This window comes from Rheinheimera sp. UJ63 (assembly GCF_021568285.1).
Classification (GTDB): Bacteria; Pseudomonadota; Gammaproteobacteria; order Enterobacterales; family Alteromonadaceae; genus Alishewanella; species Alishewanella maricola.
Genome location: NZ_JAKGTQ010000005.1, coordinates 115,343 through 173,013, shown reverse-complemented (window position 1 = coordinate 173,013; position 57,671 = coordinate 115,343). Strand labels below are relative to the sequence as shown.

Genomic DNA, 57,671 nt, shown 5'->3' with positions numbered 1-57,671 from the left:
CAAAACTCACGCTGAAACAGTGGCTTACTGCGTTTGTGTGCGAGTTTTTTCTGGGCAAATAACGCCCCTGGCCAGCCGCCAATTAAGCTAAACATTTGTAAGCTTTCTTCAGGTAAGCGCTGACTTTGCCTTGCAATGGCCGCGTTTTTATCCGCTTGATATAACCAATAAGTAAAGATACTGACCTCGATATAAAGGATCGGTAAGATATACGGCAAGGTACCAAACAATAAACTGATAATCACCAGCATTAAAAAGGCCGCCCGAAAATACAGCGCCAGATCTTTAGCATACTCTAAGTCGACGGTATTTTTCGGGATAACAAGACGTTCTTTGGGGGGGGCAATTGTTGCGCTACTGTCGATGCTTAAGCTAACCGCAATTGGCCGACCTTTTTTATCTGTACCCAGGTCAAAACGCAGCAGATCACCCTCAGCAGGCCGGTGTTTTGGCTGAGCAAAATCGCGGATATGAAAAAAAAGTTTCTGGTTCGTTTGCTCACAAAACAAAAAACCAAAGCCTTTTTTGTCTTGCCAGAAAACGACCTTGCCTGTCAGTTGCATCAACTACACCTCACTGACCCAGCAAATGGCTGTATAAGGATCAGTGTAGCAGAAACGGCCAACATTGTTTACTTCCGGCTCTGTAAACGCATCGATAAATCAATAGCCGTAACATGCTTGGTTAAAGCACCGCTGGAAATAAAGTCGACACCGGTGGCCGCAAGGGCGCTAAGGTTTTCGCTAGTAATATTGCCAGACACTTCCAATTTAGCTTGGCCTGCGGTCAGCATTACCGCTTGTTGAATATCGGGCAAACTAAAGTTATCTAACATAATAATATCAGCTTGAGCACTGAGCGCTTCGGCTAACTCGGTGAGGCTCTCGACTTCAACTTCAATCGGTTTCCCTGGAAAATTAATACGGGCTGTTTGCACGGCGTTGCTAATCGTGCCCGCGGCAGCGATATGATTTTCTTTAATTAAGAACGCGTCGAACAAACCAAAACGATGGTTTAAGCCGCCGCCGCAGCTTACCGCATATTTCTGGGCAAAGCGCAGACCAGGCAGGGTTTTACGGGTATCCAGTAATCGGGTGTTGCTGCCTGCTAAAAACTGCACATAATGTGCCGTCGTGGTGGCGGTGCCGCTGAGCAATTGTAAAAAGTTAAGTGCACTGCGCTCTCCGGTAAGCAACACACTGGCTGGGCCAGTTAAAGTACACAGCAGGCTGTTGGCTGCCACTTGGTCGCCATCGGCAACATGCCAACGCACGCTGACGTCGGCACTAAGTTGTTTAAATACCTCATCAACAAAAGCCGTGCCACAGATCACACAATCTTCACGCGTGATAATAGTGGCATCTGCATATTGCTGAGGGGGGATCAACGATGCGCTGATATCGCCTAAAGCAAGCGGTTGCAGACCTAAGTCTTCCGCTAGCGCAGTAGTGACCGCACGCGGAATTTCGTTGGCTAATAACGGGTGAGCAAAGGGTACGACGTGTCTGTTCATAAGTTAAATGCGCTGGATCAGTGTGAGTTCATTGCCTTGTTGCCGGAATTCTAACTGTTTTAGGGCGCTCATACCTAACAAAATCTCTGAGCCGGCTAAATTAGGTACTATGCTGGCTGGCACATTATGTAAGGTTATTAGGCCAAGCTTTAGTTCGGCAATTTCGCTGCGCCAGGCGGTAGTGACACCGTTAGCCGTGGCGACGCGCATCTCGGCGCCCTTAGGCAAGCCTAATTCTGCCGCTGCACTGGCGGAGATCGCTACCGTGGTGGCGCCAGTATCCAGTAAAAAATCGATGGGTTTGCCATTGATCAAAGCGACACCTAAATAGTGCCCTGCACGGTTTCGTGCTAATTTTGTGGTGATTTCATTGGCAGAAACGCTGCTTTGCAGTTGTTGGTTCGGGTTTTGTTGCTTACTCAGATAATCTTGAAAAAACCAAAACAACGCACCCGCCAGCAGCAGCCAAGTGATCAACGTAAAAAATTTACCAAATGCAGAACTGACTTCAGGTGCTTGCATAAATGTAATCCAGCATTGACAATAGCCCAACAGCTTACTGAGACAGCCGTAAAAAGGCAAAAATTCCCCATGAGTCGCTTTGCAAGCCCCATGCCCCATTTAATTCAACGGCCATGCAGTCATTTTGATGCACGACCGGATGATACTGAAATAAACTTACTGGTGATCCACAATATTAGTTTACCCGCCGGTCATTTTTGTCAGGATCCGCGCCACAGTTATGTTGATGCCTTATTTAGTGGCACCTTGGATTGTCGCGCGCATCCTAGTTTTGCTGATTTGCAGGGACTGCGCGTGGCGGCCCATTGCGTGATTTGGCGCGACGGACAAATTTTCCAATACGTGCCTTTTGAGATGCGAGGCTGGCATGCCGGTCAAAGCAGTTTTGCCGGTCAGCCAAGATGTAATGACTATTCGATAGGTATTGAGTTAGAAGGCACGGACGAGATACCCTATAATGAACAGCAATATAGTAGTTTGCTGCGGTTAACACGGAGTTTGCTGCAGCAGTATCCAGCGATAACCCTGGAGCGGATTGTTGGCCATTGTGATATTGCACCAGGCCGCAAGACCGATCCCGGAGCCGCTTTTGATTGGCAGCGTTATAAACAAGCGCTAAAGGAGAACAAGGCATGACTTTAATTAGTATGTTACTGGCATTAATTATTGAACGGCTTGCCGTACGCAGTGATGCATGGCAAGCCCGACCTTACTGTCAGGCATATTTAAAACTGACTGCAGGCTCAGGATTAAGCAAATTAGCCGAGCATAGCTTAGGTCGTTACCTGTGGCTGCTATTACCAGGGTTAGTCATTGCATTGATCTTGCATTTTGTGGATAGCCGTTTAATCAGCTTAATAGTGAATACCCTAGTGTTGTTAGTGGCGATTGGCTGTTGGCATTATCGGCAACTGTATAAGCAGTTTTTGAATGCGCAAGAACGTGGCGATGATGAAGCGGCTTATTTAGCTATGCAGCAAATTCGTCAAGACAGTGCCAGCAAAGTGGATGACAGCAACGGTTTACTGTTGGTCTGGTTAAACTTTCGCTATTACGCGGCGGTTGTGTTCTGGTTTTTAGTACTGGGTGCTTTTGGTGCCGTGACTTATGCATTATTACGTCATGTACAAGAGCAACCTCAGCTGAAAGATGAGCGCGATGATCAGGTCGAGACGGTTGATGCCTTAGATGAAAGCGAAACCGCGGCCACCGACAACTACAGCTCTGTCAACGCTGACAATGCTGAAGCAACGCCAAAAGATGCGGTGCATTATTTACTGTTTTGGGCAGATTGGTTCCCTGCGCGTTTATTCGGTTTAGGTTTTGCGCTAGTAGGGCATTTCTCGCGTGCTTCCAATGCGCTGTTAGGCTATTTCCTCGACTTTACCGCAGATAATCAGCAAGTGATTACTGATGTGGCTAAAGCGGCCGAGCCGATCGTTGATGTACCTCAGCAAGTCAGTGATGACACCAGTAGTATGGTGCAACTCGCAAAACGCAATATGCTGTTCTTTTTAGCTTTTACCGCTATTTTGACATTAAGCGGATGGATTAGTTAATCGTAAGTGTTTTGCTAAGCAGGGCGCACAGCGCAATAGGGTCAGTGTTCAGTCTGACAATATTGTACTGGCGCCTTTTTTTATGCGTAAAGCCTTATCTGGTTGCCCGTTAACTTGTCAGACCATTTAGCTTAGTACCGATTGGTGCCACATTTTATCGAGCTAAAACTCTAAATATTTTTGCTTTTGCTATTCCTTGCAATCTCTGCTTTATTTACATACTGGTGTGAAACTGATAGCCTAGCGCATAATAATGAAGAATTGGTAATACCAATTTACAATAATGCGGCAGCTTGCCGTAAACAGGTAGCAGAACGTTTGACTCGCAATGACTGATTTAAAAATTAAGCCGGCAAAATTGTCCGATCGCATTGTCGAGCAACTCGAGAACCTGTTGCTTGAAGGCAGCTTTTCGCCAGGTCAAAAATTGCCCTCTGAGCGTGAGTTAGCCGAGCGGTTTGATGTGTCACGCCCCTCATTACGTGAAGCCATTCAAAAACTAGAAGCCAAAGGTTTAGTGAGTCGGCGTCAAGGTGGCGGCACCTATATCAAAGATACCTTGGCTGTGGGCTTAACGGATCCGCTATTTGAGCTGATTAGCCGACACCCTGAATCACAATTCGATCTGCTAGAATTTCGGCATGCCCTAGAAGGCATCAGTGCCTATTATGCAGCGTTACGGGGTACTGAGGCTGATCACATAAAAATCAAAACCTTATACGAAGATATTTGTCGAACGCAACAGCAGCAAGATATAGATGCTCAGGCCATGGCGGTCGGGCAGTTTTATTTAGCAGTCGCTGAAGCATCACATAATGTCGTATTGCTTCATCTTGTTCGTGGCTTAACGCCGTTAGTTGAGCAAAATGTCCGTTTAAATTTAGCCGCCTTGCAGCACAGTGAAGGCATTGCCGAAAAGCTTAATGAGCATCGGCAACGGTTAATGCAAGCGGTGATAAATGGCGAGCCGGAATTGGCGCGTCAGGCCAGTAATGGTCACTTAGCCTTTATTGAAGAAGCTTTGTTAGAAGTCGGCAAAGAACGTTCGCGGATAGAACGTTCTTTGCGCCGTTCACAGCAAGCATAATTTTTTTAGCACGCCACGGGCGTGATTAACCATAGGAAACCTCGATATGTCTGAAGTCAGTAAGGTTGACATCGACGCTTTAGAAACCAAAGAGTGGCTGGAAGCGTTGGAGTCAGTGGTGCGTACCGAAGGGGTAGAGCGGGCGCAGTTTTTGCTGGAGCAAGTGCTAGAGCAAGCTCGGTTGGATGGTGTGGATATGCCTACCGGTGTGACCACCAACTATATCAATACTATCCCACCACAGCAGGAACCGGCTTACCCTGGCGATGTTAACTTGGAAAGACGTATTCGTTCGGTGATCCGTTGGAATGCTATCATGATCGTGCTGCGTGGCTCGAAAAAAGATCTGGAACTCGGTGGCCACATGGCGTCGTTCCAATCTTCAGCGGCGTTTTACGAAACCTGTTTTAACCACTTTTTCCGTGCACCAAATGAAAAAGATGGCGGCGATTTGGTGTATTACCAAGGCCACATTTCACCGGGTATCTATGCGCGCGCCTTTGTGGAAGGCCGTTTAACGGCTGAGCAACTGGATGGTTTCCGCCAAGAAGTCGATGGCAACGGTTTATCCAGCTACCCACACCCGAAATTAATGCCGGAATTCTGGCAATTCCCAACAGTATCAATGGGTTTAGGCCCAATCGCTTCTATTTACCAAGCCCGTTTCTTAAAGTATTTGCACGGCCGTGGTTTAAAAGATACCAGTGCACAGCGCGTTTATGCCTTCTTAGGTGATGGTGAAATGGATGAGCCAGAATCACGCGGTGCAATCAGCTTTGCCGCCCGTGAGAAGCTGGGCAACTTATGCTATTTAGTGAACTGTAACTTACAGCGCTTAGACGGCCCGGTTATGGGTAACGGTAAAATCATCCAAGAATTGGAAGGTTTATTCCGAGGCGCGGGTTGGAACGTGATTAAAGTGGTTTGGGGTCGTGGCTGGGATAAATTACTGGCAAAAGATACCACCGGTAAATTATTACAGTTAATGAACGAAACCATTGACGGTGATTACCAAACGTATAAAGCGAATGACGGCGCCTATGTGCGTAAACATTTCTTCGGACGTTATCCAGAAACGGCTGCTTTAGTGGCAGATATGACCGATGAAGAAATCTTTGCACTGAAGCGTGGCGGTCACGAGCCATCAAAACTGTATGCTGCCTTTAAAGCCGCGCAAGAGTGTACCGATAAACCTACGGTTATCTTAGCGAAAACGGTGAAAGGCTATGGTATGGGTGATGCCGCTGAAGGTAAAAACATCGCTCACCAAGTGAAAAAGATGGACATGACGCACGTGCTGCAATTACGTAAGCGCCTGGGTTTAGAAGACTACATCACTGAAGAAAAAGTGAACGAGTTATCTTACATCACCTTGCCAGAAGGCTCGCCTGAGTTGGAATACTTACACGCGCGTCGTAAAGCCTTACATGGTTATACGCCGGTGCGGTTACCGAACTTCACCAAGCCACTTACGCTACCTGAACTGTCTGCTTTTGACAGCCTGTTAGAAGAGCAAAAACGTGAAGTGTCTACCACCATGGCTTACGTGCGTGCGCTAAATATTTTGTTAAAAGACAAAAATATTGGTCAGCAAATTGTGCCTATTATTGCCGATGAAGCCCGTACCTTTGGTATGGAAGGCTTATTCCGTCAAATTGGTATTTACAACCCAGGTGGTCAGAACTACACGCCAGAAGATCGCTCGGTCGTCAGTTATTACAAAGAAGACGTGGGTGGTCAGGTATTACAAGAAGGGATTAATGAGCTGGGCGCCATGTCTTCATGGGTTGCTGCGGCCACTTCTTATAGCACCAACGATTTACCGATGATCCCATTCTATATTTACTACTCGATGTTTGGTTTCCAACGTGTTGGTGATATGGCGTGGTTAGCAGGCGATCAGCAAGCACGTGGTTTCTTATTAGGCGCCACTGCCGGTCGTACTACCTTAAACGGTGAAGGTTTACAGCACGAAGATGGTCACAGCCATATTCTGGCTAGCACAGTACCTAATTGTATTTCTTACGATCCAACTTATGCCTATGAAGTCGCGGTTATCCTGCAAGACGGTATTCGTCGCATGTACGGTGAAGCGCAAGAAAACATTTATTACTACATCACGGTAATGAATGAAAACTACCACCACCCAGCAATGCCAAAAGGCGCTGAGGAAGGCATTCGTAAAGGTATCTACAAGTTAGAATCTTTTAACGGCGGTCGCGGTAAGGTGCAGTTGTTAGGTTCAGGCACCATCTTAAATGAAGTGCGTAAAGCGGCAGATATTTTGAGCAAAGACTATGACGTCGCCTCAGATGTTTACTCGGTCACCTCGTTTAACGAATTAGCCCGTGATGGCCAAGATTGTGAGCGCTTTAACATGCTGCATCCTGATGCGGCAGAAAAAGTGCCTTATGTTGCCACGGTAATGAACAAAGCACCGGCCATTGCTGCCACGGATTACATGAAAAACTATGCTGACCAGATCCGGGCTTTTGTCCCTGCTAATGCTTATAAAGTGTTGGGTACAGATGGTTTTGGTCGCTCGGATAGCCGTGAAAACCTGCGTCGTCACTTCGAAGTGAATGCCGGTTATATCGTGGTTGCCGCGTTAAATGAATTGGCGAAGCAAGGCGAGTTGAAAAAAGCGGTAGTGGCCGAGGCCATTAAGAAATTTGGCATCGACGCCGACAAAACCAACCCGCTGTACGCATAAGAGGATTTGTCATGACGATTGAAATTCAGGTACCGGATATCGGTGCAGATGAAGTTGAAGTTACCGAGATCCTGGTGAAGGTGGGCGATAAAGTCGCTGCCGACCAATCGCTACTAAGCGTGGAAGGTGACAAAGCTTCTATGGAAGTACCTGCTGAGCAAGCAGGTGAAGTCGCAGAGATTTTAGTAAAAGTAGGCGACAAGGTGAAAACCGGTAGTCTGATAATGCGCTTTGCAAGTGCGGCTGCCGCAGCACCCGCCAAAGCAGAATCAGCGCCGGCACCCGCAGCAGCAAAAGAATCCGCTGCCACTAGCGAATTAAAAGAAGTACAAGTGCCCGATATCGGCGGTGATGAAGTTGAAGTTACCGAAGTGATGGTGAAAGTAGGCGACAGCGTAAAAGCGGATCAATCACTGCTTAACGTTGAAGGCGATAAAGCCGCGATGGAAGTGCCAGCACCCTTTGCCGGTGTGGTGAAAGAAATCAAGGTACAAACTGGCGCTAAAGTGAAAACCGGTAGCCTGATTATGGTGTTTGAAGTGGCAGCTAGCGGTGCAAGTACCGAGAAAGCTGAAACGGCAGCGCCAGCCAAGGCCGAGCCTGCTGCAGCACCGGCTGCCAATGAGTTAAAAGACGTGCAAGTGCCGGATATCGGCGGTGATGAAGTTGAAGTTACCGAAGTGATGGTGAAAGTAGGTGATAGCGTAAAAGCAGATCAATCTATTCTTAACGTTGAAGGTGATAAAGCGGCGATGGAAGTGCCAGCCCCGTTTGCCGGTGTGGTAAAAGAAATCAAAGTTCAAGCCGGTAGCAAAGTTAAAACCGGTAGTTTGGTGATGGTGTTTGAAGTGGCCGGTAAAGCGCCTGCAGCCAGTGCACCTGCGGCTGAAAAAGCGGCTACACCCGCTCCGGCTCCTGCCAGTTCAGCCCCAGCTGCGGCTAGTACACCTGCAGCAAGCAACGATGGCTTTGTAGAAAACAGTGCCTATGCCCATGCTTCACCGGTGATCCGCCGTTTAGCTCGCGAATTTGGCATTAACTTAGCCAAGGTGAAAGGTTCTGCCCGTAAAGGCCGTATCGTTAAAGAAGATGTGCAGAACTACGTTAAGCAACTGGTGAAACAAGCAGAAAGCGGTAGCGCAGCGAGTAGCGGTGCAGCCCCTGGCGGCAACAATATGGGCTTCGATTTATTGGCTTGGCCAAAAGTCGATTTTGCCAAATTTGGTGAAGTGGAAGCGAAGCCGCTATCACGTATTCAGAAATTGTCGGGTGCTAACTTGCATCGTAACTGGGTGCGCATTCCACATGTTACACAGTTTGATGAAGCGGATATCACAGGCTTAGAAGAATTCCGTAAAGAGCAAAATGCGCTGGCTGATAAGAAGAAAATGGGTGTTAAATACACGCCGTTAGTTTTCATCATGAAAGCCGTAGCGAAAGCTCTGGAAGAATTCCCCACCTTCTGCAGCTCGCTGTCTGAAGATGGCGCTAGCTTAATCATGAAGAAGTACATTCACTTAGGTATTGCCGTTGATACACCCAATGGTTTGGTGGTGCCGGTAGTGCGTGATGTGAACAAGAAGGGCGTGATTGAGCTGTCGCGTGAGCTGCAAGAGATTTCGGTGAAAGCACGTGAAGGCAAGTTAACCTCAAGCGATATGCAAGGGGGTTGCTTTACTATCTCTAGCTTAGGTGGCATTGGTGGTACGGCGTTTACGCCTATTGTTAATGCGCCGGAAGTGGCCATTTTAGGTGTCTCAAAATCTGAGATTAAACCGAAATGGAACGGTAAAGAGTTCGAACCGAAGCTAATGTTGCCTTTATCCGTTTCTTACGACCATCGCGTGATTGATGGCGCGTTAGCGGCGCGTTTTACGGCCACTTTGGCGGGTTATCTGGCTGATATACGTCAGATAATCATGTAACAGCGTGCGGCAGCAGCGTTGAAACACGCTGTTGTCGCGGTTTAGGCGGCTAAAAATGCCGCTTTAGCCAAAAGTAGCGCGACAATGTGCGGCACGAATGTTAAAATTCAGCCACTTTTTTCGCCTGATAGCCGTGCCCTACACCGCGCTGTCAGAAAACCGACCCGATGATAAAAGGTAAAATGATGAGCAACGAAATTAAAACCCAAGTGGTAGTGCTGGGCGCTGGCCCTGGCGGTTACTCTGCGGCCTTCCGTGCGGCAGATTTAGGCTTAGAAGTGACGTTAGTTGAAGCACGCAGCACCTTAGGTGGCGTGTGTTTAAATGTTGGCTGTATTCCGTCTAAAGCGCTGTTACACGTTGCAAAAGTAATTGATGATGCACGTGATATGGCATCTCATGGTGTGACCTTTGGGGCACCAGAAATCGATTTAGATAAAATCCGTGCGTGGAAAGACAAAGTGATTGGTCAATTGACCAATGGCTTAGGTGGCATGGCAAAAATGCGTAAAGTAAAAGTAGTGAACGGCTACGGTAAGTTCACGGGCGCAAATACCTTACAAGTTGGCGACACCACCATTACATTTGAACAGGCGATTATTGCTGCCGGTTCAGAGCCAGTGGCATTACCCTTTATTCCAAAAAATGACGACCGTGTGATCGACTCTACTGGCGCACTGGAATTAAAAGATATTCCTGGTGAAATGCTGGTATTAGGTGGCGGTATCATCGGTTTAGAAATGGGTACTGTTTACCGTGCGCTAGGTTCTAAAGTGTCTGTGGTTGAGTTTGCTGATCAGTTAGTGCCTGCAGCAGATGCCGATATCGTTAAAGCGTACACCAAGTACAACAGCAAAAACTTCAATATCATGTTGTCGACCAAGGTGACTGCGGTTGAAGCCAAAGATGATGGCTTGTATGTCACGTTCGAAGGTAAAAACGCACCGAAAGACCCAGTACGTTACGACAAAATCTTAGTTGCGGTAGGTCGTAAGCCTAACGGTAACTTAGTTGATGCAGCAAAAGCCGGTGTTAATGTTGACGAGCGTGGCTTTATTAATGTTGATAAGCAACTGCGCACTAACGTTGGCCATATTTATGCTATCGGTGATGTCATTGGTCAGCCGATGTTAGCGCACAAAGCGGTACATGAAGGTCATGTAGCGGCTGAAGTCATTTCTGGTTTAAAACACTTCTTTGACCCACGCTGCATCCCATCAGTAGCCTATACCGACCCAGAAATGGCCTGGACAGGTGTCACTGAGAAAGAAGCGAAAGAGCAAGGCTTAAAAGTTGAAACGGCGACCTTCCCTTGGGCGGCTTCTGGCCGGGCGATTGCCTCAGCGCGTACTGAAGGTTTCACTAAGCTGATTTTCGACAAAGAAACGCACCGTATCCTCGGTGGCGCTATTGTCGGTATCAATGCCGGTGAAATGTTAGGCGAAATTTGTTTAGCGGTTGAAATGGGTGCTGATGCGGAAGATATCGCGTTAACTATTCATGCTCACCCAACCTTAAACGAGTCTATCGGTTTAGCGGCAGAGATCTACGAAGGTTCAATCACCGACTTGCCCAATCCGAAAGCGAAGAAGAAGTAATTGCTTCTTCACTAAAAAAGGCGCCGTTCGGCGCCTTTTTTGTGTCTCGCTAAAACTAATTACGACGACGCAATCTTAACAACAGCAAACCGCCGGCTAATAACAGCGCTGTGGCAGGTGCCGGTACGGCAACATTAGGAGTGCCGACAACCACTCTTATTGCGGATCGAGCTACTTCTCCTTGCGCATCAGAAGCAGTAAGTGCGAAGGTGTATTCACCATTTGCATTAGGGTTAAAAGGACTTGGTGGTGGGGTTATAAACGGCAATGTAGGGCTGCCACTTAAAAACGAAAAAAGTAAATTCTGCGACCCTTGTGCTGTGAGGTTATTAGGGGCAAGAAACGCACTAAGATTAATTAGGCCGTGGGTAGACTGATCATTGTTTGCTGCTGGATCAAAGTCGTAAAACAAATTAAAGACATAATCATTTAGCATAGAGCTATCTGTAATACTAACATAAAAGTTAAAATTCCAAGTCGCACCTGCGAGTGATGAACTTGGTGGTGTGTTTTGACCGGGAGAGGCAAAAAAAGTACCAGCACCATCATTACCTTCAGATAAATTTTCATAGCGGCCATGAGAAGATAAACCTAAAGTAAAGCCCCTAAAGTTAGTGATGGCTACAAAACTATTTGGGATGCCATCACCGCCAAATTCTGTATTCAGATAACCAAAACTGTCATAAGTGGGAATGATAGGCGCTGCATACGAAGTTGTACTAACGGCACCGAATAAAGTCATAGCGGTTAGTGCTAGGCTAAATTTTTTACTAATTGATTTAAAATTCAAAGTACATCTCCTTAACATGGATATGCTTATAAACTGGTTGCATAGTGCAATAGTATTAAGGTGCAATAATTATGCCTTTATTTTTTTAATTTAAAAAACAATAGCTTAAAATTTTGTATGTTGGGTGTTGCCGGCAAAGTGTAAATAAACCTGACGAAAACCACACTAACGTCACTTTCCAATCAATATTTTCGCTTTGGTATTCGGCTACAAAATTAACCAGACCGAATTCAGCGGCTCTGGTTAATCGAAGTGTTAGTTGTTTACCGCAAAACAATGCTGCTTCACGTGCTCTGCAATACCTACACCGGCTTCAGACATGGTTAAGTAGGTTTGATCAGCACCTGCGCTGATAATGTTTTTCGCTTCATCATCATGCATGCTGTGCGAAACGATAAAACCACTAAAACCTGTATCACGGAGTTTTTTCGCAGCGATAGATTTGGCCTCAACGTCGTTCATGCTGAGGATCACCGCTTTGACTTGGCCAAAATCTAACCCCTGCCAGAACACTTGGTCTTCAGCATCAGCGTAAAAAATATGAATGCCTTTTTTCTGATGAGCTGCCACTTTGGCGGGATCGGAGTCCATGGCAATAATTTTGTGTGAATTAATTAAGTAGCTATAGGCCGAGGTGCCGGTGCGGCCCATGCCCATAATCAGCACTTCGGCATCGCCGAGCGACACCGGTTGCTCATCGGGGTGGTGGCTGTTACGTTCAAATTTAAGTAACTGACGGCATAGTTTGTCATATAACGGGTGCGCAATACGATTCAGCGGTGCAGAAATAACAAAAGATAATGCCACCGTAAGGGCCAGCGGGATCAACCATTCGGGTAACACCACACTGGCGACAATTAGGCCGAATTCGCTGTAGTTAGTTAGGCTGATACTGGTTAAAAAAGCACTGCGTGCTCTGAGTTTGAACATCACTAGCAGTAAGAAGAACAGAATGGCTTTCAGCGGTAACAGTAAGGTCATGACCCCGGCAAATAACCAAGCATTTGCGTCTGGTAAGCCATCAATGCCTATTTGTAAAAAGAAGCCAACAAGGAAAAACTCTTTAATACTCCACAGTGACTTTGACAACTCGCCGGCCCGAGGATGTTTGGCTAACATGGCACCAAATACCAGCGCACCAAGCTCAGAGCTTAATCCGACCAATTCAAAGCCTTGCCCACCAATCACTAAAGCTAAAAGTAAGCCAAATAAAATCAGTAAGTCTTCATGGCCGCTGGCGTCTAGCAGTTTATACAGTATTGGACGTAACAGCGGTAAGCCAAAGACCAGTAGTGCCCAAGGTGAGGGGGTGGTGCCACTGGCTAGACTCATCACTAACAGGGCCAGTAAGTCTTGAACAATTAAGATACCGATAGCCACGCGACCATGAAAAGCACGTAGTTCACGTTTACTTTCTAACACTTTAGCGGCAAGTACGGTGCTAGAAAAGGCTAAAGCCACTGCCAGCATCAGTGCTTGATACCAGCTCACGTCAAAGATAAACAGCGTTGCTGGCAGGATGAGTACGATAGATAACGCAAAGTGTAAGGTGCTGCCACCGAGTACTTCAGGTTTGCTTAAACTGCGGACATTAAGCTTTAAACCTACCGTAAATAACAGCAGTAATACGCCCAGATGGGCAATATGGTGGATAATTGAAGGGCCTTCTGGTGGCATACTGATATCGGTAGCCGTAGCGGAGATAGCGAAACCTGCCACTAAATACCCTATTAAAGGAGGCAAACCAATAGCCCGAACCACAAGGCCAAGTGAAAAAGCAAATCCTATCCAAATTGCCTCAAGCATGCTTATTCCTGTTTTATTACTGCGATTAACATTAAGAATATCTTAAATTATTCAAAGATTAAAATGATTAGCCTGCAGATTAAACTTTTGTCGGGCAGTTGCTAACGTCAACTCGCTGAAATTCAACATTAAAGGGCTTGAGTGACAAGGTGTTGATAGTGTTGGGTTTGGTTACGGCCTTGCTTTTTCGCTTGATACAGCGCGTTATCTGCTTGGGTGATGAGATGCTGCCAGTCTGGCTCACCATCAGCATAAGTGCTAACACCAACACTAACAGTGGCTTTCGCTTGCGGGCAGTCAATGGCGCAGCTTTGTTCCACTTGTATTCTGATGCGCTCAGCAATGTGTAATGCGGCCTGACTATCGGTATTCGGTAAACAGATTAAAAACTCTTCGCCGCCATAGCGAAAAATGGAGTCATAACCACGCAGTTCCGATTGTGCGACATAAGCGATATGTGCAATCACCTTATCACCGGCGACATGGCCAAAGAGATCATTGACCTGTTTAAAATGATCAATGTCTAACATAACGATACTACAACATTGCTTCAGACGTTGGCTACGTTGTAGTTCGGTTTGTAATTTTTCGTTCAGCAGCCAACGGTTAAACACACCGGTCAAGGCATCGCGATCAGCAATGTGCTGCAAAGCGATATGCTGCTGTCGATAGACTAAATACAGACAACTACCAAAGGTTAGCAGGCTAAAAGCGGTGATAGCAAAGTAGCCAAGACCAATCATTATTTGGCTGGAATGTTGCGTAAATATGCCTGATAAATCGAGTGAAAACAGAATGTAACGGCTGCAAAGCTGAATAATATTAAAAAGAAAAGCCATACTAAAACAGATATATACAGCGCGCAGCTCACGGTTTTTCTGGCGAATTAATAATCGAAGCGCCATAACGTTTAACACAATACTAATGGGCAAATTGAGCAATAAGCGATTGGCCGAAGAGGCTTGTGCCAATTCGGTTAGGTTGATGGCATAGGTTAAAATGACAATAGCGAGTAACCAGCCAACCTTAAATTTGCGTTGTGTTTGTTCGTAAAGCCCGGCCAACAAAAATAAATAGATACCCATGTAACAGGTGTTGGGTATAGCAGGGTTGAGCCAATAGGGCAGATCAAAACCGGAACGGCTGAAAATACCAATTGTTGAGTTTATCCATAAACAGCTGCTCGCAAAAAACCAATACAGTAAAAACAGCTGCTTATTTTGTTTGTATAACAGAATAAGCAGGAAGCTGGCGGCGATCCCTAAAAACAGATTGACGTAATTCAGGGTCAGGATGTCCATACTTGCTGCTCCTGCGGCTAAGACAACATTTAATGTAACACAGTATTGGATAATGAGTATGGCAAACAATTCAGGCGGTAGAAGCCATTAGGGTAAGTTGCGGTGGTGATGACTCCACAATAATCGCTATGGGTTATCTGCTTTATCTTTGTTAGGTAAGTTCGTTACGCCAGCAGCATAACGTCGAGCCTGGCGTTAAGTGCTGCTGTCACTGTTCGATTATTGATGTTTGCCTACCGTCCAATTATCGCAGGCGAGTAAGGCTGTAGCAGAGGCAATCGCGCCTTCTTCTAGTGTTGTTGCCATGGAGTCATTCCAGCGATTAAGATAACCAAACAATGCAATGACGCCCATCATTTCCACAATTTCGCCGTCATCCCAATGTTTTTTCATTTCAGTTTGGATAGCCTCATCAACCGCGTTAGGCACTTGTGAGGCGGCGAGTGATAACTCAAGAGCGGCACGCTCAGCCGCTGAAAACGCCGGATGGCTGCGAAATGCCCAGATATTTTCAAGTTGTTCTTCAGCGGCACCATAGCGCTCTGCGGCACGAATGGTATGGGCCTGGCAATAACGACAACCGGTAGCGTTACTCGATACATAAGCAATTAAGCGCTTCAGTGCAGAGGTTACCCGGCCTTGATTCGCCATTACCGCCATATTTAATTGGATAAACGCTTTAGCAATGGCAGGACGGTGGCTCATGGTCAGCACCGAGTTAGGGCAAAAACCCAGTGTTTCATTAAAAAACGCGGCTAACTCAGCAACGTCGGGGTTAGCATCGGCGGGTAGAGGGGGGATAAAAGCCATAGGGACAGTTCCTGTTGTTATTAGAATATGCGCATTCGGCGATTGACCAAAAAGAGCCTATGCCAGTGGCGCGTAGTTCATGCATTTACGAGCGTGGCAGCGCTTTACGTGGTCGAAATCGCTGCCATAGTAAGACAAAACCGGTCAAGCCAAGGAGTAACGCACTGCCAGAAAAGCCGATCAACAACGGAGTGTTAAAGTTACTGCGTTCTTGATAGTCCATAATATGCAGCATCCAGAAAAAATCGAACAGGCGCCAACTGTCTGTACGAACACGACTAATAGCGCCCGAGGCGGGATCGAGATAAAAACGGCTGTTGTCCTGATCATCAAACCTTACCAACCAAAGCGGGGGATGCAGTTGTTGCACTTCTTGGGGCAGCGTTAACAGTAATTCTGCACTTTGCAACTGACCCGTACCGTGATACTGCGCAAGCGCAACCTGACGGATCTGTGTTTCGGTTAATGGCGGCAATACTGCACCGTCGATCGCGCTATAGCGAAAAAGCTGATCTTGCTCGGCGACAACATAAACGGGGAGTGCCATTAGCTTTTGCTGTTGCAGGCTAAGATGCTGGCTTAAGCTCAGGTTAGCCTCGTTACTATGCTGCTGTAATAGTTCTGCAGGGCTTACTTGGGCGTGATGCCAATCTGCGCTTATGTTAAGCCGTAAATGCTCACCACGTACTTGCTCGATGGGTAGGATAGCCATCACTAAACCACTTAAAAACCATAGCGTTATTTGCACCGCTAACAGTAAACCAAGCCAATTATGTAGCTTACGACAAAAAATAAGCATAGTGTTAAAACTGAAGAAATGATGACTTATAACAGCAGATATAACCCCGTGCTGTAAAGCCCTATTTCGAATTGACTGCTCTTACCTGTCTCTGAGTGTGGTCATACCTGTACCGGAGTGCGGTCGGACCAGTGTGGTAGGCAGGAAGAGCAGTTTAGGGGGCTGGGTTATTCGATAAAACGATCACCTAGCAAGTTGGCGCCAAGATGGCCGGTTTTAACGTAAATCAGCGCGCCCTCTTCACGGGTGAAAGGGCTGTGGGTACTGTAGCGTGGATTACGTAGCCAGCTACCGGCAGGGTATTCGCCGTGTTCATCACAGAATAAGCCTTCTAACACCAAAATTTCTTCGCCACCTGGATGGGTATGCGGGTTAAATTGTGTGTTAGGGCCCCAGCGTACTAAAGCGGTGTTAATGCCGTCATGTTCATGCAGTGGCAATACAGATAAACCGGGAACCATGCCTTGATACCAGCTGGCTGAGGCTGTTTGCTTAACCAGTTGTGTGGTATCGTCGGCGGCAAATTGCCAAAGTTTTACCAGTAAAGTGCAGCCTTCGCGCGAAAAGGGTTGATGGGATGAACCGGGTGGGTTGCGAAGATAAGTCCCCACAGGGTAGTCGCCGTGCTCGTCGCTAAAAATCCCTTCCAGCACAAAGATTTCTTCGCCACCATCATGCCGATGGCTAGTGTAACCTGCGCCTGCAGCATAACGCACAATGCTGGTTGCTCTGGCCACTTCAGCACCGGCGCGATCCAACATCATACGGCTGACGCCGGCGAGCGGCGAAGCGACAAAACGATAATCGCTTGGTCGCATCACCACCCGTTGACTAAAGTCGTTATTCACTTGCATCAGGTATTACCCGAAATGACAGAAACACAGTTTATTACCATCAGCATCACGCACATAGGCACCGTAGAACTTGCCTGGGATGCGTTGACCCGGTGCACCGTCACAGTGGGCGCCTAAGCTAATGGCTTTCTGATACAGCGCATCGACTTGCTCTTTTGAGCCCGGCGACAAAGACACCATATTGCCATTACCTGGGTGTGGTGCTTCTTTATTAAATGGTACGCAAATGCTCAGCATCGGTTGTGCCATGCTTTTGCCGAAAAAAACGATGCGTTCCATATCCATCAAGGGTTTAGCGCCTAGCTCGCCAAGTAACTCGCTATAAAATGCTTTGGCTGCGCTCAAATCACTAACGCCTAAAGTGATGTAACTGATCATGTATAGCTCCAAATTTTCGTTAATGGGAAATCACTGAACATCATACGTTAAGCCCCCTAAAATAGTGCACAGCTTATTTAATTAAATGCTTGCTAATGTATCTAAGACTTATCGCAACTCGCTAAGTGTAGACGATGGCCATAATATTCTGCTGAGGTCGCTATAGCTGTAAGGCAGATCAGGCTATAGTGAGCAGTATTCGCCAAGGCGACTTGATAAGGACACCCTATGCGTTTTTGGACTTCGTTAAGCCGGCTGCAACAACGGCTTGCTGCCTTGTTTTTGCTGCTTGCCCTTGCGGCTTTGCTCTACACTGGCAGCTTACAGCAGCAGTTAGTCAATCCAGTATTGGCGCCACTTGATCAACAAGCGCAGCAATTATTAAAACGAAGCCTGTTATTAAGCAGTGCTTCTTTTGCCACCGCGCGTTTAATCGACCGCGGAATTGCGTTTGTATCAGAAGCGCAATTCAGTGTGGGTGTGGCCAGTATTAAACCCGGACAAATGCTAAAGCCGCTGCAGGATATGGCAGTACGTTATTCCGATTTAATGGTGTTGGCGATGACGTCGATTGGCTTGCAGTTATTTTTATTAGAGTTTGGCAAGCTCGCAGCGTTACCGTTATTTGGTAGTGGTGTTTTACTCAGTGCTGTTGTGCGTTTGTTTGGGCCGAGCAGCTGGCGCGAGGCAGCAACCTATTTATTCAGGATCTTTTTAGCTTTGTTATTGTTGGTCCGTCTCGGCGTGCCAATGGCCGCCGTGGGGGTAGCAAAGTTATCAGATTGGGTTATAGAACCACAACGTCAAGTTGTTGAGCTAGCGCTCACCACCGAAACCGCCCCTTTGCAGCAAGTGGAGCAACCGCTAGGCGCACCCGATAGCGGTGCTTTGGCTTGGTTAAAACAATTAGCCGCCAATGCGAATGACCTATTTAATGCGGTGAAAAACTTCTCCGATGGTATGGTCGAAAAACTCATTCAACTGATCGTGTTATACAGTTTGCAAACCCTTATTTTTCCGTTGTTATCGTTATATTTATTGTGGCAGGCAGGCCGCTGGTTTGTTAGGCGTCCGCTACCGGCTTTTCGCCAAGCACTAGCGGCGCAAACACAAACTTAAAGGCGATCATGCTAGAGCGACCACGAGCCCAATGCGCATCTTTGGCTGCTTTGCTATTTTTAGGCGGTATCGGTTAATGTAAAAGCATCTTACGTACGGATATACCGCAAAGGAGTTTGCATGTTAAAAGCGCATATCACACCTTACGCCAAAATGGCTTTGCTATTACTAGGGCTTAGTAGTTTAGCCGGTTGTGCACAGGTATTAGCGCAGCGTATTCATCAAAGTAAAAGTTACGCTGCCCCAGCTATTAAACCTGAAGTATTGCAGCGGCTAAATCCTAAGTTGCAACAGATCTGCGTTGGCAGTGAGCTTTGTATGCGTTATTGGCAAATACAGCCTGTGGCTGAACCCGCCGAGCGGTTAAAGTTCAGTATGAATGCCGAAGTCAATGCGGCGAAAAGTGTTTTAGCATTAGAGATTAATCGAGCCGACCTGATACCGCGCCAAGGTACCGTGTTATTGTTACATGGTTATCGAGGCAGTAAGGAATGGTTAGCATTAAGTGCGTTATATTTTCAGTATTTAGGCTTTGAAGTTTTGGTGCCTGATCTGCTGGGGCATGGCGAAAGTGATGGTGATGTTGCCTTTGGCGTAGCGGATGCTGCATTTTTACAACAACTGACAGCAAAGCGCAGAAGTGATGGCCCTTTACTTATTGTAGCGAACTCGATGGGCGCACTTAGTGCCGCTCATTTATTGGCAAGCAAACAAGAGGTTGCTGGCGTCATGCTACAAGCGCCGATGCAGTCTTTTGATATGGCTTTGCAAGGTTATGTTGCCATGAGTGAGCGTTGGTATCGCAAGGTTTTCTCAGAGCAGCAGCTCGTTGAGGCTGCTAAGCTCGCCTTGGCTAAAGCCGGAGTTAGCGTGGCGCAAACCGATCTACAACATTATAAAGCCCATTTCACAATGCCAACATTGATCTTAACGGCAGATAACGATTTAATTGCCCCTTATCAATTTTATGCTGGCTGGCAAGAGCCACAATTTCATGTACAGCAAGTTGCGGATCGTCATCATGCTTTGATGAGTGTGATTAGCCAGCAAGAACACGAATGGGTGCAACAATGGTTAGCGTTAATTCCTGCTACACAATTGCGCTAAACCAAAGGCTAGCGTTCGTGGTCAATCTTTTTTCGTGAGCTTCGCACCATAGCCTTTTAGTGCGCTTATATTTAGCAGATCTATAGCAGGTAAAGTATGCACAACCATATCAAAAAACTCTATCAGAGCGCGGCGAAAACAGAGCGGCGCATTATTGGCTTAATGAGTGGTACTTCATTAGATGGTTTAGATGTGGCGTTATGCCGTGTCAGTGGTGCAGGGCTTCAAACGAAATTAGTGTTAGAGCAACATACCACACTGAATTACCAAGACGATTATCGTGAGCGAGTACGCGCGGTTTTTTCAAAACGGGATGTTGACCTGCAACATGTGACCTTACTCAACGCCTGGATCGGCCAACAACATGGTGAGATGGTAAAGCAGTGCTTGGCGCAGTGGCAATTAACCCCGCTTGATATTGATTTAATTGCCAGCCATGGCCAAACCATTTTTCATTGTCCTCAGCGGCAACATCAGGATCCACGTTGGGGCAATGGCACCTTACAAATTGGTGATGCTGATCATCTTTCGGTAACAACCGGCATTACCACTGTCAGTGACTTTCGGCAAAAGCATATCGCGGCAGGAGGAGAAGGCGCACCTTTAGCCGTGTACGGTGATTATTTGTTATTTAGTGCCGCTGATGAAAATCGCATTATGCTCAATATCGGGGGTATCGCTAATTTAACCTGGTTACCCGCCAATTTACGGGCAACAGAAGTCTTTAGCAGTGACATCGGCCCAGGTAATACGCTGATGGACGCTTATATCCGGCAGCAGCAGCCCTCGGTGCAATATGACGAAGGTGCGCATTTAGCTTATCAAGGGAAGGTGTCTGAGCCCTTATTAAACGCGTTGCAACAAGCGCCATTCTTTGCTGCGGCTATGCCAAAAACCACTGGCCCTGAGTTATTTAATCTGGGCTACTTGTACCAAGCTCAACAACAAAGTAACACCCTAAATTTAGCGGCTGCCGATGTGATGGCAACGTTAAATCGTTTCAGTGCCGACACTATTATTAATGCGATCCGACACGCTATTCTGCCAAATAATTGTGTCATTTATGCCAGTGGCGGAGGCATTCATAACCCATTATTAATGCAACAATTAGCAGACGGTTTACCCGGTTTTCGTTTTGCGACCACCGCCGCGTTAACGATTCATCCTGATGCGAAAGAAGCTGTGTTATTTGCTTTATTAGCCAACGAATGTATCGCCGGAGGCGAGCAGCCCTTTGCCGACGCGGCAACCGGCTTTCCCAGTATTAGCATGGGCAAAATCAGTTTTGCAGATTAATCAATAAAGCGACGGCTTGCACCGTCGCCTAGCTTTTTAAGGATTGTAACTGACGTTTAAGGTTACGCCACTAAAAGTACTATAGGCACGAATGCTGATGTGCCAAGTTGCCGCGGCGGGGTTGCTGATACTGCAGGTTTCATTGTTTCCCTGTAAATAGGGACGACAATCAAAGCTGCTGGTGGTTGGCCGCGCGCCGCGTCTGACGTACAGATCGGCATCCCCCGTTCCGCCAGCGATACTGGCAGTAAAATTCTGCATGCCGGCCGGTATGTCGATGGTGTAATGCAACCAGTTATTGCGACTAGCAGACAGATTTGGCAACGTACTGCTACTGCCTGTGGCGCCTGATCCCGAGCCTGTTGCGGCAAGCACCGCGGCATTGGCATCAACTAAGCCGACACCACAACCTGAGCAGCTTGCAGGGAAACTACGGGCTGAGGTTTTCAGAATATCTTCAATTTGATCCGGGGTGGCGTTCGGTTTGGCTTGCTTGATTAACGCGGCGATACCGGCAACATGTGGTGCGGCCATCGATGTGCCTTGGCTGTACCCATAGCTGTCATTGGCAGGTGTCGTTGAACCGCTGTTGTAAGTAGATAAGACGCCACTCGGATCATTGGAAGAGGACATAGCGCCACCCGGTGCAGCGACATCGACACTGCTGCCAGTGTTGGAGTAGTAAGCGCGTCCACCCTGGCGGTTAGTTGAAGCAACATTGACCACACCAGTACAATTACCTGGGTTAAAATTATTGGCATTACCATTGTCATTGCCAGCGGCAACCACTATTACCGTACCGCGGCTGCGCGCTTGGTTAATGGCGTTTTGGGTGGTGCTATTACAGCTGCCAGAGCCACCCAAGCTCATGTTAATGACGCTGGCAGGGTTCGCATTGGCGGGTACACCAGACACCGTGCCCCCTGATGCCCAGATAATGCCGTCTGCGATATCGGAGGTGTAGCCACCACACTTACCTAAGACTCTAACCGGCACCACTTTAGCGTTAAAGGCAACACCGGCAACGCCAGTATTATTATTACTGACTGCGGCCACAGTACCGGCAACATGGGTGCCATGCCAACTGGACGCTCTAAATGACGTTGGTTGACCACCGCCACACTCGCCGACATTCGTCCAATCACCCGGATCGCGGGCATCGCTGTCGCGGGCATTACCATCGTTACCAATAAAGGCATCAGAGATCATGTCATAGCCTGGTAAGAGGTTGGCATTTAAATCCACATGAGGCCGATAGCCGGTATCCAGTACCGCCACCACCACGCCTTGGCCTGTTGCATTGTCCCAAGCGGCTGGCGCTCGGATGCCGCCGGTGTTTTCATAATAATGCCATTGGTTCGCATATTGGGTGTCATTAGGTGCAAGGGTCGGTTGCAGTAACATGTCTTCTTCGGCCAGTTCTACATCATCATCTTGAGCCAATTGATGGAGTAATGCCTCAGTCTCCGCGGCGGATAAGCGGCGCTCGGCACTGAACACGGCATGTTTTTCTAAGGCCGTTTCGCGCACAAATTTTATTTTTTCACCCGCGCGTTGACTAAAGCGCTCGGCTTTTGCTTGCATCCGTTCGGCTTTGCGTTGCTGAGCCATGGTGGCTGGCAAGCTCTGTAGCATGGTATCGGTGTTGGTTTCTTTATATTTGATGATCACGCGGGTAACAGGGCCAGTTGAAGTGTCGCTATCCTGATCAGCGAGCGCTGCGGCGTTGAATAACGCGCCGGGTAAACAAAGCACGGCTATTGCCGTTAATTTAAACTTCTGAGTAAGCATGGTTTGACCTTTTTTATAATATCGTTATTACCTGGATGTACGGTGATGCGAAAAAATGACAACTTCGCAACACCGCTATTATTAATAGGACAAACTTGGCGTAGCTGTAAATCAGCAAAATCTGTATAAAATGAGCTGCTTATGTAGCTGTAGCGGTATGCGGCCCCAAAAAAGGTCTTTTTTTAGCATAATAAAAAAAGGAACAAGTCATAAGTTACGCCTGTTTAATTGAAACTGTAAATATTTTGTAACATGGAGGTTTTATTCTAAATAGTTATAGAATTTTTATTTGGAGAGCTAATTGAATCTAAAGAAAGCGCAGCTAGTACAATATCAACTAGTTATTTGGTATTAGCAGATGAAGAGGGCTATGTTGATTTGCACTGGACAGCCTAGTCTAATGCGCCATACTCAACAGCATAGTGGTGAGGTTAAGCGTATATGCCTGATGAACATAAGAATGAAATTGTACCTATCCTCTCCGGCGGGGGAACCCGATTAAGTTGTCATATAGGCGTATTACAAGCTTTAGCGGATATGCAGTTACATTATCGGCATCTGGTGGGGGTTTCCGGTGGCAGTGTGGTTGCTGCTTTTTGTGCCGCAGGTTGGCCGCTAGAGCGTATTGCGCAATTGGCTTTAGATACCGATTTTCGGGTGTTTAAGGGGGTTTCTATTACCACCTTACTGCGCACTGGGGGGTTATGTAATGGCGATCGGTTTGAAGACTGGCTCGATCAGCAACTAGAGGGCCGTACTTTCGCTGACTTGGCGATTGATTTGCATGTGCTCGCTACCGATATCAGTGGCGGTGGGCCGGTCGTCTTTAATCGCCAGTTAACACCTGATCTTAAAGTAGCTAAAGCCATCCGCTTTTCGATGTCGATACCGATATTTTTTTCATTTAAACGTTATGGAGAGCATGTCCTTACCGATGGTGTGATCTTGTCAGAAGATGCCTTGCATCGCGATTGGTCTGGTCGGGGGATACCCTTAGTCAGTTTTCGCTTAAAAAGTGAAGCAGGCTATCGGCCCATTCAGCAACGGCGTTTCTTACCCATCATCTCTTATTTACAGATGCTCATTCAAACCTTTATGAATGCGGTATCGCGAGAATATGTCCACGCTGAGTATTGGCACAACACGATAGTGGTCAATACCGGCAATATTTCTGCGGTCAATTTTGATTTAAGCACGTTACAAAAACAGCGCTTATATGAACAGGGCTATAGCACTGCCATGGCGATTGTACCGAAAAAACTTCCAAAATTGTTTTGAGCAAGCGGCTATATAGCCCGATAAAAATGAAATTAAATTACATTTTTATTAATTTTCGTATTGCTTTAATTATGGATAACCTAAATGCCACTTACTTCCACTTGTTGTGGTATGTCTTTATTGTATTGATTTTATTGGTTTATATTTTTCATGATAAAGCGTTCTTGAAATTTTCTATTATAGATTAATTTAATTAATCTATTCATTCATTTCTTCTCGTTTGTCGGAACTTACAGGATCTTGTAACTTTATTACGTGCCCAGCAATAACGGCACATCAAATTAATTTTGCAGGAGAGACCAGACATGACTATTTCAACTCGTAAATTTATTACCCGTATGGCGGTGGTACTGTTGTCGTCAAGTCCATTACTCGCTTCTGCCGCGAGCACGGGCTACAAGATGGCTTTAATTGACAATGCACCTGGCGCTGAATTTATTCAGGCAGGTCAGTATGACAAAGCCATTGCTTCCGCCCAAGCGCCGTCGCAGGCTGACACTGAGTCGTTTTATGGCCAAGTTAGTCTATGTGTCGCTTATAGCCGGATGAACGAATTAGACTTAGCCGCCACAGCGTGTGACAACGCCGTATATCGTGCCGCAACCTTAAAAGCGGTTACGGGCTCAGCTAAACGTGAAATGCGCGCTTTAGCGTTAAACAACCGTGGTGTGATTAAGTTATTAGCCGGTGACAAAGTGGCGGCATTACAAGACTTTATGCTAGCAGTACGTTTAAACGATTCCGCTTTAACAGCGGCTAACTTAGAGCGTTTAACCTTCAGTATCAATGAAGGTCAAGAAATCGCAATGCAAACGGCAGAATAACTTGAGTTTGCTACAAACAACGCCTGGCTTAGTGTCAGGCGTTTTTTTTGGGTGATGGCCAGCCGTATAACAGTAAGAAGCTGGCATAATGCTGCGAAGTATTTTTTTGTAATAAAGTGGATTGCCCTTGTTCCTGCAAGCTAAGCAAACCCAGTGTCAGGTTTGCTGCTTTTTGCGCTGACGCATCGTTAAAGGTTAACAAGGCAACACAAAGTGAGTCGGAACAATTGAGCTGCTGCAGTTGCCCCAACTGTACGGCTTGTAATTGTTGCTGTAGTCGTTTTTGGCGATCATAACTGCTGGTATGAGTAACGTGTTGCTCTAGTAGCCACATCGCCTCTTGTAACTGTGCTTTACTCAGCGATAAAAAAGCCTGGTTCAGCTCAATCGAAGCACTGCCGTCTGTTTGTGGCAGCACTTGGCGTAAATCGAACGGTTCTACAGTGCCGGTAAAATCGTGACTTCCCTCAGTAGTTTCAGGTGTATCCGTTGTTTTATTTACCGTGTCGGGCAAGGCCTTAACGGTGCTTGCTAAAGCAGAACTGGAGATGGCTGCTTCAGTTTCGATTGCGGTTGTTGGTGCCGGTAAATGTTCTGGCACTGGCAGCGCCATATTTTTACCTATCCACTTTCCCGCCTGAAAGGCACTGAATATAGCGATTAGTGCAAGCAATACCCAAAGCAGTGATTTACGCATCGTCATCTCACAAAGTTGCCAACTTGAAAAATAATTGTTTATTAATAGCAGTGCTGGCAGGGGTGGTCAATTTTTTGAATAGGCTGCCTGAAGCTAGAAACACGCAGCGCAGCAATTTGCTGCGCTTTTGGTCATGATGTGGCGTTAAATTTGATAAGTACTGCCATCTTTGGCGGTGAAGCTTTTATCACCACGGCAACGACAACTGACTTGCCGGCCGGTGATCATGCTAAACCAATGACATACCGGATCGGTGGTTTGTAATTGAATATCATCAATACCCGCTAGGTCACGCTGACCTTGGCTGCCACTTTTATTCAAAATCAACTCAACATGGCGACCTTGGTTTTGCAGTAACAACGACTCAGGTGCTTCACGGTGACCATTTAAGCCAATAAATTGCGCTGGATCCGCTAGGCCACTGGTGCTGCCATCCACGAAAAAGGCCAGTAACTGTTGGTAATATACGACATAGCTGGCTACTGCCTTGTGCGAACCGTGAGCCAAAGGAAAGGTTTTATCCAAAAAGCCTTTAGAGTAATCCATGATCTGTTTTACATGGCTGTCGTTCAGTTGCGTGATCATCGTAATATCGTGATCGATTTGTATCGGCTGTGTTGAAGTGGCTAACGTCGTCATAATTATTTCCTCATCGGGTACGAAGTGTGGAGCCTCTGATAAGGCTTTTATTGCAGATAGTTTTGCTATCGCTTGAAAAACAGTCTAGATTAAATTTAAGCATAATTTCACAATAAAAATTTCACAGTGTAAATTTTACAAAATGAAAATAAATAAAAGCTTGATCCGAAAATCACATTTCTTGGGCACTAAAATTAGAAACCTGAGAAAACGCAATAACTTAACGATAGAAGATCTGTCGACACGTTGTGTGCGTGTTAATCCTGAGTCGGCGCCGTCGGTATCGTATTTATCGATGATCGAGCGTGGTAAACGGGTTCCCAGTATCGAAATGCTGGAAGTTATCGCGCAGGTTTTTCAAAAAGACTTAGATTGGTTTTTAGACGGTGAGGCTGAAGAGCAAGATTTAGTGCTGCCCAAGACCGCAAAAGGTGGCCTTAATGGTATGCCATTAGAGCCGAGCTTTTTATTCAGCCCCGATATTTTGCAAATTGCTATCCCAGAAATGTTGTCACAAACTGGTACCAGTGGTCGGCAGTTTGCGCAACTGTTGATTCGGGCGCATCAGGAGCATCACCAGAATCATTTTCCGGAATTAGAGCGTGCCGCCGAAGAGGTAGGGCAAAAACGTCTACCTTTATCTGTCGATGAGCTCATGGCGATAGTGCAGCAGTTAGGCTTAAAAATTCAGTGGTTTGATGAAGTGCCACGCGAGCTCGTTGATGAATTAGGTGTGAAATCTAATAATATTGGTACTTCCTTTTTTGTACCGCCCAATAGCTTACATTTAAATCGTATTTTGCAGCAGTGGCCTACTCGCTTAAAGTATGAATTAGCTGTGCATATTGGCCATGCCGTTTTACATAACAAAGATGGCGTAAAAAACGCGATGGCGGTAGGCGGGGCGCATGATGATGTGTTTGCCGATAGTAGCACTATGGCACCGCAAGATATTTTGCATGCGTGGCGTGACTTTGAATCGAGCTTTTTTGCTGGCGCCTTGTTGTGTCCAAAGCAAGCGTTTCGGCAATTATTAGAGCGGCGTGGTTATGAAATTGCCAGTCATTTGCAAGCCGAGGTATCGGCTTCGGTGGCGATGCGCCGCATGACCGCGGTGTCACCTTATCCGCATTGGCATTACTTTGATGCATACAGCCCCGGTAAATTAAAGGCGGTGTATCGTGGTAATGGCATCCCTCTGCCTTGGGGCAATATGCGCCAAGTGGTCGACCCTTGCCAGCATTGGGCCGTGTTTCGCATGTTTGAGGTTAAAGACAGTGGCAGTTCGGCGCAATTATCGCTGTTAGATGTGCAAGGTGAGCCACGGATCTATTGTTGCGAATCGACCAAGGTACAAGACTTAGCCGGCAATCAGCATGTGTTGTGTGCTGGCATTGATCTCAACCCCGCGCTTAATGCGCAAGGGCTGGATGCTGCGGCCTTAGCACAAGATATGAAAGCGCGGTGTCAGCAATATGGTGGTGCGGCCGTGGTGCCGCAGTCGATCCAGACCACATTAAAACGGGTAGCCAATATCTTAAATATTAATTGGGTTAGTCGCAGCATGAGCAAACCAGCACAATTAATCTGTGCCAGAGGAGGTAGTTGCCCTCGCTCTCCAAGTTGCTATCAATGCCCTGCGCTCACGAAATAAAGCGCAACGTTATGCAGAAACAAAGGATTTAGCATGAGCAAAAAACCACAGATGGCCGCAACGCCACCCCCTAAAAAAGTGCAACCAGACACCACTACCGCGGCCCAGCATGACGTGCTTGCCGAGCAAGTAGAGCAACGGCTCACCGCCAGCCAACAAGCAAAAGCCGTGGCAATAGAAGATATTATTGCCGCTCAAGCTGCCGGTGATATGGACAAATTGTCTGAGCATTTACTGGCGATGTTAGAAGGGGTCTCGCCGGACGATTTAGCTGAATTAAGCAAAGCCTTGAATCGTGGAGAATCAATCTTAAGTGAAAAACGCCGTGAAAAAGCCGATACCGAGTTAACCTCCAATTGGCGCGAAGGCGGTTATCCATATGTCAATCGCTTAAATCGTAAAACCTATGAAAAGCAAAAATATCATTTACAAGTCGAATTACTGAAGTTGCAGCGTTGGGTGAAAGAAACCGGGCAGCGGGTGGTGATTTTATTTGAAGGGCGCGATGCGGCAGGGAAAGGCGGCGCCATTAAACGCTTTATGGAACATTTAAATCCACGTGGTGCTCGGGTTGTAGCGTTAGACAAGCCCAGTGAGGCAGAGCAAGGCCAATGGTATTTTCAACGTTATGTGGCTGAGTTGCCCACAAAGGGTGAAATCGTGTTGTTTGACCGCTCTTGGTATAACCGTGCAGGCGTTGAGCATGTTATGGGGTTTTGCAGCAATGATGAGTATCAAGAATTTATGATACAAGCGCCCGAGTTCGAACGGCATTTAGTGCGCAGTGGTATTCATTTAATAAAGTTATGGTTTTCGGTCAGTCAAGACGAGCAACGGCGTCGTTTTACCGAGCGTGAAGCGCATCCGCTTAAGCAGTGGAAACTGAGCCCGGTCGATCTTGCCTCGTTAGACAAATGGCATGAGTACACCCATGCAAAAGAAGCCATGTTTGCCAACACTGACACGTCCTACGCCCCTTGGTCAGTTATTAAGTCAGATTGTAAAAAACGGGCACGGCTTAATGCGTTGCGTTATGTATTGCAATGCTTGCCGTATCATAATCGCAATGCCGAAGTGGCTTGTGCGCCCGATCCGCTATTAGTGGGGCGGGCCAGTGTGATTTTCGAACTGGGAGAGCATGCGATGTCGACTGAGCCATCGGTTTAATACCTTGTTACAACTTAGTCATTGGCGCAAATTGGCAACACTGAACATAGCGCGTAAGATGATGCGCACAACCTCCATGTAGAACAGGATATAAGAATGAAAAAATGTACACTCGTTGCTGGCGCTGTTGCGCTAGCATTAGGTTTAACGGCTTGCAGTAAACAGCCGACAACGCCAGAAACAACGACACAAAGCCAAGTTGCCGCAGCACCTTTGGTGTCTGGTATTGATCAACAAAACTTTGATGAAAACGTCGCTTTTAGCCAAGACTTCTTTTTAGCGGTTAATGGTAAATGGTTAGCCGAAACCCCGATCCCTGCAGATAAAGCAACTTATGGCTCTTTTCACGTATTAGCCGATCGCTCACAACAAGCGGTCAAAGATATTATCGATCAAGTTGCAGCGAAAACCGATTTAGTTGCTGGCTCTGATGAGCAGAAACTGGGCAGTTTTTACAATAGCTTTATGAATGAAAGCGTGATTGAGGAATTAGGTTTATCCCCCTTAACACCACAATTAGACGCGATTAAAGGGTTAAAAGAGAAAGCGCAGTTAGCTGAATTATTCGCGAGTTTACAGCGTGATGGCGTTAGTATTCCTTTTGGTTGGTTTATCAATAATGATGCAAAAAACTCTACCGAATATGCGGTTTACCTCAATCAAGGTGGTTTAGGTTTACCGGATCGTGATTACTATTTTAAAGACGATGAAGCCTCGCTGACGATCATCAATCAATATCAAACCTATTTAACCGATATGTTTGCGCTTGCTGGCGCACCTGATGCAAAAGCAGCGGCGATGCGGGTATATAACCTAGAAAAAGCTTTGGCGGAACATCACTGGACACGTTTAGATAATCGCAATGCCGACAAAACTTACAATAAAATTGCCGCCAGCGAATTAGACAGCTTAGTGGGCAGCTTTGATTGGCAGGCCTATGCCAAGGCCATGCAGTTAAACAACGTGGATGAGCTGATTGTGCGTCAGCCGTCTTACTTTGCTGGATTAGCTAAAGTGATTGCACAGACAGATCTGCAAAGCTGGCAAGATTATTTAACCAGCAAAACGATTAATGGCTTTGCTGACAAACTCAGCAGCAACTTTGCTGATCGTCGTTTTGAGTTCTATGGCAAAACCTTAAGCGGTATTCAAGAACAACAGCCACGCTGGAAACGTGCGGTAGACGCGGCTGATCAGGTTTTAGGTGAGTTAACCGGTAAGTTGTATGTTGAACAGCATTTTAGCCCAGAAGCCAAAGCGCGGATGGAACAGCTGGTGGCCAATGTCATTAAAGCCTATGAAGTCTCCATCAAAAACCTGGAGTGGATGGGCGAAGAAACCAAAGTTGCTGCGCTGGATAAACTGAGCAAATTCACACCAAAAATTGGTTACCCAAACAAGTGGAAAGATTATTCCACCTTAGAGATTAAAGCAGATGATTTAGTGGGTAACTTTGTTAGAGCCAGTCATTGGGCTTATGCAGAGATGACCAGCAAGTTAGGCCAGCCTATCGATAAAGACGAATGGTTTATGACGCCGCAAACTGTTAATGCCTACTACAACCCTGTGAACAACGAAATTGTGTTCCCAGCGGCTATTTTACAGCCGCCATTTTTCAATATGGCAGCGGATGACGCCGTCAACTATGGCGGTATCGGTGCGGTGATTGGTCACGAAATTGGTCATGGTTTTGACGACCAAGGCGCAAAGTACGATGGCGACGGTAACTTACGTAACTGGTGGACTGAACAAGATAAAGCACAATTTCAAGCACGGGGTGCTAAGCTGATTGGTCAGTACAACAACTTTGAACCTTTACCCGGTGTCAATGTGAACGGTGCTGTGGCCTTAGGCGAAAACATCGGTGACTTAGGCGGCATGACCGTCGCGTTAAAAGCGTATCAGTTGTCATTAGCGGGTAAAGACGCGCCAACTTTAGATGGCTTTACCGGTGAACAACGCTTCTTTATTAGCTGGGCGCAGGTATGGCGTACTAAGTTCCGTGAAGAGGCGTTACGTCGGCAATTAAGCACCGGCCCGCATTCACCTGCGCATTATCGGGTAATTGGTGTATTGCCGAATATGCCTGAGTTTTATACGGCATTTGATATTAAAGAAGGCGATGCGATGTATCTGCCAGAAGCGCAACGCGTAAAAATTTGGTAACCACTCGCGCTTAAGCAAAGTCAGCATACTTCTGCTACACTGCGGCTGCGACCTGTTCGATCTTTGCAAGAGGCAAGGTATGACAGGCGCAGCTTTTTAGTATGTTTGGTCGGTCCACTATAAATAAAATGAGTATGACTGACCCTTTGTATTCAGCAAAGTTATAATCAGTATAAGCAGGTCAGTTATTATGCTATTAGGCTTTTGCCTTGATCTTTCTTATAATTGAGCCCATACATTCAACAGCATGACGTTGCAGTGACCAGACTGCAAAGCAACGACTGAGAGGACATTACTGTGCTACAAGAATATCGTGAACACGTGGCCGAACGCGCCGAACAAGGGATCCCTGCCAAGCCGTTAAACGCAGAGCAAGTAGCTGCCTTAATTGAGCTTTTGAAAAACCCACCAAAAGGTGAGGAAGAATTCATTTTAGATTTGCTTATCAACCGCGTACCACCAGGTGTTGATGAAGCTGCCTATGTAAAAGCGGGCTTTTTAGCCGCACTCGCTAAAGGCGAAGCAACCAGCCCGTTAATCGACGCTGAGCGTGCTACCGAGTTGTTAGGTACCATGATGGGTGGTTACAACATCGAGCCACTAATCAGTTTATTAGATGATGCCAAGCTCGCGCCGATCGCTGCTAAAGCGTTATCGCACACCTTACTGATTTTTGATGCTTTCCATGATGTTACTGACAAAGCCGATGCGGGTAACGAGTATGCGAAGCAAGTCGTTCAAAGCTGGGCCGATGCCGAGTGGTTTGAAGCAAAACCGGCTTTAGCTGAGAAAATTACGGTTACCGTATTTAAAGTGTCTGGCGAAACCAACACGGATGATTTATCACCAGCACCAGATGCTTGGTCACGTCCAGATATCCCACTGCACGCTTTAGCCATGTTGAAAAATGCCCGTGAAGGCATCAACCCGGATGAGCCAGGTACTGTTGGCCCAATTAAGCAGCTAGAAGAACTGAATAAAAAAGGCTACCCACTGGCTTATGTTGGTGACGTAGTGGGTACGGGTTCATCACGTAAATCTGCCACTAACTCGGTATTGTGGTTTATGGGTGATGATATTCCTTACGTGCCAAACAAGCGTGGCGGTGGTTTTGTGTTAGGTGGCAAAATTGCTCCTATCTTCTTCAACACCATGGAAGACTCTGGCGCATTACCTATCGAAGTCGATGTTAGCAAGTTAGAAATGGGCGATGTGATCGATATTCTGCCATTCGAAGGCAAAGTGGTTCGCCATGGCACTGACGAAGTATTAGCCGAGTTCAGCTTAGCAACTGACGTTTTAATTGATGAAGTTCGTGCCGGTGGCCGTATTCCATTAATTATCGGTCGTGGTTTAACTGACCGTGCTCGTGAGTTTTTAAAATTAGGTCATTCAGACAAATTCCGTCGTCCCTTACCCAAAACAGATTCTGGCAAAGGCTTCACCTTAGCGCAGAAAATGGTAGGTAAAGCTTGCGGCGTGAAAGGCGTGCGTCCCGGTACTTACTGTGAACCGAAAATGACCACCGTAGGTTCGCAAGACACGACTGGCCCCATGACCCGTGATGAATTAAAAGACTTAGCCTGTTTAGGCTTCACCGCCGATTTAACTATGCAGTCTTTCTGTCACACGGCCGCGTATCCGAAGCCCGTTGATGTTGACACCCACCATACGCTGCCAGATTTCATTATGAATCGTGGCGGTGTGGCACTGCGCCCAGGTGACGGTATTATCCACAGCTGGTTAAACCGCATGTTACTGCCGGATACAGTGGGTACGGGTGGTGATTCGCATACACGCTTCCCAATTGGTATTTCGTTCCCAGCGGGTTCAGGCTTAGTCGCTTTCGCTGCGGCAACGGGTGTTATGCCGCTTGATATGCCTGAATCGGTATTAGTCCGCTTTAAAGGCGAAATGCAGCCAGGCATTACCTTACGTGACTTAGTGCATGCCATTCCGTACGTGGCGATCCAAAAAGGTCTGTTAACGGTAGATAAGAAAGGTAAGAAGAATATCTTCTCTGGCCGCATTTTAGAAATTGAAGGCTTACCAACCTTAACGGTAGAGCAAGCTTTTGAATTATCAGATGCGTCTGCGGAGCGTTCTGCTGCCGGTTGTACTATTAAGTTGTCAGAAGAATCCATTGCCGAATATCTTGAATCAAACATCGTGATGTTGAAGTGGATGATTTCTGAAGGCTATGGTGATGTTCGTACTATCGAGCGCCGTATTCAAGCGATGCAAGCTTGGTTGAAAGATCCACAGTTAATGTCTGCTGATGCTGATGCAGAATATACTGAAGTGATTGAAATTGACCTCGCTGACATTAAAGAGCCGGTACTATGCGCACCAAACGATCCAGATGATGCGCGTTTATTGTCTGAAGTAGCAGGCGACAAGATTGATGAAGTGTTTATCGGTTCTTGTATGACCAACATTGGTCACTTCCGTGCTGCGGGTAAATTACTGGACAAATATAAAGGCCAGTTGCCCACGCGGTTATGGATCGCTCCGCCGACTAAGATGGACCAAGCACAGTTAACGGAAGAAGGTTACTACAGCATCTTCGGTAAAGTCGGTGCGCGCACTGAAATGCCAGGTTGCTCACTGTGTATGGGTAACCAAGCTCGCGTAGCTGAGAAGTCGACAGTCGTCTCAACGTCTACTCGTAACTTCCCGAACCGTTTAGGTCAGGGTGCGAATGTTTATTTAGCATCAGCCGAGTTAGCTGCGGTCGCTTCTATTATCGGTAAGTTACCGACAGTAGCGGAATACTTAGAGTACGCGAAACAGATCGATGCTACGGCAGCCGATACTTATCGTTACCTGAACTTCCATAAGATGTCGCAATACACTAAAAAAGCAGACAACGTGATTATTCAGCAAGCTGTGTAGTCAGCAAACTGTTTGCACAAGGCCTGCTGAATGCAGGCCTTTTTTATACGCAATCTTCCTACAAAGTCACGGCTGAAATCGCACTGGGTGACAAGGCTGCTGAGCCGTGTCGGTTATCCTGTCGACTTAATCAGTACTGTGCTAACTGCCGCTATTGACTGGCTTAGCGCATAAAACCTGCTATTTAGCCAACCAAGCCGCATGAAATCAGGTAAAATTCTTCGCCTCAAACAAATACGATACGCCTAACTGCTGTGGCTTGTGCCGCGGGCGCTCTGACAGTGCGTGTTAACGGAATAGTGCATGGAATACGACTTTACTTATGATCGGGCCACCCGGCAATTTAGCTTAAAACTCAGTGCTGAACACGATGTGTTAGCGCGCTTTTTATTGGACGAATTTGGCCAGCAAGCTTCGGCCTATCAACCGCTGTTAAGCCAATTGCAGGCCTTAAAAGCCTATGACACTTTGCGCTACCAAGGAAAAGAATATCTACTCGAAGTGGAACATGCCGAGGTGACCTTAAGGCATAACACCCTATTTTATGAAGCGGGGGACACGAGGCAACATACCTCAGCCGAGCTTGATGAAGAAGCGTTATCGCTGGATGATCATGGCATGCAAACCCAATGTGGTTTGGAAGATTTTGTGAAACTGCTACAGGCCTGGCAGCAGTTTTTAAGCGGCGGTTAAGCGAAGAGAGCTGCACAGTCTACGGGAATAAATGCACCATTATGGTGCTTTTTTTTGCTTTGAATTTGGCGATAACTGCTTAAGTTATTGTTTTTTATCAGTAAATAAAAGTTGGCACAAGGTTTTCTTATATAACGGTGCAATCACAAAAATTAGTCGATAAGGAAAACCATCATGAAGCTTGTTTGTGCCATCATCAAGCCGTTCAAACTGGATGATGTTCGTGAAGCCATCGCGGACATTGGTGTAGAAGGTTTAACGGTGACAGAAGTAAAAGGTTTTGGTCGGCAGAAAGGCCACACCGAATTATATCGTGGAGCTGAGTATCAGGTTGATTTCCTGCCAAAGGTAAAACTGGAAATTGCGACCCAAGATGATCAGGTAGAACGTTTACTTGAAGCCATTCAAAAAGCGGCTCATACCGGTCGGATAGGTGACGGAAAAATTTTCGTTTACAACCTCGAACAAGCCGTCCGTATTCGGACGGGTGAAACCGACGCCGAAGCGATTTAAGGAGCCTTAACATGCAAGAACAAATTTATCACTTACAGTTTGCCATGGACACCTTCTACTTTTTAATTTGTGGGGTGTTGGTCATGTGGATGGCCGCCGGTTTTACCATGCTAGAAGCGGGTTTAGTCCGTGCTAAAAATACCACTGAAATTTTAACTAAAAACGTCGCGCTTTATTCTATTGCCTGCATTATGTATTTAGTGTGTGGTTACTACTTTATGTACGATGGCGGTATCTTCTTACAAGGTATTGCAGAAATCGACGTCGATGCCACCTTAGCCTCTTTTGCAGAACAAAATGATTTTACGGGTGACTCAGTTTACTCTGGTGCATCTGACTTCTTCTTCCAAGTCGTGTTTGTTGCTACTGCCATGTCAATCGTGTCAGGCGCCGTTGCTGAGCGGATGAAGTTATGGGCTTTCTTAGTGTTCGCGGTTGTGATGACCGGCGTGATCTACCCTATTGAAGGTGGCTGGACTTGGGGCGGTAAAGACGTATTTGGTTTATACAACTTGGGCGACTTAGGTTTCTCTGACTTTGCGGGTTCGGGCATTGTACATATGGCGGGTGCTGCTGCAGCTTTAGCGGGTGTTATTTTGTTAGGTGCTCGTAAAGGCAAATACAGTAAAGACGGTAAAGTCAACGCTATCCCTGGCGCCAACATGCCTTTGGCAGCCTTAGGTACTTTAGTATTGTGGATGGGTTGGTTTGGTTTCAACGGTGGCTCAGTATTAAAACTGGGTGATATTGCCAATGCTCACAGTGTTGCTATGGTGTTCTTAAATACCAATGCCGCTGCTGCTGCTGGTGCTGTTGCCGCGCTGATTACCTCAGTGCTGTTATTCCGTAAAGCTGATTTAACCATGGCCTTAAACGGTGCCTTAGCGGGTCTGGTAGCGATTACGGCTGAACCTTCTACTCCATCGCCATTACAAGCCACTTTATTCGGTGCTGTTGCTGGTGTGTTAGTGGTTGCTTCAATCCTGGCGTTAGATAAAGCAAAAATTGATGATCCAGTCGGTGCTATCTCTGTACACGGTGTTATCGGTCTGTTTGGTTTGTTGTTAGTGCCTATCACGAACTCTGACAGCACGTTCAGTGGCCAGATCATTGGTGCTTTAACCATCTTCGTTTGGGTATTCGTAACAAGCTTCATCGCTTGGTATGTCCTGAAACTGGTTATGGGTATTCGAGTTAGCGAAGAAGCAGAATATGAAGGCGTTGACAGCTCTGAGTGTGGTATTGAAGCCTACCCTGAGTTTGTTGCCTCGGTAAAGTAAGCAGCTTGGCGGGTGTCGGTGGCACCCTCCAAGAGCCTGTGTTGTTGGCATCAGTAAACTTAGTTTCTAGCCAGCAACACTAAACGTGACCCACCTCTGTCTATCCTTGTCCTTTGTCCTATTTGACACCCCGTTGCTACTGGCAGCGGGGTTTTTTTATGTGCAAGAAACGCGATTAACAACGTAAAGGTGCTTTAATTCAGTAGGGCCATGCTGCATGTTTACTAAGCAGGGTTACCCGGTTTCGTATTTAACAGCATGGGCTGAGAACGTTTGATAACAACAAACTGAGCGTGAATAGTCAGTCTGTCATCGTGCTAAAAGTAAGGGGGTTGCGGTAGTAGCAGATTGAACCTGTTGTGCGATGAGACCGCGGAAAAGTGCATAAAGGGGGCAGGCTAAGCCAGACAATTTCTGCTGAGTAATAGATTAAGATGGCCAATAGCATAAAAGAAAAAGGCCGCACAAGTGCGGCCCAGTTTCAATTTTGCATCCATTGCAGTGATCATTCCTTAATCGACTGAAAAGTGCTTCCGTGCTGCATCCTGCAAGCGTATCCATTACTCGCTGACATCATGTCAGTGTCCTTGTCACACTAAAATCCGCGGTGTGAAGGTGCATCCTGCCGTCATCTCCGATGACTGATCCCGCGACAATAGCGTTATCCCTATTACTGTCTGCCTGGCCGCATCCTGCAGCTACAAGCGAAATATTGCCATCCAAGGCTGTCCGTTCTTACTCTTTCATCCTGCCGAGTTTTCTTCATCCTGAAGATGTCCTAATGCTGTCCCTGTGCTATCCTGCATCTGGTAATATCCATTACCGGGAACATCCTGTACCGCGACCTTGCTGCAACTGAAATCCTTTCAGCTATCGTTCCTTCGATGTGTTCATTATGCCTTTATCAGCATAAAACAGGAGGGGTTTTCTGTAATTGGAAAAATTGTCTTATCTTTGCAATAAAGTGAAAATCAAAAATAGATATTTAATATCAATAGTTTAAATTAAAAGCTTTCTAATTCGTGCAGATATAAAGCGCTTTGGCTACCTGCTTTGTGAGAGATCTCGCACACAAAGGCAGGCGATTAGTCACACTGGGGATTGACCTTCTACTTTAGCAAGCGATAATGGTGACAGAAAACACTGAAGGAACGACATGGCACGCGAACAATTAGGAATTTGTGCAGAAGCGAATTTACATGGCAGTTATCTGCTCATCAATGTGTTAGATGGCCAAGAAGCCATGCTGCGGCAAAAACTAACGCGGCTGCCGCAGATAATAAATCGTTTAGCCGATCACTTCTCCGAAGCCATGCTCAGCGGTGTGGTCGCCATTAGTAGTCATTTTTGGGATAGCCTGTATCCTTGGCAGCGGCCGGCCGGTCTTAGTGCGTTTCCCGAGTTTCGCTCAGAGCATTTTCAAGTGAGCCACAGTATGGCGGATTTATTCATCCAAGTGCGCTCAGATCGGACTGATGTTAATTACATCGCGCTGCAACAAATCTATCAGTTGATTAGTCCTAATGTCGAAATTGTCGAAAATTTATCAGGGTTCCGCTATCTGGACGGTCGGCAATTAACGGGCTTTATCGATGCCCCAACGAATCCACGCGGCATCAAGCGGCGCAAAGCGGCGCTTGTGGATCCGCTTAACGAACCTGTTTTTGCTGGTGGCAGTTATCTTTATTTTTATCGATTACAGTTAGATCAAAAACATTGGTTACAATTAAGCACGGAGCAACAAGAAGCCATCATGGGTTATCAAAAGCTCGATGGTAAAAAGTGCGCAGCGGATGCTGAAATCCGTAGTAGTCATTTAACGGCACAACATGTGGTATTAGCGCCAAATAATGCGATGTTGCTCGAGCAAAACATGCCTTATGCCAGTTTGCATACGCAAGGTGCATTACAAGTATGTTTTAGTGCCGAAAGTGATGTTTTTAGTCGGCTCTGGCGCAGTAAATTGGGTTTACAGCAATCGGGTATTTACGATGGCTTACTCGATTTTTGCCGTATTGATCTTGCAGCGGCGTTTTTTGTCCCTTCAATCACTTTTATGGAAGCCGCCGCCCGCGGTGAATTTACGGCGCAATCATCACACCTTCTCGAATAATTCGGTGACTTTTTGTAAGGTAAAATCGATATTTTTCACGCTGATCGGCGCGATAAAAATGGTATCGTCGCCAGCGATAGTACCCAATACGCCTTCGGCTTTGCCAACAGAATCCAGCAAGCGCGCAATAAGTTGTGCGGCACCGGGACTGGTACGGATGATAATCATCACATCGTTATGTTCAATATCCAGTACCAGCTGACGCAATGGGCTTTTGGTCGTCGGTACGCCCAGTTCAGGCGGTAAGGTGTAAACCATTTCTTGTTTGGCATTACGGGTACGAACCGCGCCGTATTTACTCAGCATGCGCGAGACTTTTGATTGGCTTACATTGTCAAAGCCATCATGCTTGAGGGCATCAACAATTTCACCTTGAGAGCCGAAGCTTTCTGTTTTTAACAAGGCTTTAAAGGCATGGATCAGGGCTTCTTGGCGGTTTTGTTTGGTCATGGCTCTCGGTTCAGCAATATTTACTGTGTTTGATACTATCAAATTTAACGCCACAATAGCAGTGACTGCGCTAAAATAGCTTGGTTAAGCTGCGGTAGGTGACATCTGTCTACTTTATCTGAAAAAAGGCTTAGACTTTAGGCGTAAGACATTTGTATTTTGAGCGTCATTTCAGTATTGTTGGCGCGGTTATTCTGAACTGTATAATTGGAGAGAAGCATGAAAGTTGCCGTATTAGGTGCTGCCGGTGGTATTGGCCAGGCACTGTCGTTGTTACTGAAGTTAGATTTACCTGCCGGCACAGACTTAGCCTTATATGATCTGGCTCCTGTTACTCCTGGTGTTGCGGTTGATCTGAGCCACATTCCTACAGCAGTAAACGTAACGGGTTATGGTAAAGAAGATCTGAACACGGCATTAGCCGGTGCCGACATCGTGATGATCCCTGCGGGCATGCCACGTAAGCCGGGTATGGATCGTTCTGATCTGTTCAACATCAATGCTGGCGTCGTGAAAACATTAGCTGAAGCTATCGTTGTGCAGTGCCCTAAAGCGTTAGTCGGTATTATCACTAACCCAGTGAACACCACTGTGGCCATTGCGGCAGAAGTGTTCAAGAAAGCCGGTACTTATGATGCACGTCGCTTATTCGGTGTAACTACACTGGACGTGATCCGCGCTGAAACCTTTGTTGCAGCCTTAAAAGGTAAAAACCCAACTGAAATCACTGTGCCAGTAATAGGTGGCCACAGCGGTACAACGATCCTGCCTTTACTGTCTCAAGTTTCTGGCGTGAGCTTCAGCGATGATGAAGTGGCAGCCTTAACAACGCGTATCCAAAATGCGGGTACCGAAGTTGTTGAAGCAAAAGCCGGTGGCGGATCAGCAACCTTATCAATGGGTCAGGCCGCTGCGCGTTTCTGTATTTCTTTAGTGAAAGGTTTACAGGGCGAAACAGTAAATGAATATGCTTACGTTGAAGGTGCGGGTGAACATGCACGTTTCTTCGCTCAGCCATTAGTGCTGGGTAAAAACGGCGTTGAGCAATTACTGCCAATCGGTCAATTAAGTGCTTTTGAAGAAAAAGCCATGAACGATATGCTGGGAACGTTAAAAGCAGACATCGCTTTAGGCGAAGAGTTTGTCAACAAAAACTAAGTTTAACTCAGTTTAAAAAAGGCGCTTAAAGCGCCTTTTTTATTGCGATGAGTGGCCCTGATAAAGCCTTAATGGCTGCGTGACACCGCAATGTCTGCCAAGGCAACTAAAGCCTGCTTAAAAGGCGAAGGTGCTAACTCGGCTAAAGCCTGTTGCGCTTTTAATGCTTCTTGCTGCGCTAGCTGCCGGGTGTAATCAAAAGCGCCCGTTTCGTGCAGCGCGGCCATAATCTCTGGCAAATGCTGCATACCATTGCGCTCGGTAATCGCATCGCTAATCAATTGTTGTTGTATGGCTGAGCCATGACGCATCGCATGAATTAATGGCAGTGTGGGTTTACCTTCGGCAAGGTCATCACCAATATTTTTGCCCAGTTCAGCGGCATCGGCTTGGTAATCTAATACATCATCAATTAACTGAAAGGCCGTGCCTAGGTGCATGCCATAGGCTTTCATGGCTTGTTCAACCGAGTCGGGCTGTGCAGCGATGATGGCGGCAAGTTGGGTAGCGGCCTCAAATAATTTTGCTGTTTTGCAGTAGATAACTTGCAGGTAGTTTTCTTCAGTAGTGGTAGGGTCGTTGATGTTCATCAACTGTAATACTTCACCCTCTGCAATGATATTGGTGGCATTCGCTAATACTTGCATTACGCGCATATTGTTCAGCTCAACCATCATTTGAAAAGAGCGGCTGTATAAAAAGTCGCCGACTAACACGCTGGCTTGATTGCCAAACAGTGCATTAGCGGTTTCTTTGCCACGGCGCATAGTCGACTCATCGACGACGTCATCATGTAGCAAAGTGGAGGTATGAATAAACTCCACAATAGCAGCAATGCTCAGATGTTGTGTTCCTTGGTAGCCCAAGGCTCTGGCGGCCAGTACCGCCAATAACGGCCGCAAACGTTTGCCACCACTATTTACAATGTAGATACCCAGTTGATTAATCAGCGCCACATCAGAGCTAAGCTGAGAAAAAATATGCTGATTGACCGCGGCCATATCGTCTGCGGAGAGTTGCTGTATTTCGTCGAGCGTCATCTGCTTCTAACTGCTAAAGTAATGAATGCTGATGATTCTACACTATTCAAACTGCGGGCTAAAATGAAATCTGGATCCTTTTCGGCGATAGTACGGATCCCCTTTTCTGATAAATGTTCGGCTTGCGAGTAAACAGCACTAACGTTAAGCCTTTAAATGTCGTTTTAGCGGTGCGCAAAAGCCTGTAACGACATCCAGAATTGATCTTTTGGGGCGGTGCTAAGGCGGCCAATGCGCTGTTGCAGCAGCTGAAAATAATCCCTTTCTACCCGCAATGCCGCGCCTAGCCCTAACCGCCTTGAAGTTGGCTGAACAGGCCTTGCTGCGTTAGAATGACCACAGCCAGATCTTTTTAATAATTGTGCTTGCGGCACTGGGGGAAATTGCGTACAATTCGCGCCCTGTGAATTGAATTAACACGCCCCTTAAATTTAAAAGCGTTGGCGTGCTTTGTACGGAGTTAACTATGTACGCGGTTTTCCAAAGTGGTGGCAAACAGCACCGTGTGACGGAAGGTCAAACTCTTCGTCTAGAGAAACTAGACTTAGAAACCGGCGCAAAAATCGAATTTATCCCACTGATGATCGCTAATGGCGAAGAAATCAGTATCGGCGCCCCTTTAGTTGAAGGTGGTAAAGTAGTAGCGGAAGTGGTCAACCATGGCCGTGGCGATAAGATTAAGATCGTCAAGTTCCGTCGTCGTAAGCATTCACGTAAACAGATGGGCCATCGTCAATGGTTCACTGAAGTGAAAATCACCAGCATCAGCGCGTAACAGGAGTATCGACACATGGCAAGTAAGAAAGGTGTAGGTAGCACTCGTAACGGTCGCGATTCAGAAGCTAAACGCTTAGGTGTTAAGCGCTTTGGTGGTGAATCAGTTTTATCTGGTAGCATTATTGTTCGTCAGCGTGGTACTAAATTCCACCCAGGCAGCAATGTTGGTATCGGTAAAGACCACACTTTATTCGCTTTAACTGAAGGTAAAGTGAAGTTTGAAGTGAAAGGCGAGCACAATCGTAGATATGTAAGCATCGTCAGCGAGTAAGCTGGATGGTTACAAAAAACCCCGCCTAGAGCGGGGTTTTTTATTATAAATTTTCTCCACTGTCTGACATGCGTTATACTGAGCAACAGTAAAACTAAGTCAAACCAGATCACAGTTAATCAGGACGCACCTCATGAAGTTTGTTGATGAAGCGATAATCCGTGTTGAAGCCGGCGACGGCGGTAACGGTATTATCAGTTTTTTACGGGAAAAGTTTATTTCCAAAGGCGGCCCAAATGGCGGTGACGGTGGTGATGGTGGTGATGTTTACCTACTAGCAGATGAAAACCTTAACACCTTGGTAGACTACCAATTTGAAAAGTTTCACGAAGCTGAACGCGGTGAAAACGGCGGTAGCGTTAACTGTACCGGTAAACGGGGTGCCGACTTAGTATTAAGAGTGCCTGTTGGAACGCGTGCTGTGGATGCCGATACGGAAGAAGTGATTGGCGATTTAACGGCAAATGGTAAAAAGCTGATGGTCGCTAAAGGCGGTTGGCATGGTTTAGGTAACGCGCGTTTTGCTAGTAGCACAAACCGCACGCCACGTAAAAAAACCAATGGTACGCCAGGTGAAATCCGTAATTTACGCTTAGAATTATTATTGTTAGCTGATGTAGGATTGTTAGGCTTACCCAATGCGGGCAAATCAACGTTAATCCGCGCCGTGTCAGCAGCTAAACCGAAAGTGGCCGATTATCCTTTTACCACCTTAGTGCCTAATTTAGGCGTAGTACGGGTTGAATCTCATCGCTCTTTTGTGATTGCCGATATTCCTGGTTTAATTGCCGGTGCTGCAGAAGGTGCGGGTTTGGGGATCCAATTCTTAAAGCATTTAGAACGTTGTCGCTTGTTATTACATGTGGTGGATGTGTTGCCTGCTGACGGTTCCGATCCGGCCGAGAATGCCAAAACCATCATTGAAGAATTACATAAATACAGTACAAAATTAGCGGCGAAGCCTCGCTGGTTAGTATTTAATAAACTGGATTTAGTATTAGAAGAAGAGTTAGATGAAATCATTGCTGAGGTCACTAAAGCCATTGATTGGCAAGGCCCGGTCTTTAAGATTTCAGCCGCGTCACGTGAAAACACCGCGCGTTTATCTAAAGATATCTTAAGTTACATTGAAGAATTACCTGCCGAAGAAGTCGCTGATCCTATTGCTGATCCTGTTACCTTTAAGTGGGATGATTACCACGAAGAAGCGGCAGCATTGGAAGATGACTTGGATGACGACGATGATTTCGACGATGATGACTATGATGTCGAAGTGATTTATCAGCGCTGAGTTAGCCTTATGCAAATAGCTATGATCGCAGCGATGGCGGCCAATCGCGTAATCGGTTTGAATAATCAGATGCCTTGGCATTTGCCGGCCGATTTAAAGCATTTTAAAGCCATGACTTCGGGTAAGCCGGTATTGATGGGGCGCAAAACCTTTGAATCCATTGGTCGTCCTTTACCGGGGCGTCGTAATATCGTGATCAGTCGTCAGCCGGTACCGGCTAACTGTAACGTAGAATGGGTGAATAGCGTTGAACAAGCTTTAGCGTTAGTAGCCGATGTGCCAGAAGTGATGATTATTGGTGGTGCTGACATTTACCGCCAGTGTTTACCTTTAGCGCAGCGCTTATATTTGACTGAAATTGCCTTAGACACACCAGGCGATGCTTTCTTCCCTGATTATCAAGCGGCAGGGCCTTGGCAGATCACGAGTGAGGATGTTGTGCCACAAAGTGATAGCAACCCCTTAGCTCATCGTTTTATCACCTTAGAGCGCTGCTAATAAAAGCATAGACAGAAAAAGGCCAGCTAACAAGCTGGCCTTTTTTATTGACGTGAGTTTGCGCGATTAGACTTTGAATTGATCGACCGAGCGACGTAATTCTTCGGCTAGGCTGGCCACCTCATGGCTGGAAGCGGATGTTTGATCAGCGCCGGTTGAGGTTTCTTCTGCCAGCGCCACGATGGCTTCTAATATTCCGCTGATTTCAATGGCTACTTGATGCTGCTCTTTGGCCGCACTGGATATTTGTTCACTCATATCGTGTGCCAAATGCACCGCATGCGTAATGCTATCGAGAGCTGATGTGGCGACTTCGGTTTTTGCGACACAGCTTTCTGCTTGTTTCTTCCCTTTATTCATCGCTTCTACTGCGGCTTGTGCACCACTTTGTAGCGCTTGGATCATGTTTTGAATTTCTTGGGTAGAAGCCTGTGTTTTACTGGCTAACGAGCGAACTTCATCGGCAACTACCGCAAAGCCGCGGCCTTGTTCACCGGCTCGAGCGGCTTCAATGGCGGCATTCAGGGCTAATAAATTGGTTTGCTCGGCAATGCCTCGGATCACATCTAAAATGCTACCGATAGCCGCACTGTCTTTATGCACCTTGTTAATCACCTCAGAAGCGTGATCGACTTCTTTCGATAACTGCACAATGATAGCTTTATTTTCTAATGAAATGCCTTTTACGCGTTCGGCTTCACTATCCGCATTTTTAATCTCGGCCAGAGCATCGTTCGAGCTTTGCAGCACGCCTTGCGCCGTACTGCTCATTTCTGTGGTGGCCGAAGCGGCTTGCGTGACTTGTGACTTTTGCTCGCGTATGGCTTCGGTGGTTTGCAAGGTAATGGTTGAGGTTTGTTCTGAGGCTGCCGCTAGCTGCGTTGAGCGGGAAATAATCCCTTGGATCAAGCTTTGTAAGCTGAGGTTAACCTGATTAATACTTTTTGACAGTTCGCCAAATTCGTCCTGAGCGTGCTGCGGCAATTGTTGGGTTAGATCCCCTGCTGCCATTACGCTGAGCATGGCATTAATTTTTTGCAGCGGTTTCACTATGGCGCTAACCGTACTAAACGCAATAAAGATAGCGATAACAATAGAACCCAACATCACCATAAAGATGGTAGTGATAGCATTTTGTACACTGCTGCTACTTTGTTGCTGAATTTGCTCCGCGGCGGCAGTGGTCGCTGTTAATAAGGTAGTTAAACGGCTAATGGCATCTTTGGTATCGGAATCGGCTTTCTCGAGCAGCTGGCTGGCATTGGCTTTACCGGTTAACAAGCGAGCTTTATTGGCAGGTATACCTTGTTGTTCATTTAAACCAGCCGATAGTTCAAGCATCTTAGTGGCTAATTCAGCGGGCATTGATACGCTGGCGGCTTGTTGCTGCATCACATTAAGCTGCTTTTGTAAGTCAGCTAAGCGAAAGCCAATTTCATTACTAATGGTGGCGGCAGTGCTGCTGTCATTGGTGCGGTTTAAATCAACCACGGTATTTAATAAGCTATTAATGCCGGTTTCCATTTGTGTCGCTGCGGTGTAAGCCTGCGGGAAACTACTGCGGACATTACTGATATCGGTAAAATCTAACAATAACGACGCCATATCATCTGCGGTCATTTCCAGATCGCTCATTTGCTGCTCAATCTGACTTTGTAGGCTGATATTATTAGCTAATTGTTGAAATAGCTGCTTTGAGATAGGTAAGAAACTGTCAAAAGCGGCGGTAACTTGCTGTGCAGCAGCCAGTAATGTCGGTTGCTGCTGTACGGTTTTATTTAATGCTGCAGCGGCGCTGTTATAGGTTTGCAGTTGGCTATCAAATTGTTGTTGTAACAAAGAGAGTTGCGCATTGTCGTTGACATGAAAAGCCTGCACGCCAATTTTGCTCATTAAAACAAACTGACTTTTCATCATGGCACTGTTTTCGAGGGCAGGGATCGAGATGGTGTTAACTTCGGCGGTCGCGTTACTCACGCTGTTTAAGCGTATATAAGCAGTAATACCAATAATCACTAATAGCACCGTAATGATGCTAAAGCCCCCAATTACGCGAGACTTAACGGTTAACTTCATGACAACTCCAATTTAAGCATATTAACTGCTATGTCACGGCTAGCAGCGGATCCATCGTGTAGCCGTTACTTGTTATTATTTGTTATCGACACTATACCTTTGTCGTGTTTCAACGCAATAGGCGGTTAATTGATTGCCCCAAACACAGCCGGTATCGAGTGCATGAATGTGTTTAATAGGGCTATAACCCTCTAACGCAGCCCAGTGTCCAAAGCAAATATCCATTTGTGCATGGTCTTGCCATAGCTCAAACCAAGGTTTCAGTTTTGATTGTTTATTTAAGCCCGATTTGGTGAGCAGTTCTAATGCGCCATCGGCTTGGCAAAACCGCATACGGGTGCAAGCATTAATAGTAAAACGCCAACGATCTTCCTGGGTGACAACATCGCGCCAACGGCTCGGTGTATTACCATACATGGTAGATAACAACAGTGTGGGTTGATGCTGTAACAGGGCACTGATCTCGGCGCTAGCACTCAAAGCGGTGCTGATATCCCACTCGGGTGCTAAGCCGGCATGCACCATCAGCAACTGGCGCTCAGTACACACTTGGATCAGCGGTTGTTGGCAAAGCCAGTGTATTAATTCCGGTAAATGTGCCGCTTGCTGTAAGGCGGTCAGTTTATCAGCGGCTTTAACCTTACTAAAACCATAATAGCTGGCGATAAAATTGAGGTCATGGTTGCCTAAAACGACGCGTGCTTTCGCACCTAAACCGCGCACAAAATCTAGGCATGCCAAAGAGTCGGGGCCTCGGGCAATCAGATCGCCACAGAACCACAACTCGTCATGTTCGGCTTGATAATGAATATGCGCCAGCAAGCGCTGAAGCGGTTCAAAGCAACCCTGCAAATCGCCTATAACGTAGGTGGCCATCAGTTCAAAATATGTGGCTGAGCCAATCTGAATAAGGGGATGGGGGTTCGAAATGATTGCTGTTTTTGGTCAATCATTTCATAGTAACCCTGCATGGTGCCGACGGGGGTTTCTAATACCGCGCCACTGGTGTAACTGTAGGTTTCACCCGGCGCTAATTGTGGCTGCACTCCGATAACACCTTCGCCAGAGACTTCGGTTTGTTTGCCATTGCCATCAGTAATTTGCCAATAGCGGCTTAACAGTTGTACCTGTTGTTCGCTTTGGTTAGTGATATTGACACAATAGGCAAAGACATAACGCTGCTCAGCCGGATCAGACTGAGCGCCTAAATAAAAACTATCCACGGATACGGTAACTTCTTGCTCAAGGCTCATTAGCACTTTCCTGCTCTGCAAGCCACTGGGCAACTTTAACAAATTCTGCAACGGAGAGTTGCTCCGGTCGTAATGATGGATCAATTCCCAGCGCGGTTAATTGCTCAGCAGTGGCAAAATTACTAAAACAATTTCGTAAGGTCTTGCGGCGTTGATTAAACGCCTCTAGGCATACACGGTTCAATATTGCGGGATCCACTTTAGCGCGATCGGCAATGTTAAACGGGATTAAGCGCACAACGGCTGAATCCACCTTCGGTGCAGGTTTAAAGGCACCTGGGCCCACTTGCACCACAGGAATGGCCTGACAGTAATACTGGGTCATTACACTGAGTCGACCAAAGGCTTTACTGCCATGCCCCGCAGTCATTCGATCAACGACTTCTTTTTGTAGCATAAAGTGCATGGTATCGATCTGGTCGGCAAATTCAAATAAATGAAATAATAGTGGGGTAGAAATATTGTACGGTAAATTACCAAATACTTTGAGTTTCTGACCCGGCTGCACCAGTTGGCTAAAATCAAACTTCATGGCGTCTGCTTGATAAATGGTTAATTTATCAGCCATGTCAGGATGTTGGCGTAAACGTTCTGCAAGATCGCGATCAAGCTCAACCACGGTAAGCTTACCGGCTTCAGCAACGACCGGTTCAGTTAAGGCACCAAGTCCCGGGCCTATTTCAACTAACACATCCGTCGTTTTCGGTGCTATGGCTTTAACAATTCGGCCAATTACATGGGGATCGTGTAAGAAGTTTTGGCCAAAGCGTTTTCGGGCACGGTGGCCCTGATGTACATTATCTGTCATGGATTCGTGGTTCGTTGAGCCAATTGAATGGCTTGGGTCACGGCATGAAACAGGCTGCCAGGATCGGCTTTGCCCGTTGCTGCCAAATCTAGAGCGGTACCATGATCAACGGATGTTCGGATCAAGGGTAAGCCTAGGCTAATATTAACTGAACGGCCAAAACCTTTGTATTTCAATACCGGGAGGCCCTGATCATGATACATCGCGAGTACAGCATCTGCTTCGTTCAGGTATTTGGGTTGAAATAAGGTGTCAGCAGGTAAGGGCCCAATTAAGTGCATACCTTGTGCGCGGAGCTCTTCTAAAGCTGGCGTGATCACTTCGATTTCTTCGCGTCCTAAATGGCCATCTTCGCCGGCATGCGGGTTTAAACCGCAAACATAGATGCGAGGTTCGGCAATACCGAACTTTTGCTGCAAATCTTCATGCAAGATGGTGATCACTTTGTGTAAGCGTTCGCGAGTAATCGCTTTAGCAACGTAAGCCAGCGGAATATGCGTCGTGGCGAGTGCTACGCGTAAACCTTCAGTGGCGAGCATCATCACGACATAAGGCGTGTTTGATTGCTGTGCAAAAAACTCCGTATGGCCACTAAAAGGAATGCCTGCGCGGTTGATTATGCCTTTGTGGACAGGGCCAGTGACGATGGCCGCCGCTTCTGCGGATAACACCATATCACCGGCAGCACGCAATGTATCAATGACATAACTGCCATTAGCGGCATTTAACTGGCCAGGGATCACGGGTTCAGCTAGCGCAAACTCAGCAATGGTTAAAGTACCTGCGCGTTGCGGTTGAGGTGCGGCACTGGCTTGATAAGGTATAAGTTGCAGCGGCAACCCTAAGCTCGCCGCACGTTCTTGCATTAGTTCGGCATTGGCACAAACAACCAGTTCAACTGGCCAGTCTTGACGCGTTAACGCCAAGACCAAATCAGGACCAATGCCGGCCGGTTCGCCCGGGGTAATTGCGATACGCAGGGTCATTAATCTTCTGCCAATACTTCGATATACGCATCATCACGCAGTTCACGCAGGAAACTGGCTGACTCTTCGTTAAAACGGCGATTAAAAATCATCCGATACACTTGATTACGTTTTTTATCGGCAGTCGCATCTACGGTGCGACGATCTAGTAATTGCACAATGTGCCAGCCATGTTCGGTGCGGAAAGGCTCGCTCAGTTCATCAGGTTGTAAACGATTTAAGGTGTCACGAAACGCCGGGACATAAACATCTGTTTCACTCCAACCGAGGTTACCACCGTTCAGTTTTGAACCTGGATCTTCTGAAAATTGTTTTGCTAATTCCGCAAAATCCGCATCACCCGCGCGTAGTTTTGTGGCCATGTCTAAAAGCATGGTTCTAGCACGTTCTTCGCTAACGATAATGGAGGGTTTAATCAAAATATGCCGTGAATTGACTTCAGTCAGTTCTGCCACGTTTTCACCACGAATGTCAAAAATGGTTAAAATGTGAAAACCTGCGCCAGAGCGAAGTGGGCCAATTAAATCGCCTTTTTTACGACCACGAATACCTTCAGAAAACAAAGTGGGCATTTCGTTGATGTTCATCCAGTCTAATTGACCGCCCTCAAGGGCATTGGCACCACTGGATGAAGCGATCGCGATGCGACGGAAGTCACTGCCATCACGTAATAATTTTAGTACTTGATCCGCACGTTCGCGTGATTCGGTAATTTGTTCGGTAGTCGCTTGGCTAGGAATGGCGATCAGGATATGACCCAATTGGTATTGTTCGCTAATCGCACCTTGCTCTTCCATCAGTTTCACTAGGTTATCGACTTCTTGCTGGCTGATGTAGATGCGACGTTGCACATTGCCGCGTAATACTTCGTTGGTCATGATTTCTTCGCGCACTTTTTCGCGGAAGCGCTCGTAGTTGCCTTCTTCATTCGTCACTTGCTGACGGAATTGCTCCATCGTTAAATTCTCGCCTTGAGCGATATTACGAATCGTATCATCCAACTGGGCATCGCTGATTTGTAAACCCATACGCTGTGCCATTTGCAATTGTAAATTGGTCATTATTAAGCGCTCAGTGGCCTGAGTGCGTAAGGCTAAATCTGATGGGAGTGTTTGACCTTGTGCTTCAGCGTTGCGTTTAACTCGTTGTACTATTTCATCAACATCACTTTTTAAGATCACGCCGCTGTCGACAATCGCTGCAACTCGGTCGATTTCGCGTTCTGCTGCTGTCAGGGAAACGCTGGCAAAACCAAGCAAAACCACACAGATAATTTGCTGTAACTTCATAAATTCCTACATTCTAATTTGTTAGTAAATATGGACGTCGATAACTGAAGATGCCATTTGACAACATGTCAGCTACGCCAAAACCGGCTTTATCACCAAATCCTTTAAAGACAAACTGCACACTGAAACCACTATCCAGTTCGGCAAATTGGTTAACATTATCCACGGCGGTGTCAAAATCTGCCTGTACCTGTCTGCGAGCGACAAAACGCACTGCCCAACAACAGGATTCATATTGCAGTCCTATATTGGCGTCTATCATACGATGATTCGTCACATCACGGTAGTAACTGGCGATCAGTTGCCAGTTTTTATCTATTGGAAAGGCACCAATAACACCTAATTGTTGAATTTCCACTCCTGAGACTGCGCGGCTGTAGCGATGGTTCAATTGGAATAACGTATTCTCACTGCCTCGGTAATCTAAGCTGGCTGAACTCTTGATCAGTTTGTTTTGTTCAATGTCATATTGCAGCGCGCTGCTGACATACCAACGACGATACCAATTCCAGATCATTTCAGAGGCGAGCATCGATTCAGTGGATGGCAAATCTTGAGTAATGGTATTTGCTGTGATTTCCGGATCTTTTAAGAAAAAAATCTGGCCAAGGCTAAAACGGAATAATTCATTTTCGGTATTGTCGTAAAAGCGCGTCGTACCACCAAGGGTAATTTGATTCGCTTCATTGATACGATCTAAGCCTGAGAAACGGTTCTGCCTAAATAAGCCGTAATAATCGTCTTGCAAGCGCGTGGTATCGTACAGGCCAATATTGCTTTGATCGCGATAAGGAATATACAAATACTGTATTTGCGGTTCAAAGGTTTGTAATGCCGGCTCGCCAAACCAATCGTATTCTCGTTCCATATTGACTTTGGCATGCAAGCGGACCTTAGGTAAGGTCCGAGTGATCTCGGCTTGTTCTTCCGTGAGTGAGCTTAAGCTATCTTGTTGATAATAAGTATAAAGCAAGCTTGTTTCAGCCGTGAATTCAATTGCCGAGGTGATGATAGGAATTCGAAGCGTTGGCTCAATGTGCAGTCGATCCGCGGCGTTATAAAAGGCTTGGTCATTTCTGAAATGCGCATATTGGCTAAACCAACTGGCTTCTAGCCAGTTACCTAAAGCGATAGGCGCCGCTGAAGCTACACTCAGTTGCGGGATCGCTTTGTAGGCTTGGTTATAATTACCCAGAATCTCAAAGCCTTGCATTTTTAAATGCGAATGAACTTGTTCGCCGAAATAACTCAGGCTGGCTTCTCGATATAACTGAGTATCACTCTGGTTTGTGTAATCAGAGCCTAATTCTGTTAGATAAGCGCTATCGCTAACATCGGTAAAGTCGATATAGCCACGCCATTTATCACTAAAATCGGAGCGATTCGTCAAATGCGTTAAGTAACGCGCGCCAAAATCATTGGCTTTTTCATCATCGCTACCCATGTATTCTAATTGCAGTAAGCCACTGTGCTCGGATGTTAAATACCGCAGTTGCGACTTTAACTGAGCACCACGATTACTCATAAAACGCGGTGTAAGCGTCAGATCGTAGTTTTCGGCCAAGTTGAGGTAATAGGGTAATTCTATGTCTATCCCGGTGCTTTGTGAGCTGCCGACTTTCGGCACCAATAATCCTGATTTACGTTGGTCATCAACCGGGAAAGTTAAATAAGGGATATAAAAAATAGGGATGTCTTTAATTTTAAACACCGCATTACGCGCTTCACCCCAGCCTGAGTCTGCCGCGATGCTGATTTCTTCTGCGTGTAAGCCCCAGCTGTCATCTTGTTCGGGGCAAGTTGTAAACACGGCTTGGCGTAACACTAACGCCTCGTTCGAGGCCACCATGGCTGAAGCTTCACCGCGACCGGCATTTTCAACAAATTGATAACGCGCATCACCCAGCGTAACGCGGTTTTGGCTAATGTCTGCTTCAAAAAATTGGCTACTCACCGACAGTGCTGGATTAAAATACTCAATACCGCCATCGGCACGAAGTGTTTGGGCGCGGGTATCATAACGTGCTTTAGGTGCTTGTAATAAGGTATCGCGGTGCAGGATTTGTACTTTACCTGAAAATTCAGCGCTTTGGTTTTCTTGTAAGTCGACGTTGTCTGAGAAAATGCGGATTCGACTGTCTTGTTCATTTAAATCTTTTAAGATATCAGGCAGTTGAACGGGTTGCTGGCAAGTTTGGCTAGCAAGCGGTGCAGCATTAACCTGCAGAGGTGTCATCGCTACCCAGAGTAATCCTGCTAAACTTAAACCTTGTTTCATGCCTTTCTACTCATTGCTTACTGCGTCGCACCAGCCGACCTTGGGTGGGTTATGATAAATCAATTTTAGAATTCCTGCTAATCCGATATAGTGCCTATGTTAATCGTGTTATGCCAGACCATTGGCTGGCTCAGGGCTCATTGCAGTTTTCGGGGTATGTTACGTGTGGGGAAAAATTCTTGGTGCCTTATTTGGTATCGCTTTATTTAAGCTGCCTGGCCTGTTGTTGGGTGTGGTAGTAGGGCATCTTATTGATCAGATGTTTCAGCGCAAATTAGCGAATTGGGAAGGGCTGCAAAGCGTTTTCGGGCAAGACGATGAACAAGCCTTATTTATGTACAGTAGTTTTGCTGCAATGGGGCATCTTGCGAAAGCGACGGGTGTGGTAACCAAAGCACATATCTCAGAAGCCACCCACTTTATGCAACAGTTAGGTTTAAATGCTCAGCAGCAAAAAGAAGCACAAGCGGCATTTAGAGATGGCAAGGCGGTTAATTTTCCGTTTCGCGCGCAAATCACGGAGTTTTACCAACGCTATAAACGGCGGCCGGATGTTTTACAATTATTCCTAGAAATTCAGTTAAGTATTGCCTGTGTTGATGGCCGCATCAGCGCTGAGCAGCATCAGCTTCTAATTCAAGTTGCCGAGTCTTTGCATATTTCGCGCAGCACTTTAGCGCAATTGCTTTTGGCTTATCAGGCGCAGTCACGGTTTAAACAGGGGCAAGCCCCCGGCAAAGAACAAGGGCCTTCTTTACTTGCGGCTTATCAAATGCTGGGCTGTACACCAGAGATTGCTGACAAAGAGCTGAAGCGTGCTTACCGTAAATTGATGTCGCAACACCATCCAGACAAATTAATTGCACAGGGAGTGCCAGCGGCGATGTTAGAGGTAGCAAAAAGACGTACGCAAGATATTCAAGCGGCGTATGAGCAAATCAAGCAGGCCCGAGCTAAAAACCCGTAGAGTGTAACCAGCCGATAATTTCATTGACTTGCCAGTGTTGCAGGCTTTGTTGATGATAACCGTCGTTTAAATGACGTTGTCGATATAAAGCATTGCCACGCTGTTGTCCTAATTCTGCCCTTGCTGTGGCCAAGGCGAGTGCTTGTGGATGGTCATGCGCCGTTAATAAATCGAGTACCGGCATGTTATTCAATACGTTTTGCGCAACGCTATTCTGTTGCTCGGCTGCTGATAAATAAGCCCCTAAATTCACAAGCGCGGCCGGTGGCATATTTAAACTGTCTGCTAGCAGTAAATTCATTACCGCTGCGATTTCCCCTTGTGCAATAACAATCACCGGTGGCTTTAATCGGGCTTGCTGCGCTAATAATTGCCAGCGTTGGCTCAGTTGGGTTTTTTGTAATGTTAATTGCTGCGCAGGGTTGGTCGCCATTACTGGCTCTGGTTGCGGCAACACCCAGAGATCCCAGCCACGATCAGGTAAGGATAAGCGAAGTTGATTCAGTAACGAAGGACTAAAAGCGTGCTGATGGGCATCCGGAAGCAACACGATGCTGCCTCGTGTTAAAAGAGCCGCACTGGGGGTATGCAATGCCATGAAGGAGGCACTCGCAGCATCAAATTGTTGTAAGTTAACCTGTGGGAATTGGCGTTGAATATCTTGCCAGTGAGGTGCTGCTTGGCTGCTGGTCGCGGCTAAAAGCATAACAGCAAACGCGAACCCTTTATTTTGCATCTATGCTACCGCCATTGAGAAACTCAAGTTGATTACTCTATAGCGGCTTGTGTTCCCATATCTTGAGCGGGAAGGCGTTGTGCCAGTAAATCTTCGGCAAAAGCAAACAGCACTTTGTTGTTATGTCTGAATTTTATGTAATTGCCTTTATGCTCGAGTAAAGCAACCACAGTTGAAGGTTGGATGATAAAACAAAATTTGGTGGCTTTAAATTCGACTAACGCTTTGGCCATTTCTCTAAGATGATCGTTTGCTGCGAGACGTTGTGTTTCTTGCTCGTCATTACAGACATGTGCTGAATGCTGCAATTGAATCATTTCAGCATCATCCGCCATGGCGTTAATGCTAAACATGCATAGACCGCATGTAATGAGAAGAAAAACAAACTTAGCCATGATAGGAGGAGTCCAGTAATTGACATTATGTACTAAAAATTAGCAGTGATTGTAAATTACGGCAATAGAAAATAATAGTAGAGTAGCGAAAGCCAATAAAAATAAAGCCGCTAGCGTAGCGGCTTTATTTAATATTAGTACTTAAATACTATTAGCGAAGTACTGGCTCTTTAATCTTAGCCGTTACTTTTGCTTCAATACGTTGGTTGGCAGCGTGTGCTGCGCGGGTATTACCCTCAACGCGAAGCTGAGTTACGCCGAAACCTTTAGAGGTAATACGGCTGCTGTTGATGCCTTGCGCTGTTAATAAATCAGCGATGGCTTTAGCACGACGCTCAGATAAACGCATGTTGTAAGCGGCATTACCGATGTTAGACGCGTGACCTTCGATGAATACAACCGCTTCAGGGAAGCGTTTCATAAAGGCGGCTAACTGGTTAACTTCAGTTTGGCCGTCAGCAGATACTGCTGCAGAGTCAAACGCGAAACGAACTTCGATATCGACATCGCCTACACGGTCCATTTTCTCAGTGTAGATAGTACAGCCTTGAGCATCTACTTTGTGAGCCGCTGGTGTGTTAGGGCACTTGTCTTGGCTATCAACTACGCCATCACGGTCAGAATCAACAGGCATTGGTGCTGGCGCTGGGGCCGGAGCGGGTGCTGGAGCTGGTGTAGGAGCAGCAGCTGCTTCAGCACCAAAAACCCACGTTGCACCTGCTTTTAAAGACGCATCATTCCAATCGCCGTTGTTAATGCCACGGAAACGGTTACCTTCAACAAATAAGGCTACAGCTGGGCTAACAAAATAACGGTAACCAACACCGATATTTACTGCATCAAAGGCGATGTCATTTTCAAAATGCTTCCAGCCACCCACTAAATACAGATTAGTGTTAGCCAGATGATACATTGCATCTAAACCAAAACGGTCACCCGTTACGCGAGAACTTTGAGCCAGTGAATTGAAGCTCTGACGAGCATATTCAAAACGCACACCCCAAGTTTCGTTGACACGGTAACCAATGTCTGCACCTACACCCCAAGCATCATCAGTGTTGCTCCAGGTAGCTGATTGCGCTTTACGCGAATCATTCCAGTAGCCTTCACCAAATAGTGAGCCAAAAACCTTTTTTTCTAGATCTTGAGCTGTTGGTGCATCGGCAATAGCCTGAGCGCCAAACAGCGGAATAGCCGCAAGAACTGCTACAGCGATTGCTTTAAGTTTCATCCGTTTCTCCTTCGATTCATCCAATTAAGCAAACTTTTTATAGTTTACCATATTGTTTTGTCAGTATTATTGGTTTTTGCAAAAAATAAAGTTTATTTTTAAGACAATACAATAATAGTGCAGTTAAATGAATGTTGCGTTAATAGCCGATTCTTTTTACTTAAAAAGGGCAAATTGCTGAAAAAATCATCTTTTTTGCCGTTGTTGGATGGCTAAGGCTTAAATGACAGGCATGCAGTTGCAAGCGGTCTGCAGCATGCACTGCCTCTCCGGCGTAAAATTTATCGCCTAAGATGGGATGACCAATAAATTGTAAGTGCACGCGTAGTTGATGAGAGCGTCCGGTGACAGGGGTTAATGCCACGCGGCTTTGGTTATTGGCGCGGCTAAGCACGCGATAGTGCGTTAAAGAAGGCTTACCATGTTGATAACACACCTTTTGCATCGGTCTATTTGGCCAATCACAAATCAATGGCAAATCAATACTGCCACTGCTCGCCTTAACTAAACCGGAGACTCGCGCTTCATAACTTTTTTCAGTTTCGCGCTGTTGAAATTGCCGGTTTAGCTCACGTTGCGCCTCTTTGTGCATTGCCATAATAAACACCCCTGAGGTGGCCATATCTAAGCGATGCACAATGCTGGCATTGGGCCAAACGCGTTGCACTCGGTATTGCATGCTATCAAAGTGTGCAGGATCTTTACCCGGCACCGACAATAAGCCGCTGGGCTTATTCAGCACCACGATATCGTTGTCTTGATACAAAATATCGAGATAAGGCCATGTCGGTGGGGTATAAGTTAACAGCATGGCGTTAATCGTGACTCACCACGATCACCCGGATCGCATCTAATTTTAACCGAGCTTTGGCCAAGTACTCATTCAGTTGCTGGCATTGCTGCTGTTGATGAGCGATCTCTTCATCCCGCACTAAAGGGTTTACTTGGCGTAGTGCCTGTAAACGCTCGATATCTGCGGTTAAGCTTTGCTGCATTTGAGTTTGTGCTTGGCTGCGTAATTGCTCAAGTTGCAGCGTGGCTAACTGTTCTGCTTGTTGCAGCATAGGGTGGATCAGATTTTGTAAGGCATTCACCAGTTTTGTCGCTGTTTGTCGACCAACCGGTTTTAATTGACGATTAAAGTTATCAAACGACACTTTGGCTGCCAGATCTTTACCGGTTTTATCTAACAACATACGAATCGGCGTAGGTGGTAAATAACGGCCCAGTTGTAACGCCGCTGGCGCGCTGGCTTCTGCGATATAAATTAACTCCACAAA

General features: G+C 46.5%; 52 protein-coding genes (2 of these 52 running past the window's edge). 25 read left to right on the top strand and 27 right to left on the bottom strand.

The features are described 5' to 3' along the window. The 3 genes from L1N97_RS14055 to L1N97_RS14045 form a co-directional block, all read right to left on the bottom strand. A protein-coding gene (locus tag L1N97_RS14055; protein WP_236130211.1) for a DUF1294 domain-containing protein crosses the window boundary here: on the bottom strand, window positions 1-563 show its 5' portion. 94 nt of this gene lie to the left of the window's left edge; only the first 563 of its 657 coding nucleotides appear in the window; it begins with the start codon at window positions 561-563; its stop codon lies off the left edge, out of view. 68 nt (window positions 564-631) lie between these two features. Continuing rightward, window positions 632-1,513 (bottom strand): carboxylating nicotinate-nucleotide diphosphorylase, encoded by an 882-nt coding sequence (gene nadC / locus L1N97_RS14050; RefSeq protein WP_236130210.1) that lies wholly within the window; start codon window positions 1,511-1,513, stop codon window positions 632-634. Window positions 1,514-1,516: 3 nt separating this feature from the next. Further along, window positions 1,517-2,035 (bottom strand): retropepsin-like aspartic protease family protein, encoded by a 519-nt coding sequence (locus L1N97_RS14045; RefSeq protein WP_226751955.1) that lies wholly within the window; start codon window positions 2,033-2,035, stop codon window positions 1,517-1,519. 69 nt (window positions 2,036-2,104) lie between these two features. On the opposite strand from L1N97_RS14045, the gene ampD reads away from it, so the two are divergent. The 6 genes from ampD to lpdA all read left to right on the top strand — a co-directional run bounded on the left by ampD (window position 2,105) and on the right by lpdA (window position 10,917). Beyond that, entirely contained in the window at window positions 2,105-2,671 is a 567-nt protein-coding gene (gene ampD / locus L1N97_RS14040) for a 1,6-anhydro-N-acetylmuramyl-L-alanine amidase AmpD (RefSeq protein WP_236130209.1), read from the top strand. Next, window positions 2,668-3,594 carry a regulatory signaling modulator protein AmpE gene (ampE, locus tag L1N97_RS14035; RefSeq protein WP_236130208.1) on the top strand — a complete coding sequence of 309 codons (927 nt, stop codon included), beginning with the start codon at window positions 2,668-2,670 and terminating at the stop codon, window positions 3,592-3,594. Before ampD ends, ampE begins: the two co-directional genes overlap by 4 nt. A gap of 328 nt (window positions 3,595-3,922) precedes the next feature. Then, the gene (gene pdhR / locus L1N97_RS14030) at window positions 3,923-4,681 is read left to right on the top strand and encodes a pyruvate dehydrogenase complex transcriptional repressor PdhR (RefSeq protein ID WP_229587586.1); all 759 of its coding nucleotides are present in this window, start codon (window positions 3,923-3,925) and stop codon (window positions 4,679-4,681) included. A gap of 46 nt (window positions 4,682-4,727) precedes the next feature. After that, window positions 4,728-7,394 (top strand): pyruvate dehydrogenase (acetyl-transferring), homodimeric type, encoded by a 2,667-nt coding sequence (aceE, locus tag L1N97_RS14025; RefSeq protein WP_226751959.1) that lies wholly within the window; start codon window positions 4,728-4,730, stop codon window positions 7,392-7,394. A gap of 11 nt (window positions 7,395-7,405) precedes the next feature. Next, complete coding sequence (gene aceF / locus L1N97_RS14020; RefSeq protein ID WP_236130207.1) at window positions 7,406-9,319, top strand: pyruvate dehydrogenase complex dihydrolipoyllysine-residue acetyltransferase; 1,914 nt, start codon at window positions 7,406-7,408, stop codon at window positions 9,317-9,319. A 185-nt stretch (window positions 9,320-9,504) separates the two neighbouring features. After that, window positions 9,505-10,917 carry a dihydrolipoyl dehydrogenase gene (gene lpdA / locus L1N97_RS14015; RefSeq protein WP_226751961.1) on the top strand — a complete coding sequence of 471 codons (1,413 nt, stop codon included), beginning with the start codon at window positions 9,505-9,507 and terminating at the stop codon, window positions 10,915-10,917. A gap of 55 nt (window positions 10,918-10,972) precedes the next feature. Here the strand turns inward: lpdA and L1N97_RS14010 are convergent, their stop codons facing one another. From L1N97_RS14010 to L1N97_RS13980, 7 genes are all read right to left on the bottom strand, one after another. After that, window positions 10,973-11,707, bottom strand: coding sequence for a PEP-CTERM sorting domain-containing protein (locus L1N97_RS14010; protein ID WP_236130206.1), 735 nt, complete (start codon window positions 11,705-11,707; stop codon window positions 10,973-10,975). A gap of 255 nt (window positions 11,708-11,962) precedes the next feature. Next, the gene (locus tag L1N97_RS14005) at window positions 11,963-13,513 is read right to left on the bottom strand and encodes a cation:proton antiporter family protein (protein WP_236130205.1); all 1,551 of its coding nucleotides are present in this window, start codon (window positions 13,511-13,513) and stop codon (window positions 11,963-11,965) included. Window positions 13,514-13,641: 128 nt separating this feature from the next. Continuing rightward, window positions 13,642-14,814, bottom strand: coding sequence for a GGDEF domain-containing protein (locus L1N97_RS14000; RefSeq protein ID WP_236130204.1), 1,173 nt, complete (start codon window positions 14,812-14,814; stop codon window positions 13,642-13,644). A gap of 219 nt (window positions 14,815-15,033) precedes the next feature. Next, on the bottom strand, window positions 15,034-15,624 hold the full coding sequence (locus tag L1N97_RS13995) for a carboxymuconolactone decarboxylase family protein (RefSeq protein ID WP_229587576.1): 591 nt from the start codon (window positions 15,622-15,624) through the stop codon (window positions 15,034-15,036). Window positions 15,625-15,709: 85 nt separating this feature from the next. After that, a complete protein-coding gene (locus L1N97_RS13990; protein WP_236130203.1) occupies window positions 15,710-16,423 on the bottom strand; it encodes a PepSY domain-containing protein in 714 nt (237 codons plus the stop codon). 167 nt (window positions 16,424-16,590) lie between these two features. Next, window positions 16,591-17,277 carry a cupin domain-containing protein gene (locus tag L1N97_RS13985; RefSeq protein ID WP_236130202.1) on the bottom strand — a complete coding sequence of 229 codons (687 nt, stop codon included), beginning with the start codon at window positions 17,275-17,277 and terminating at the stop codon, window positions 16,591-16,593. A gap of 6 nt (window positions 17,278-17,283) precedes the next feature. After that, window positions 17,284-17,655 (bottom strand): VOC family protein, encoded by a 372-nt coding sequence (locus L1N97_RS13980; RefSeq protein WP_229587571.1) that lies wholly within the window; start codon window positions 17,653-17,655, stop codon window positions 17,284-17,286. A 228-nt stretch (window positions 17,656-17,883) separates the two neighbouring features. Here L1N97_RS13980 and L1N97_RS13975 point away from each other — a divergent pair, with 228 nt between their 5' ends. The 3 genes from L1N97_RS13975 to L1N97_RS13965 all read left to right on the top strand — a co-directional run bounded on the left by L1N97_RS13975 (window position 17,884) and on the right by L1N97_RS13965 (window position 21,177). Continuing rightward, the gene (locus tag L1N97_RS13975; RefSeq protein WP_229587569.1) at window positions 17,884-18,774 is read left to right on the top strand and encodes a hypothetical protein; all 891 of its coding nucleotides are present in this window, start codon (window positions 17,884-17,886) and stop codon (window positions 18,772-18,774) included. A 120-nt stretch (window positions 18,775-18,894) separates the two neighbouring features. Further along, the gene (locus L1N97_RS13970) at window positions 18,895-19,881 is read left to right on the top strand and encodes an alpha/beta hydrolase (RefSeq protein ID WP_236130201.1); all 987 of its coding nucleotides are present in this window, start codon (window positions 18,895-18,897) and stop codon (window positions 19,879-19,881) included. A 96-nt stretch (window positions 19,882-19,977) separates the two neighbouring features. Next, on the top strand, window positions 19,978-21,177 hold the full coding sequence (locus tag L1N97_RS13965) for an anhydro-N-acetylmuramic acid kinase (protein WP_229587565.1): 1,200 nt from the start codon (window positions 19,978-19,980) through the stop codon (window positions 21,175-21,177). 36 nt (window positions 21,178-21,213) lie between these two features. Here the strand turns inward: L1N97_RS13965 and L1N97_RS13960 are convergent, their stop codons facing one another. After that, complete coding sequence (locus L1N97_RS13960; RefSeq protein WP_329605559.1) at window positions 21,214-22,968, bottom strand: S8 family peptidase; 1,755 nt, start codon at window positions 22,966-22,968, stop codon at window positions 21,214-21,216. 441 nt (window positions 22,969-23,409) lie between these two features. On the opposite strand from L1N97_RS13960, the gene L1N97_RS13955 reads away from it, so the two are divergent. Together L1N97_RS13955 and L1N97_RS13950 are read left to right on the top strand one after the other, a co-directional pair. Next, the gene (locus tag L1N97_RS13955; protein WP_229587563.1) at window positions 23,410-24,246 is read left to right on the top strand and encodes a patatin-like phospholipase family protein; all 837 of its coding nucleotides are present in this window, start codon (window positions 23,410-23,412) and stop codon (window positions 24,244-24,246) included. Window positions 24,247-24,551: 305 nt separating this feature from the next. Further along, window positions 24,552-25,070, top strand: coding sequence for a hypothetical protein (locus tag L1N97_RS13950; protein ID WP_229587561.1), 519 nt, complete (start codon window positions 24,552-24,554; stop codon window positions 25,068-25,070). Between the two features lie 34 nt (window positions 25,071-25,104). On the opposite strand, the gene L1N97_RS13945 is transcribed toward L1N97_RS13950, so the two are convergent. Both L1N97_RS13945 and L1N97_RS13940 read right to left on the bottom strand, forming a co-directional pair. Continuing rightward, window positions 25,105-25,767, bottom strand: a complete 663-nt coding sequence (locus L1N97_RS13945; RefSeq protein WP_236130200.1) for a hypothetical protein — start codon at window positions 25,765-25,767, stop codon at window positions 25,105-25,107. A 144-nt stretch (window positions 25,768-25,911) separates the two neighbouring features. Then, complete coding sequence (locus L1N97_RS13940; RefSeq protein WP_229587557.1) at window positions 25,912-26,406, bottom strand: malate synthase; 495 nt, start codon at window positions 26,404-26,406, stop codon at window positions 25,912-25,914. Window positions 26,407-26,548: 142 nt separating this feature from the next. Here L1N97_RS13940 and L1N97_RS13935 point away from each other — a divergent pair, with 142 nt between their 5' ends. From L1N97_RS13935 to L1N97_RS13900, 8 genes are all read left to right on the top strand, one after another. Beyond that, window positions 26,549-28,060 carry a DUF3612 domain-containing protein gene (locus L1N97_RS13935; protein WP_226751978.1) on the top strand — a complete coding sequence of 504 codons (1,512 nt, stop codon included), beginning with the start codon at window positions 26,549-26,551 and terminating at the stop codon, window positions 28,058-28,060. Window positions 28,061-28,093: 33 nt separating this feature from the next. Further along, window positions 28,094-29,227, top strand: coding sequence for a polyphosphate kinase 2 (ppk2, locus tag L1N97_RS13930; RefSeq protein WP_236130199.1), 1,134 nt, complete (start codon window positions 28,094-28,096; stop codon window positions 29,225-29,227). A gap of 96 nt (window positions 29,228-29,323) precedes the next feature. Continuing rightward, a complete protein-coding gene (locus L1N97_RS13925; RefSeq protein ID WP_236130198.1) occupies window positions 29,324-31,393 on the top strand; it encodes a M13 family metallopeptidase in 2,070 nt (689 codons plus the stop codon). 297 nt (window positions 31,394-31,690) lie between these two features. Beyond that, window positions 31,691-34,288 carry a bifunctional aconitate hydratase 2/2-methylisocitrate dehydratase gene (gene acnB / locus L1N97_RS13920; protein ID WP_236130197.1) on the top strand — a complete coding sequence of 866 codons (2,598 nt, stop codon included), beginning with the start codon at window positions 31,691-31,693 and terminating at the stop codon, window positions 34,286-34,288. A 303-nt stretch (window positions 34,289-34,591) separates the two neighbouring features. Continuing rightward, on the top strand, window positions 34,592-34,981 hold the full coding sequence (locus tag L1N97_RS13915; RefSeq protein ID WP_236130196.1) for a YacL family protein: 390 nt from the start codon (window positions 34,592-34,594) through the stop codon (window positions 34,979-34,981). Between the two features lie 174 nt (window positions 34,982-35,155). Further along, window positions 35,156-35,494 (top strand): P-II family nitrogen regulator, encoded by a 339-nt coding sequence (gene glnK, locus L1N97_RS13910; RefSeq protein ID WP_226751983.1) that lies wholly within the window; start codon window positions 35,156-35,158, stop codon window positions 35,492-35,494. A gap of 11 nt (window positions 35,495-35,505) precedes the next feature. Then, window positions 35,506-36,774 carry an ammonium transporter gene (locus L1N97_RS13905; protein WP_229587533.1) on the top strand — a complete coding sequence of 423 codons (1,269 nt, stop codon included), beginning with the start codon at window positions 35,506-35,508 and terminating at the stop codon, window positions 36,772-36,774. A 1,156-nt stretch (window positions 36,775-37,930) separates the two neighbouring features. Continuing rightward, window positions 37,931-38,887, top strand: a complete 957-nt coding sequence (locus L1N97_RS13900; protein ID WP_236130195.1) for a Dyp-type peroxidase — start codon at window positions 37,931-37,933, stop codon at window positions 38,885-38,887. Here the strand turns inward: L1N97_RS13900 and argR are convergent. Then, window positions 38,870-39,337 carry a transcriptional regulator ArgR gene (gene argR, locus L1N97_RS13895; RefSeq protein ID WP_226751986.1) on the bottom strand — a complete coding sequence of 156 codons (468 nt, stop codon included), beginning with the start codon at window positions 39,335-39,337 and terminating at the stop codon, window positions 38,870-38,872. The two genes, L1N97_RS13900 and argR, sit on opposite strands and share 18 nt — an antisense overlap. Before the next feature lie 219 nt (window positions 39,338-39,556). Here argR and mdh point away from each other — a divergent pair, with 219 nt between their 5' ends. Further along, a complete protein-coding gene (gene mdh / locus L1N97_RS13890) occupies window positions 39,557-40,495 on the top strand; it encodes a malate dehydrogenase (protein WP_236130194.1) in 939 nt (312 codons plus the stop codon). Between the two features lie 68 nt (window positions 40,496-40,563). Here mdh and ispB read toward each other — a convergent pair whose 3' ends face one another. Continuing rightward, window positions 40,564-41,535 carry an octaprenyl diphosphate synthase gene (gene ispB / locus L1N97_RS13885; RefSeq protein WP_226751988.1) on the bottom strand — a complete coding sequence of 324 codons (972 nt, stop codon included), beginning with the start codon at window positions 41,533-41,535 and terminating at the stop codon, window positions 40,564-40,566. A 466-nt stretch (window positions 41,536-42,001) separates the two neighbouring features. Here ispB and rplU point away from each other — a divergent pair, with 466 nt between their 5' ends. The 4 genes from rplU (at window position 42,002) to folA (ending at window position 44,372) form a co-directional block, all read left to right on the top strand. Next, window positions 42,002-42,310, top strand: coding sequence for a 50S ribosomal protein L21 (gene rplU, locus L1N97_RS13880; RefSeq protein ID WP_226751989.1), 309 nt, complete (start codon window positions 42,002-42,004; stop codon window positions 42,308-42,310). A gap of 15 nt (window positions 42,311-42,325) precedes the next feature. Next, a complete protein-coding gene (rpmA, locus tag L1N97_RS13875) occupies window positions 42,326-42,583 on the top strand; it encodes a 50S ribosomal protein L27 (RefSeq protein ID WP_226751990.1) in 258 nt (85 codons plus the stop codon). Between the two features lie 133 nt (window positions 42,584-42,716). Further along, a complete protein-coding gene (cgtA, locus tag L1N97_RS13870) occupies window positions 42,717-43,874 on the top strand; it encodes an Obg family GTPase CgtA (protein WP_226751991.1) in 1,158 nt (385 codons plus the stop codon). Between the two features lie 9 nt (window positions 43,875-43,883). Beyond that, window positions 43,884-44,372, top strand: a complete 489-nt coding sequence (gene folA / locus L1N97_RS13865) for a type 3 dihydrofolate reductase (protein ID WP_236130193.1) — start codon at window positions 43,884-43,886, stop codon at window positions 44,370-44,372. A 66-nt stretch (window positions 44,373-44,438) separates the two neighbouring features. Here the strand turns inward: folA and L1N97_RS13860 are convergent, their stop codons facing one another. From L1N97_RS13860 to L1N97_RS13830, 7 genes are all read right to left on the bottom strand, one after another. Further along, window positions 44,439-46,448, bottom strand: coding sequence for a methyl-accepting chemotaxis protein (locus tag L1N97_RS13860; RefSeq protein WP_236130192.1), 2,010 nt, complete (start codon window positions 46,446-46,448; stop codon window positions 44,439-44,441). 75 nt (window positions 46,449-46,523) lie between these two features. Beyond that, window positions 46,524-47,324, bottom strand: coding sequence for a symmetrical bis(5'-nucleosyl)-tetraphosphatase (locus L1N97_RS13855; RefSeq protein ID WP_236130191.1), 801 nt, complete (start codon window positions 47,322-47,324; stop codon window positions 46,524-46,526). Next, the gene (gene apaG / locus L1N97_RS13850) at window positions 47,324-47,701 is read right to left on the bottom strand and encodes a Co2+/Mg2+ efflux protein ApaG (RefSeq protein ID WP_226752394.1); all 378 of its coding nucleotides are present in this window, start codon (window positions 47,699-47,701) and stop codon (window positions 47,324-47,326) included. Before apaG ends, L1N97_RS13855 begins: the two co-directional genes overlap by 1 nt. Then, window positions 47,691-48,509, bottom strand: coding sequence for a 16S rRNA (adenine(1518)-N(6)/adenine(1519)-N(6))-dimethyltransferase RsmA (gene rsmA / locus L1N97_RS13845; protein ID WP_229588048.1), 819 nt, complete (start codon window positions 48,507-48,509; stop codon window positions 47,691-47,693). The genes apaG and rsmA overlap by 11 nt, the downstream gene beginning before the upstream one ends. Further along, complete coding sequence (gene pdxA, locus L1N97_RS13840; RefSeq protein ID WP_229588050.1) at window positions 48,506-49,495, bottom strand: 4-hydroxythreonine-4-phosphate dehydrogenase PdxA; 990 nt, start codon at window positions 49,493-49,495, stop codon at window positions 48,506-48,508. The genes rsmA and pdxA overlap by 4 nt, the downstream gene beginning before the upstream one ends. Beyond that, a complete protein-coding gene (gene surA / locus L1N97_RS13835; protein ID WP_229588052.1) occupies window positions 49,495-50,784 on the bottom strand; it encodes a peptidylprolyl isomerase SurA in 1,290 nt (429 codons plus the stop codon). Before surA ends, pdxA begins: the two co-directional genes overlap by 1 nt. Before the next feature lie 13 nt (window positions 50,785-50,797). Beyond that, window positions 50,798-53,062, bottom strand: a complete 2,265-nt coding sequence (locus L1N97_RS13830; protein WP_236130190.1) for an LPS-assembly protein LptD — start codon at window positions 53,060-53,062, stop codon at window positions 50,798-50,800. A 163-nt stretch (window positions 53,063-53,225) separates the two neighbouring features. On the opposite strand from L1N97_RS13830, the gene djlA reads away from it, so the two are divergent. Then, window positions 53,226-54,029 (top strand): co-chaperone DjlA, encoded by an 804-nt coding sequence (gene djlA / locus L1N97_RS13825; protein WP_229588056.1) that lies wholly within the window; start codon window positions 53,226-53,228, stop codon window positions 54,027-54,029. Here djlA and L1N97_RS13820 read toward each other — a convergent pair. From L1N97_RS13820 to rapA, 5 genes are all read right to left on the bottom strand, one after another. Beyond that, window positions 54,016-54,765 carry a DUF3530 family protein gene (locus L1N97_RS13820; protein ID WP_236130189.1) on the bottom strand — a complete coding sequence of 250 codons (750 nt, stop codon included), beginning with the start codon at window positions 54,763-54,765 and terminating at the stop codon, window positions 54,016-54,018. The genes djlA and L1N97_RS13820 overlap by 14 nt on opposite strands. Window positions 54,766-54,797: 32 nt before the next feature. Then, on the bottom strand, window positions 54,798-55,118 hold the full coding sequence (locus tag L1N97_RS13815; protein WP_229588060.1) for a hypothetical protein: 321 nt from the start codon (window positions 55,116-55,118) through the stop codon (window positions 54,798-54,800). 193 nt (window positions 55,119-55,311) lie between these two features. Next, on the bottom strand, window positions 55,312-56,391 hold the full coding sequence (locus L1N97_RS13810) for an OmpA family protein (RefSeq protein ID WP_236130188.1): 1,080 nt from the start codon (window positions 56,389-56,391) through the stop codon (window positions 55,312-55,314). A gap of 160 nt (window positions 56,392-56,551) precedes the next feature. Beyond that, entirely contained in the window at window positions 56,552-57,202 is a 651-nt protein-coding gene (locus L1N97_RS13805; RefSeq protein WP_229588063.1) for an RluA family pseudouridine synthase, read from the bottom strand. A gap of 4 nt (window positions 57,203-57,206) precedes the next feature. After that, window positions 57,207-57,671 carry the end of an RNA polymerase-associated protein RapA gene (gene rapA, locus L1N97_RS13800; protein WP_236130187.1) on the bottom strand. It continues 2,439 nt past the right edge of the window, so only the last 465 of its 2,904 coding nucleotides appear in the window; its start codon lies off the right edge, out of view; it ends in the stop codon at window positions 57,207-57,209.

What these genes read in the sequence shown, in the direction of transcription:
- nadC (WP_236130210.1), bottom strand. Translation starts at nt 1,513, where the DNA reads ATGAACAGACACGTCGTACCCTTTGCTCACCCGTTATTAGCCAACGAA.
- L1N97_RS14045 (WP_226751955.1), bottom strand. Translation starts at nt 2,035, where the DNA reads ATGCAAGCACCTGAAGTCAGTTCTGCATTTGGTAAATTTTTTACGTTG.
- ampD (WP_236130209.1), top strand. Translation starts at nt 2,105, where the DNA reads ATGAGTCGCTTTGCAAGCCCCATGCCCCATTTAATTCAACGGCCATGC.
- ampE (WP_236130208.1), top strand. Translation starts at nt 2,668, where the DNA reads ATGACTTTAATTAGTATGTTACTGGCATTAATTATTGAACGGCTTGCC.
- pdhR (WP_229587586.1), top strand. Translation starts at nt 3,923, where the DNA reads ATGACTGATTTAAAAATTAAGCCGGCAAAATTGTCCGATCGCATTGTC.
- aceE (WP_226751959.1), top strand. Translation starts at nt 4,728, where the DNA reads ATGTCTGAAGTCAGTAAGGTTGACATCGACGCTTTAGAAACCAAAGAG.
- aceF (WP_236130207.1), top strand. Translation starts at nt 7,406, where the DNA reads ATGACGATTGAAATTCAGGTACCGGATATCGGTGCAGATGAAGTTGAA.
- lpdA (WP_226751961.1), top strand. Translation starts at nt 9,505, where the DNA reads ATGAGCAACGAAATTAAAACCCAAGTGGTAGTGCTGGGCGCTGGCCCT.
- L1N97_RS14005 (WP_236130205.1), bottom strand. Translation starts at nt 13,513, where the DNA reads ATGCTTGAGGCAATTTGGATAGGATTTGCTTTTTCACTTGGCCTTGTG.
- L1N97_RS14000 (WP_236130204.1), bottom strand. Translation starts at nt 14,814, where the DNA reads ATGGACATCCTGACCCTGAATTACGTCAATCTGTTTTTAGGGATCGCC.
- L1N97_RS13995 (WP_229587576.1), bottom strand. Translation starts at nt 15,624, where the DNA reads ATGGCTTTTATCCCCCCTCTACCCGCCGATGCTAACCCCGACGTTGCT.
- L1N97_RS13990 (WP_236130203.1), bottom strand. Translation starts at nt 16,423, where the DNA reads ATGCTTATTTTTTGTCGTAAGCTACATAATTGGCTTGGTTTACTGTTA.
- L1N97_RS13985 (WP_236130202.1), bottom strand. Translation starts at nt 17,277, where the DNA reads ATGCAAGTGAATAACGACTTTAGTCAACGGGTGGTGATGCGACCAAGC.
- L1N97_RS13980 (WP_229587571.1), bottom strand. Translation starts at nt 17,655, where the DNA reads ATGATCAGTTACATCACTTTAGGCGTTAGTGATTTGAGCGCAGCCAAA.
- L1N97_RS13975 (WP_229587569.1), top strand. Translation starts at nt 17,884, where the DNA reads ATGCGTTTTTGGACTTCGTTAAGCCGGCTGCAACAACGGCTTGCTGCC.
- L1N97_RS13970 (WP_236130201.1), top strand. Translation starts at nt 18,895, where the DNA reads ATGTTAAAAGCGCATATCACACCTTACGCCAAAATGGCTTTGCTATTA.
- L1N97_RS13965 (WP_229587565.1), top strand. Translation starts at nt 19,978, where the DNA reads ATGCACAACCATATCAAAAAACTCTATCAGAGCGCGGCGAAAACAGAG.
- L1N97_RS13960 (WP_329605559.1), bottom strand. Translation starts at nt 22,968, where the DNA reads ATGCTTACTCAGAAGTTTAAATTAACGGCAATAGCCGTGCTTTGTTTA.
- L1N97_RS13955 (WP_229587563.1), top strand. Translation starts at nt 23,410, where the DNA reads ATGCCTGATGAACATAAGAATGAAATTGTACCTATCCTCTCCGGCGGG.
- L1N97_RS13950 (WP_229587561.1), top strand. Translation starts at nt 24,552, where the DNA reads ATGACTATTTCAACTCGTAAATTTATTACCCGTATGGCGGTGGTACTG.
- L1N97_RS13945 (WP_236130200.1), bottom strand. Translation starts at nt 25,767, where the DNA reads ATGCGTAAATCACTGCTTTGGGTATTGCTTGCACTAATCGCTATATTC.
- L1N97_RS13940 (WP_229587557.1), bottom strand. Translation starts at nt 26,406, where the DNA reads ATGACGACGTTAGCCACTTCAACACAGCCGATACAAATCGATCACGAT.
- L1N97_RS13935 (WP_226751978.1), top strand. Translation starts at nt 26,549, where the DNA reads ATGAAAATAAATAAAAGCTTGATCCGAAAATCACATTTCTTGGGCACT.
- ppk2 (WP_236130199.1), top strand. Translation starts at nt 28,094, where the DNA reads ATGAGCAAAAAACCACAGATGGCCGCAACGCCACCCCCTAAAAAAGTG.
- L1N97_RS13925 (WP_236130198.1), top strand. Translation starts at nt 29,324, where the DNA reads ATGAAAAAATGTACACTCGTTGCTGGCGCTGTTGCGCTAGCATTAGGT.
- L1N97_RS13915 (WP_236130196.1), top strand. Translation starts at nt 34,592, where the DNA reads ATGGAATACGACTTTACTTATGATCGGGCCACCCGGCAATTTAGCTTA.
- glnK (WP_226751983.1), top strand. Translation starts at nt 35,156, where the DNA reads ATGAAGCTTGTTTGTGCCATCATCAAGCCGTTCAAACTGGATGATGTT.
- L1N97_RS13905 (WP_229587533.1), top strand. Translation starts at nt 35,506, where the DNA reads ATGCAAGAACAAATTTATCACTTACAGTTTGCCATGGACACCTTCTAC.
- L1N97_RS13900 (WP_236130195.1), top strand. Translation starts at nt 37,931, where the DNA reads ATGGCACGCGAACAATTAGGAATTTGTGCAGAAGCGAATTTACATGGC.
- argR (WP_226751986.1), bottom strand. Translation starts at nt 39,337, where the DNA reads ATGACCAAACAAAACCGCCAAGAAGCCCTGATCCATGCCTTTAAAGCC.
- mdh (WP_236130194.1), top strand. Translation starts at nt 39,557, where the DNA reads ATGAAAGTTGCCGTATTAGGTGCTGCCGGTGGTATTGGCCAGGCACTG.
- ispB (WP_226751988.1), bottom strand. Translation starts at nt 41,535, where the DNA reads ATGACGCTCGACGAAATACAGCAACTCTCCGCAGACGATATGGCCGCG.
- rplU (WP_226751989.1), top strand. Translation starts at nt 42,002, where the DNA reads ATGTACGCGGTTTTCCAAAGTGGTGGCAAACAGCACCGTGTGACGGAA.
- rpmA (WP_226751990.1), top strand. Translation starts at nt 42,326, where the DNA reads ATGGCAAGTAAGAAAGGTGTAGGTAGCACTCGTAACGGTCGCGATTCA.
- cgtA (WP_226751991.1), top strand. Translation starts at nt 42,717, where the DNA reads ATGAAGTTTGTTGATGAAGCGATAATCCGTGTTGAAGCCGGCGACGGC.
- folA (WP_236130193.1), top strand. Translation starts at nt 43,884, where the DNA reads ATGCAAATAGCTATGATCGCAGCGATGGCGGCCAATCGCGTAATCGGT.
- L1N97_RS13860 (WP_236130192.1), bottom strand. Translation starts at nt 46,448, where the DNA reads ATGAAGTTAACCGTTAAGTCTCGCGTAATTGGGGGCTTTAGCATCATT.
- L1N97_RS13855 (WP_236130191.1), bottom strand. Translation starts at nt 47,324, where the DNA reads ATGGCCACCTACGTTATAGGCGATTTGCAGGGTTGCTTTGAACCGCTT.
- apaG (WP_226752394.1), bottom strand. Translation starts at nt 47,701, where the DNA reads ATGAGCCTTGAGCAAGAAGTTACCGTATCCGTGGATAGTTTTTATTTA.
- rsmA (WP_229588048.1), bottom strand. Translation starts at nt 48,509, where the DNA reads ATGACAGATAATGTACATCAGGGCCACCGTGCCCGAAAACGCTTTGGC.
- pdxA (WP_229588050.1), bottom strand. Translation starts at nt 49,495, where the DNA reads ATGACCCTGCGTATCGCAATTACCCCGGGCGAACCGGCCGGCATTGGT.
- surA (WP_229588052.1), bottom strand. Translation starts at nt 50,784, where the DNA reads ATGAAGTTACAGCAAATTATCTGTGTGGTTTTGCTTGGTTTTGCCAGC.
- L1N97_RS13830 (WP_236130190.1), bottom strand. Translation starts at nt 53,062, where the DNA reads ATGAAACAAGGTTTAAGTTTAGCAGGATTACTCTGGGTAGCGATGACA.
- L1N97_RS13820 (WP_236130189.1), bottom strand. Translation starts at nt 54,765, where the DNA reads ATGCAAAATAAAGGGTTCGCGTTTGCTGTTATGCTTTTAGCCGCGACC.
- L1N97_RS13815 (WP_229588060.1), bottom strand. Translation starts at nt 55,118, where the DNA reads ATGTTTAGCATTAACGCCATGGCGGATGATGCTGAAATGATTCAATTG.
- L1N97_RS13810 (WP_236130188.1), bottom strand. Translation starts at nt 56,391, where the DNA reads ATGAAACTTAAAGCAATCGCTGTAGCAGTTCTTGCGGCTATTCCGCTG.
- L1N97_RS13805 (WP_229588063.1), bottom strand. Translation starts at nt 57,202, where the DNA reads ATGCTGTTAACTTATACCCCACCGACATGGCCTTATCTCGATATTTTG.